This is a genomic window from Porphyrobacter sp. CACIAM 03H1, from assembly GCF_002215495.1.
Lineage (GTDB): Bacteria > Pseudomonadota > Alphaproteobacteria > Sphingomonadales > Sphingomonadaceae > Erythrobacter.
The window spans coordinates 1,107,846-1,163,876 of record NZ_CP021378.1 but is presented as its reverse complement, the minus strand read 5'-3'; the positions used below and the strand labels follow the sequence as shown (position 1 = coordinate 1,163,876).

53 protein-coding genes, 1 tRNA gene and 1 pseudogene (1 of these 55 cut by a window edge) are annotated in these 56,031 nt (G+C 68.1%); 29 read left to right on the top strand and 26 right to left on the bottom strand.

What is annotated here, in order from left to right; genetic code table 11:
- The 4 genes in view from CBR61_RS05665 to CBR61_RS05650 are tightly spaced (at most 5 nt apart) and all read right to left on the bottom strand, a layout consistent with a single transcriptional unit that may run on beyond the window.
- Positions 1–135, bottom strand: partial view of a CgeB family protein gene (locus CBR61_RS05665; RefSeq protein ID WP_088913486.1) — the beginning only. 963 nt of this gene lie to the left of the window's left edge; 135 of the gene's 1,098 nt are visible here — the first part of the coding sequence; its start codon is at positions 133–135; its stop codon lies off the left edge, out of view.
- Entirely contained in the window at positions 132–1,235 is a 1,104-nt protein-coding gene (locus tag CBR61_RS05660; RefSeq protein WP_088915476.1) for a glycosyltransferase family 4 protein, read from the bottom strand. The genes CBR61_RS05665 and CBR61_RS05660 overlap by 4 nt, the downstream gene beginning before the upstream one ends.
- 5 nt (positions 1,236–1,240) lie before the next feature.
- Positions 1,241–2,323 (bottom strand): SDR family NAD(P)-dependent oxidoreductase, encoded by a 1,083-nt coding sequence (locus CBR61_RS05655; protein ID WP_088913485.1) that lies wholly within the window; start codon positions 2,321–2,323, stop codon positions 1,241–1,243.
- Complete coding sequence (locus CBR61_RS05650) at positions 2,320–3,435, bottom strand: NAD-dependent epimerase/dehydratase family protein (RefSeq protein ID WP_088913484.1); 1,116 nt, start codon at positions 3,433–3,435, stop codon at positions 2,320–2,322. The genes CBR61_RS05655 and CBR61_RS05650 overlap by 4 nt, the downstream gene beginning before the upstream one ends.
- A 241-nt stretch (positions 3,436–3,676) precedes the next feature.
- Here CBR61_RS05650 and CBR61_RS05645 point away from each other — a divergent pair, with 241 nt between their 5' ends.
- The 8 genes from CBR61_RS05645 (at position 3,677) to CBR61_RS05610 (ending at position 10,475) form a co-directional block, all read left to right on the top strand.
- On the top strand, positions 3,677–4,273 hold the full coding sequence (locus tag CBR61_RS05645) for a histidine phosphatase family protein (protein WP_088913483.1): 597 nt from the start codon (positions 3,677–3,679) through the stop codon (positions 4,271–4,273).
- A 2-nt stretch (positions 4,274–4,275) separates the two neighbouring features.
- Positions 4,276–5,094 (top strand): TIGR04290 family methyltransferase, encoded by an 819-nt coding sequence (locus CBR61_RS05640; protein ID WP_088913482.1) that lies wholly within the window; start codon positions 4,276–4,278, stop codon positions 5,092–5,094.
- Positions 5,091–6,011 (top strand): beta-xylosidase, encoded by a 921-nt coding sequence (locus CBR61_RS05635; RefSeq protein ID WP_088913481.1) that lies wholly within the window; start codon positions 5,091–5,093, stop codon positions 6,009–6,011. Before CBR61_RS05640 ends, CBR61_RS05635 begins: the two co-directional genes overlap by 4 nt.
- Positions 6,012–6,028: 17 nt before the next feature.
- Positions 6,029–7,138 (top strand): inositol-3-phosphate synthase, encoded by a 1,110-nt coding sequence (locus CBR61_RS05630; protein ID WP_088915475.1) that lies wholly within the window; start codon positions 6,029–6,031, stop codon positions 7,136–7,138.
- 2 nt (positions 7,139–7,140) lie between these two features.
- Complete coding sequence (locus CBR61_RS05625; RefSeq protein ID WP_088913480.1) at positions 7,141–8,097, top strand: MDR/zinc-dependent alcohol dehydrogenase-like family protein; 957 nt, start codon at positions 7,141–7,143, stop codon at positions 8,095–8,097.
- Positions 8,094–9,116: a Gfo/Idh/MocA family protein gene (locus CBR61_RS05620; RefSeq protein WP_088913479.1), complete on the top strand. Its 1,023-nt coding sequence runs from the start codon at positions 8,094–8,096 to the stop codon at positions 9,114–9,116. The genes CBR61_RS05625 and CBR61_RS05620 overlap by 4 nt, the downstream gene beginning before the upstream one ends.
- Before the next feature lie 85 nt (positions 9,117–9,201).
- Entirely contained in the window at positions 9,202–9,891 is a 690-nt protein-coding gene (gene gntA / locus CBR61_RS05615) for a guanitoxin biosynthesis heme-dependent pre-guanitoxin N-hydroxylase GntA (RefSeq protein ID WP_233996876.1), read from the top strand.
- Complete coding sequence (locus tag CBR61_RS05610; RefSeq protein WP_233996938.1) at positions 9,891–10,475, top strand: DUF1989 domain-containing protein; 585 nt, start codon at positions 9,891–9,893, stop codon at positions 10,473–10,475. Before gntA ends, CBR61_RS05610 begins: the two co-directional genes overlap by 1 nt.
- A 43-nt stretch (positions 10,476–10,518) precedes the next feature.
- On the opposite strand, the gene CBR61_RS05605 is transcribed toward CBR61_RS05610, so the two are convergent.
- From CBR61_RS05605 to CBR61_RS05595, 3 genes are read right to left on the bottom strand one after another with little or no spacing between them, the layout of a single operon-like run.
- Positions 10,519–11,412, bottom strand: coding sequence for a DUF3618 domain-containing protein (locus CBR61_RS05605; protein WP_088913476.1), 894 nt, complete (start codon positions 11,410–11,412; stop codon positions 10,519–10,521).
- Positions 11,413–11,862: a phage holin family protein gene (locus tag CBR61_RS05600; RefSeq protein WP_088913475.1), complete on the bottom strand. Its 450-nt coding sequence runs from the start codon at positions 11,860–11,862 to the stop codon at positions 11,413–11,415.
- Positions 11,859–12,440, bottom strand: a complete 582-nt coding sequence (locus CBR61_RS05595) for a hypothetical protein (RefSeq protein ID WP_088913474.1) — start codon at positions 12,438–12,440, stop codon at positions 11,859–11,861. The genes CBR61_RS05600 and CBR61_RS05595 overlap by 4 nt, the downstream gene beginning before the upstream one ends.
- Before the next feature lie 229 nt (positions 12,441–12,669).
- Between CBR61_RS05595 and CBR61_RS05590 the strand changes: the two genes are divergently transcribed.
- Together CBR61_RS05590 and CBR61_RS05585 are read left to right on the top strand one after the other, a co-directional pair.
- Entirely contained in the window at positions 12,670–13,053 is a 384-nt protein-coding gene (locus tag CBR61_RS05590) for an STAS/SEC14 domain-containing protein (protein ID WP_157696510.1), read from the top strand.
- Positions 13,054–13,091: 38 nt separating this feature from the next.
- Complete coding sequence (locus CBR61_RS05585; protein WP_233996874.1) at positions 13,092–14,249, top strand: L,D-transpeptidase family protein; 1,158 nt, start codon at positions 13,092–13,094, stop codon at positions 14,247–14,249.
- 13 nt (positions 14,250–14,262) lie between these two features.
- On the opposite strand, the gene CBR61_RS05580 is transcribed toward CBR61_RS05585, so the two are convergent.
- Positions 14,263–15,387, bottom strand: a complete 1,125-nt coding sequence (locus tag CBR61_RS05580; protein WP_157696509.1) for a helix-turn-helix domain-containing protein — start codon at positions 15,385–15,387, stop codon at positions 14,263–14,265.
- Positions 15,388–15,606: 219 nt separating this feature from the next.
- Here CBR61_RS05580 and CBR61_RS05575 point away from each other — a divergent pair, with 219 nt between their 5' ends.
- The 9 genes from CBR61_RS05575 to CBR61_RS05535 all read left to right on the top strand — a co-directional run bounded on the left by CBR61_RS05575 (position 15,607) and on the right by CBR61_RS05535 (position 25,771).
- Positions 15,607–16,278, top strand: coding sequence for a hypothetical protein (locus CBR61_RS05575; protein ID WP_088913471.1), 672 nt, complete (start codon positions 15,607–15,609; stop codon positions 16,276–16,278).
- Between the two features lie 41 nt (positions 16,279–16,319).
- On the top strand, positions 16,320–17,000 hold the full coding sequence (locus CBR61_RS05570) for a hypothetical protein (RefSeq protein WP_088913470.1): 681 nt from the start codon (positions 16,320–16,322) through the stop codon (positions 16,998–17,000).
- On the top strand, positions 16,997–17,791 hold the full coding sequence (locus tag CBR61_RS05565; protein WP_088913469.1) for a CPBP family intramembrane glutamic endopeptidase: 795 nt from the start codon (positions 16,997–16,999) through the stop codon (positions 17,789–17,791). Before CBR61_RS05570 ends, CBR61_RS05565 begins: the two co-directional genes overlap by 4 nt.
- A gap of 117 nt (positions 17,792–17,908) precedes the next feature.
- Positions 17,909–18,703 carry a hypothetical protein gene (locus CBR61_RS05560; protein WP_172835922.1) on the top strand — a complete coding sequence of 265 codons (795 nt, stop codon included), beginning with the start codon at positions 17,909–17,911 and terminating at the stop codon, positions 18,701–18,703.
- Positions 18,704–18,851: 148 nt separating this feature from the next.
- A complete protein-coding gene (locus tag CBR61_RS05555; protein ID WP_172835921.1) occupies positions 18,852–20,894 on the top strand; it encodes a M13 family metallopeptidase in 2,043 nt (680 codons plus the stop codon).
- Positions 20,895–20,940: 46 nt separating this feature from the next.
- On the top strand, positions 20,941–21,837 hold the full coding sequence (locus tag CBR61_RS05550; protein ID WP_088913466.1) for a CPBP family intramembrane glutamic endopeptidase: 897 nt from the start codon (positions 20,941–20,943) through the stop codon (positions 21,835–21,837).
- A gap of 2 nt (positions 21,838–21,839) precedes the next feature.
- Complete coding sequence (locus tag CBR61_RS05545; RefSeq protein WP_088913465.1) at positions 21,840–22,415, top strand: hypothetical protein; 576 nt, start codon at positions 21,840–21,842, stop codon at positions 22,413–22,415.
- A 79-nt stretch (positions 22,416–22,494) separates the two neighbouring features.
- Positions 22,495–24,303, top strand: a complete 1,809-nt coding sequence (locus CBR61_RS05540) for a DUF1800 domain-containing protein (protein ID WP_088913464.1) — start codon at positions 22,495–22,497, stop codon at positions 24,301–24,303.
- 19 nt (positions 24,304–24,322) lie between these two features.
- Entirely contained in the window at positions 24,323–25,771 is a 1,449-nt protein-coding gene (locus tag CBR61_RS05535) for a DUF1501 domain-containing protein (protein WP_088913463.1), read from the top strand.
- Positions 25,772–26,177: 406 nt separating this feature from the next.
- Here CBR61_RS05535 and CBR61_RS05530 read toward each other — a convergent pair whose 3' ends face one another.
- The 3 genes from CBR61_RS05530 to coxB form a co-directional block, all read right to left on the bottom strand.
- Positions 26,178–27,287, bottom strand: coding sequence for an AI-2E family transporter (locus CBR61_RS05530; RefSeq protein WP_088913462.1), 1,110 nt, complete (start codon positions 27,285–27,287; stop codon positions 26,178–26,180).
- 144 nt (positions 27,288–27,431) lie between these two features.
- Positions 27,432–29,948, bottom strand: coding sequence for a cytochrome c oxidase subunit I (gene ctaD, locus CBR61_RS05525; RefSeq protein WP_088913461.1), 2,517 nt, complete (start codon positions 29,946–29,948; stop codon positions 27,432–27,434).
- A complete protein-coding gene (gene coxB, locus CBR61_RS05520) occupies positions 29,945–30,700 on the bottom strand; it encodes a cytochrome c oxidase subunit II (RefSeq protein ID WP_088913460.1) in 756 nt (251 codons plus the stop codon). Before coxB ends, ctaD begins: the two co-directional genes overlap by 4 nt.
- A 57-nt stretch (positions 30,701–30,757) precedes the next feature.
- On the opposite strand from coxB, the gene CBR61_RS05515 reads away from it, so the two are divergent.
- Complete coding sequence (locus tag CBR61_RS05515) at positions 30,758–31,273, top strand: DUF2231 domain-containing protein (RefSeq protein ID WP_088913459.1); 516 nt, start codon at positions 30,758–30,760, stop codon at positions 31,271–31,273.
- Here the strand turns inward: CBR61_RS05515 and CBR61_RS05510 are convergent.
- From CBR61_RS05510 to CBR61_RS17045, 7 genes are all read right to left on the bottom strand, one after another.
- A complete protein-coding gene (locus CBR61_RS05510; RefSeq protein ID WP_088913458.1) occupies positions 31,215–31,727 on the bottom strand; it encodes a CopD family protein in 513 nt (170 codons plus the stop codon). The two genes, CBR61_RS05515 and CBR61_RS05510, sit on opposite strands and share 59 nt — an antisense overlap.
- A gap of 3 nt (positions 31,728–31,730) precedes the next feature.
- Entirely contained in the window at positions 31,731–32,363 is a 633-nt protein-coding gene (locus CBR61_RS05505; protein ID WP_088913457.1) for a cytochrome c oxidase assembly protein, read from the bottom strand.
- Positions 32,364–32,456: 93 nt separating this feature from the next.
- Entirely contained in the window at positions 32,457–33,446 is a 990-nt protein-coding gene (locus tag CBR61_RS05500; RefSeq protein WP_088913456.1) for an SDR family oxidoreductase, read from the bottom strand.
- A 74-nt stretch (positions 33,447–33,520) separates the two neighbouring features.
- A complete protein-coding gene (locus tag CBR61_RS05495; RefSeq protein ID WP_088913455.1) occupies positions 33,521–34,732 on the bottom strand; it encodes a PQQ-dependent sugar dehydrogenase in 1,212 nt (403 codons plus the stop codon).
- Positions 34,733–34,859: 127 nt separating this feature from the next.
- Positions 34,860–35,471 carry an exopolysaccharide biosynthesis protein gene (locus CBR61_RS05490; RefSeq protein WP_233996873.1) on the bottom strand — a complete coding sequence of 204 codons (612 nt, stop codon included), beginning with the start codon at positions 35,469–35,471 and terminating at the stop codon, positions 34,860–34,862.
- Positions 35,472–35,479: 8 nt separating this feature from the next.
- Positions 35,480–37,969 (bottom strand): vitamin K epoxide reductase family protein, encoded by a 2,490-nt coding sequence (locus CBR61_RS05485; RefSeq protein WP_088913454.1) that lies wholly within the window; start codon positions 37,967–37,969, stop codon positions 35,480–35,482.
- A 351-nt stretch (positions 37,970–38,320) separates the two neighbouring features.
- Positions 38,321–38,411, bottom strand: a tRNA-Ser gene (locus CBR61_RS17045).
- Between the two features lie 261 nt (positions 38,412–38,672).
- Between CBR61_RS17045 and CBR61_RS05480 the strand changes: the two genes are divergently transcribed.
- On the top strand, positions 38,673–39,716 hold the full coding sequence (locus CBR61_RS05480) for a peptidylprolyl isomerase (protein WP_088913453.1): 1,044 nt from the start codon (positions 38,673–38,675) through the stop codon (positions 39,714–39,716).
- A 450-nt stretch (positions 39,717–40,166) separates the two neighbouring features.
- Here CBR61_RS05480 and CBR61_RS05475 read toward each other — a convergent pair whose 3' ends face one another.
- The 3 genes from CBR61_RS05475 to hemF all read right to left on the bottom strand — a co-directional run bounded on the left by CBR61_RS05475 (position 40,167) and on the right by hemF (position 43,540).
- Positions 40,167–40,526 (bottom strand): VOC family protein, encoded by a 360-nt coding sequence (locus CBR61_RS05475; RefSeq protein WP_088913452.1) that lies wholly within the window; start codon positions 40,524–40,526, stop codon positions 40,167–40,169.
- Position 40,527: 1 nt separating this feature from the next.
- Complete coding sequence (locus tag CBR61_RS05470) at positions 40,528–42,618, bottom strand: RelA/SpoT family protein (protein ID WP_088913451.1); 2,091 nt, start codon at positions 42,616–42,618, stop codon at positions 40,528–40,530.
- 64 nt (positions 42,619–42,682) lie between these two features.
- The gene (hemF, locus tag CBR61_RS05465; RefSeq protein ID WP_088913450.1) at positions 42,683–43,540 is read right to left on the bottom strand and encodes an oxygen-dependent coproporphyrinogen oxidase; all 858 of its coding nucleotides are present in this window, start codon (positions 43,538–43,540) and stop codon (positions 42,683–42,685) included.
- A 126-nt stretch (positions 43,541–43,666) separates the two neighbouring features.
- Between hemF and pdeM the strand changes: the two genes are divergently transcribed.
- A complete protein-coding gene (pdeM, locus tag CBR61_RS05460; RefSeq protein ID WP_088913449.1) occupies positions 43,667–44,362 on the top strand; it encodes a ligase-associated DNA damage response endonuclease PdeM in 696 nt (231 codons plus the stop codon).
- 4 nt (positions 44,363–44,366) lie between these two features.
- Here the strand turns inward: pdeM and CBR61_RS05455 are convergent, their stop codons facing one another.
- A complete protein-coding gene (locus tag CBR61_RS05455; RefSeq protein WP_157696508.1) occupies positions 44,367–45,098 on the bottom strand; it encodes a MarR family transcriptional regulator in 732 nt (243 codons plus the stop codon).
- 332 nt (positions 45,099–45,430) lie between these two features.
- On the opposite strand from CBR61_RS05455, the gene infC reads away from it, so the two are divergent.
- From infC to CBR61_RS05425, 6 genes are all read left to right on the top strand, one after another.
- A complete protein-coding gene (gene infC, locus CBR61_RS05450; RefSeq protein WP_233996872.1) occupies positions 45,431–45,910 on the top strand; it encodes a translation initiation factor IF-3 in 480 nt (159 codons plus the stop codon).
- 238 nt (positions 45,911–46,148) lie between these two features.
- Entirely contained in the window at positions 46,149–47,279 is a 1,131-nt protein-coding gene (locus tag CBR61_RS05445; protein ID WP_088913447.1) for a DUF547 domain-containing protein, read from the top strand.
- Positions 47,280–47,421: 142 nt separating this feature from the next.
- A complete protein-coding gene (locus tag CBR61_RS05440; RefSeq protein ID WP_233996871.1) occupies positions 47,422–48,648 on the top strand; it encodes a DUF547 domain-containing protein in 1,227 nt (408 codons plus the stop codon).
- 99 nt (positions 48,649–48,747) lie between these two features.
- On the top strand, positions 48,748–50,172 hold the full coding sequence (locus CBR61_RS05435; protein ID WP_088913446.1) for an SLC13 family permease: 1,425 nt from the start codon (positions 48,748–48,750) through the stop codon (positions 50,170–50,172).
- 165 nt (positions 50,173–50,337) lie between these two features.
- Positions 50,338–51,651: a cystathionine gamma-synthase family protein gene (locus CBR61_RS05430; protein WP_088913445.1), complete on the top strand. Its 1,314-nt coding sequence runs from the start codon at positions 50,338–50,340 to the stop codon at positions 51,649–51,651.
- A gap of 60 nt (positions 51,652–51,711) precedes the next feature.
- On the top strand, positions 51,712–52,548 hold the full coding sequence (locus tag CBR61_RS05425) for an SDR family NAD(P)-dependent oxidoreductase (protein WP_088913444.1): 837 nt from the start codon (positions 51,712–51,714) through the stop codon (positions 52,546–52,548).
- Positions 52,549–52,664: 116 nt separating this feature from the next.
- On the opposite strand, the gene CBR61_RS05420 is transcribed toward CBR61_RS05425, so the two are convergent.
- Positions 52,665–53,198, bottom strand: a complete 534-nt coding sequence (locus CBR61_RS05420; protein WP_088913443.1) for a J domain-containing protein — start codon at positions 53,196–53,198, stop codon at positions 52,665–52,667.
- Positions 53,199–53,335: 137 nt separating this feature from the next.
- Here CBR61_RS05420 and CBR61_RS16750 point away from each other — a divergent pair, with 137 nt between their 5' ends.
- Positions 53,336–53,485: a hypothetical protein gene (locus CBR61_RS16750; RefSeq protein WP_157696507.1), complete on the top strand. Its 150-nt coding sequence runs from the start codon at positions 53,336–53,338 to the stop codon at positions 53,483–53,485.
- Between the two features lie 4 nt (positions 53,486–53,489).
- Here CBR61_RS16750 and pal read toward each other — a convergent pair whose 3' ends face one another.
- The 3 genes and pseudogenes from pal to CBR61_RS16985 form a co-directional block, all read right to left on the bottom strand.
- Positions 53,490–54,005, bottom strand: coding sequence for a peptidoglycan-associated lipoprotein Pal (pal, locus tag CBR61_RS05415; RefSeq protein ID WP_088913442.1), 516 nt, complete (start codon positions 54,003–54,005; stop codon positions 53,490–53,492).
- 80 nt (positions 54,006–54,085) lie between these two features.
- On the bottom strand, positions 54,086–55,486 hold the full coding sequence (tolB, locus tag CBR61_RS05410) for a Tol-Pal system beta propeller repeat protein TolB (RefSeq protein ID WP_088913441.1): 1,401 nt from the start codon (positions 55,484–55,486) through the stop codon (positions 54,086–54,088).
- 1 nt (position 55,487) lies between these two features.
- A pseudogene (locus tag CBR61_RS16985) lies at positions 55,488–56,031 on the bottom strand (energy transducer TonB); the annotation flags it as partial.

Below are 56,031 nucleotides of genomic sequence, written 5' to 3'. Positions count from 1 at the left end.
CCACGCATCGGCCGGCTCGAAGGCGACCGCATCGTGGCCGCGCGCGATCAGTTCGTCGAGCACCCCGCGCAGGAAATGGGCGTTGCCGTGGTTCCAGCAGGAAGCGAGCGAGTGGGTGAACCAGGCGATCTTCATGCGGCAGCCTCGCGGCCGGCCAGCAGCCGGCGGTAAATGGCGGTGACGCCCCGCGCCATCGCCGCCGGGGTGAAGCGCAGCGCGCGCGCCTGCGCCGCCTCGCCCAGCGTCCGGCGCGCGTCGGGATCGGCGTGCAGCCGCGCAATGGCACCGGCAAAGCCTGCCGCATCGCGCGGGTCGGCGAAGACCGCCGCCCCGTCCCACAGCTCGCGGAAGGTCGGGATGTCGGACAGCACCAGCGCGCAGCCCGCCGTGGCCGCCTCCAGCACGGCGAGACCGAAAGGCTCGAAAGTCGCCGCCGATACGAAGATCGGGCGCAGCGCGAGGAGCGCGGCGAGGTCCGCATCGGGCAGCGCGCCGAGCGCCACGGCATGGACGAAGGCGGCCTCCTCGCCGTGGGGCCCGCTCAGCTGCCCCGCGACGAGAAAGCGCAGGTCGAGCCGCGCCGCTACCGCATCGATCAGCGCGGCGTTCTTGACCGGGTCCCACATCCGTCCCACCACCAGAGCGGCATCGAGCCGGTGCGCGCCGGGCTGCAGCGCATCGGCTGGGGGGCGGCCATTGTGCACCACCAGCGGACGGCGGGCGAGGCCGTAGGTCGCCTCGAGCGTGGCGGCGAAGCTGGCGCTCGGCGCGACCACGGCGTCGGCCACGCACAGCCCGCGCCGCATCAGGTCGCCGTGCCAGGCGAGCGCGGGATCGACCGGCGCGCCGCCCCTCGCCGCCTGCCACCAGGTGGTGATGCAGCCATGCGCGGCGGCCAGCACGGGGACGGGAAAGGGCGCCGCGCCGAGCAGCGCGGGGGAATTGCAGTGCAACAGGTCGGCACCGCACGCCCGGACAAGGCGCGCAAGGCCGAGGGCAGCGGCGGCGACCTCGGCGGGGTTGTTGCACATCCAGTCGAGCGGCAAGCCGGTCTCGACCAGCCGCACGCCGGGCACGCCATCGAGGCAGCGGCGCTGGCTCGCGTCGGGATCGGGCCCCATGACCGCGAGCGTGACGCCAAATCCCTCGCCCGCCAGTTCCGCCGCAAGTCCGGTCGCATATTGCCACACGCCGCCCACCGCATCGGCGGTCATCAGGACATGGCCGGCACCCATGCGGCTCACCACACCTGCTCGCGCGCAGGGGCCGGCGCGGCGGCGGGCGGGGTCGCCGCGCGGTTGACCGAGAGCCATGCGGCAAGGTCGGTCAGGCCGGTGCGCCAACCCTTGCGCGGGCCCAGCCCCAGCGCGGCATCGATGGCGCGGGTGTCGGCGACGAACCACCGCTGGTCGCCAGCGCGCCAGTCGGAGGAGGTGACGGGCGGCGCAGTGCCGAGAATGCGCCGGATCTCCCCGACCACCGTCAGCAGGCTCACCGCATTCTCCGGCCCGCCACCCCAGTTGAAGGCGCGGCCGGCGATGCTGTCGATGCGCTCGAAGGCGGCGACATAGGCGGCGCAGGTATCAGCCACGTCGCATATGTCGCGCACCTGATGCCCGTCGCCGTAGAGCGTGATCGTCTCGCCTGCCAGCGCGCGCAGGAGGAAATGGGCGACCCAGCCCTGATCCTCTGTTCCCATCTGGCGCTCGCCGTAGATGCAGCTCATCCGCAGCACCGCCGCCGGCATCCCGTAGCTGCGCGCGTAATCGAGCACATACTGGTCCGCCGCGCCCTTGGAGCAGCCGTAAGGCGTGTGAAAATCGAGCGGGCGCGCTTCGCCCACGCCGTGGGCGGCGAGATCGGGCGCAGCAGGCGCATAGCCGTCGCGGCCCTGCGTCAGGGCAATGTCGGCAAGATCGCCATAGACCTTGTTGGTCGAGGCGAAGATCAGCGGCGCGCCGGGCCGCTCGCGGCGCAGGGTCTCGAGCAGGGCGAAGGTGCCGCCGAGATTGACGGCGAAATCCGCCGCCGGGTCGGCCAGGCTGGTCGTCACCGCCACCTGAGCGGCGAAGTGGAAGGCCCCGTCCACCCCGCGCACGGCGCGTGCGATGGCGGCGGGGTCGCGCAGGTCGGCCACCACCGGCTCGACCCGGTCGCCGTGGCGCGCGGTCAGCCACTCCAGATTGCGCCCGGTTCCGGGCCGCTCGAGCGAGTCGAGGATCCGCACCCGGCAACCGCGCTCGAGCAGACGCATCGCGAGATTGGAGCCGATGAAGCCCGCACCCCCGGTGACGAGGATGGTCCGGCCCTCCTCCAGTCTCATGCCACGAGCCCGCGCGCTTCGAGCTCGCCGCGCGCCCGCTCGGCGCGGTCCTCGGCGGTCTGCCCGGCGAGCCAATCGGCAAGGTCAGCGAGGCCCTCGCCGAAATCCTGCCGCGCCGAAAAGCCGATCGTCTCGCGCGCCAGCGTGGTGTCGCAATAGCAGTGGCGAATGTCGCCGGTGCGCGCCTTGCCGACGATTTCGGCGTCCAGATCATTGCGCCCCATCGCCTCGGCGAGCGCGCGCGCGACCTGCCTGACCGAGCGGTCCTCGCCCGAGCCGATGTTGAAGGTGCCGCCCGCCGCCGCAGGGTGATCGAGCGCATCGGCGAAGGCCCGGGCGACATCGGCGACATGGACGAAATCGCGCCGCTGCTCGCCGTCCTCGAAGATCATCGGCGGCTGGCCGTTGAGCAGGCGCGCGGCGAAGATCGCCAGGACGCCGGTATAGGGGTTGGAAAGCGCCTGCCCCGGCCCGTAGACGTTGAACAGCCTGAGGCAGGTGCTCTCGATCCCGTAGGGCGCGGCCATGATGTGGGTCATGCGCTCCTGCACAAACTTGCCCAGCGCATAGACCGAGGCGAGGTCGGCTGATTTCCATTCGGGCGTCGCCACCGGGGTCAGCGGACGTCCGCGATCATCGAGCGGGTCCCAGGCGCGCTGCCCGTCGCGCAGCACCCCGCGCGCGGCATCCTCGACCAGTGCGCCGTCGGCATCGCGGTAGAGACCCTCGCCATAGATGCTCATCGAGGAGGCGGTGACGATGCGCTTGACCGGATTGTCGATCAGCCGTTCCATCAGCACAGCAGTGCCGAGGTCGTTGGCCGCGGTGTAGCGTTCGACCTCGTACATCGACTGGCCGACCCCGACTTCAGCGGCGAGATGGACGACACGGTCCACCCCCGCCAGCGCGCGCGCCACGGCATCGCCGTCGCGGATGTCGGCGCGCAGGAGTTCGACATCGTCGGGAAGGTCCGCGGGACGTTCGCCGCCGGGGTGCACCTGCTCGATCAGCGCATCGAGCACCCGCACTTCGTGACCGCGTGCCAGCAGTTCACGGCACAGGTGACGGCCGATGAAGCCGGCCCCGCCGGTGACCAGAATTCTTTCCGACAAAACAGCTCTCCCGCCAGACAAGGTTCTTCTTCTGGTAAGTACCTAATCGAAGGAGGGCGGCTGCCTTCTAAATGGTGAGGCTAACTCATGTTGATCGGTCCGCTTAACGGGCCGAACGCCATAATATTGGCGATGAAGCGAATTCGACCTCTCCGGCCATAATCCAGTTTGGCAACCTGCCTCCTTGAGGGGGCGCTGCGAGTCGGCTTCTACTTTCCTTCGCACGATCCTCGGGAGCATCATGACAGCCACGATCATACTCGTCCGCCATGCAGCGCATTCGCAGCTTGAGCATGTGCTGTGCGGCCGTGCCGGCGACGTGCCGCTGTCGGAGGCGGGCAGCGCCCAGGCGTTGCGGCTGGCGCGGCGGCTGGGCGGCGAAGGAGTGGACGAAGTGCAGACCAGCCCCGTGCGCCGGGCGCGCGAGACCGCGCAGGCGCTGACGATGGTGCGCCGGGCACCCGTGACCGTGGCAGAGGCGCTCGACGAGGTCGATTTCGGCGAATGGACCGGGCGGGAATTCGCCGCGCTCGAAGGCGATCCGCGCTGGCGGGAATGGAACGCCCGGCGGGGTGCAGCCCGCGCGCCGGGGGGCGAGGCGATGGTTGCGGTGCAGGAGCGCGTCCTGGCCCACCTGCGCGCCGTCGCCCGCCGGGCCGAAGGGCTGGTCGTCGCGATGGTGAGCCACGCCGACGTGATCCGTGCCGCGGTGGCGGGCGTGCTCGGCCTTTCGCTCGACCGCATCCTCGCTTTCGACATCGACCCGGCCTCGGTCACGCGGATCGCAGCCGGTCCCTGGGGCGAGCGCGTGCTGTCGCTCAACGAGCGGACCGCGTGACGATGGCCGATGCCCCCCGCCCCGCCGTGCGCGATCGCTCCGCCGAAAGCCTGCGCGCGCGTGTCGAGGCGCTGGCGCCGTGGTTCCACAACATCGATCTCGGCGACGGGATCATGACCGCGCCCGACCATTTCCTCGGCGATTACCCTGCGTTCAAGTATCGCCGCTTCGCCGACGCCCTGCCCGCCGACCTGACCGGCAAATCGGTGCTCGACATCGGCTGCAACGCGGGTTTCCACGCGATCGCGATGGCCCGGCGGGGCGCGGCGCGGGTGCTCGGCATCGACAGCGACCCGCGCTACCTCGAACAGGCCCGGCTGGCGGCGGACACGCTGGGATTCCCGCAGATCGAGTTCGCGAAAGGCGATGTCTACGACGTCGCTTCGCTGGGCGAGACCTTCGATCTCGTGATCTTCATGGGCGTGCTCTACCACCTGCGCCACCCGCTGCTCGCGCTCGATCTGATCCGCGAGCACGTGGCGGGCGACATGCTGCTGTTCCAGACCATGCAGCAGGGCAGCGTCGCCGTGTTCGATCCGCCCGCCGACCACCCCTTCCACAAGCCCGGCACCTTCGATCCCCCCGCCTATTTCGACGAGCCGGGCTATCCGAAGATGCACTTCATCGAGCGCGAATTCGCGGGCGACTGGTCGAACTGGTGGGCCCCCAACGCCGCCTGTTCGCAGGCGATGCTGCGCGCGGCGGGCTTTGCCGTCGAGGCGCAGATCGAGGCCGAGACCTACCTCTGCCGCATCGCCCCCGTGCCCTACGCGGACCTCGGCGCCGGAGCGGCCTATCCGGCAAGGGGAGCGCGGTCATGATCGAGGCGGCGATGATCTGGAACGAGCCCAACAACAAGTCGCACTGGAACCCCGAGCTCGACCCCGACTGGGCGATTTATGCCGACACGGTGATCCGCGCCGGCCGCGCCATCGCGGCGGTCAACCCTGAGGTGACGCGGGTGCTCGGCGGGATGTCGCCGATCGACCCGCACTGGGTCCGGAAAATGCGCGACCACGGCGCTCTCGACGAGGTCGACGTGGTCGCGGTCCACGGCTTCCCGCTCGACTGGAACCTGTGGCCGATCCACGCCTGGCCCGACAAGATCGCCGAGATCGAGGCGGTCGTGCCCGACAAGCCGGTGTGGGCCACCGAGGTCGGCGTCGGCAGCTTCGGCGCGGACGAAGTGCAGGTCTTCGGCCTCGACCGCACCGCCGAGCTGCTGATCGGGCGGGTGCCCAACGTCTACTGGTATTCGCTCTTCGACCTGCCGCAGGCATGGGGCGCGGAGACGCGGCACCGCGAGGCGGAAGGTTCGAGCTACTACCGCCACTTCCACATGGGCCTGATCCGCGCCGACGGGACGCCCAAGCCGGCCCTCGAGCACTATGCCCGCGTCGCGGACCGCATGGGGCTTATGCAGTGGTTCCATTTCGAGGACCCTCGGCTCGACGATGCCGTGCGGATCATGAAGGACCTTGGCGTGCGCAAGCTGCGCACCGGCCTCAGCTGGGCCGACCGCTTCCGTCCCGGCGCGCTCGACTGGTTCGACCGGCAGATGGAGGCACTCGCGCCGTTCGAGGTGATGGTCACCTATTGCTTCACCCCCGAACACCTCGGCGTCGAGGCGCACCACACCTCCTGCGCGCGCGATCCGCAGGCCTTCGCCGACTTCTGCGCCGAGATGACCGAACGCTACGCCCCTGCCCGCCCGCTTGCCCGGTCGCTCAGCGCTTGACCCACAAGGAGAATGCCATGCTGTCCCCCCCGAGCGGCACGATCAACGTCGCCCTTGTCGGCGTCGGCAACTGCGCCAGTTCGCTGGTGCAGGGCATTGCCCATTACCGCGGCGGCGCGAACGACACGGCGGGGCTGATGCACCGCCGGATCGGCGGCTACCAGCCCGGCGACATCCGCATCTGCGCCGCCTGGGACATCGACCGTCGCAAGGTCGGGCGCGACGTGGCCGAGGCGATCTTTGCCCGGCCCAACTGCACCGCGCGCTTCTGCGAGACCGTCGAGCCCACCGGCGCCAAGGTGCGCATGGGCCGCAAGCTCGACGGCATCGCCCCGCACATGCACGACTACCCGGAGGATCGCACCTTTCTGCCTTCCGACGCCCCCGAGGCCGACCACGATGCCGTGGTCGCCGCCCTGCGCGACACCGGCGCGGACGTGATGATGAACTACCTTCCCGTGGGATCGCAGGCCGCGAGCGAATTCTACGCGGGCTGCGCGCTCGAGGCCGGGGTCGCCTTCGTCAACGCCATCCCGGTGTTCATCGCCAGCGATCCCGACTGGGCCGAGCGGTTCCGCGCGGCCGGCGTCCCGATCATCGGCGACGACATCAAGGCCCAACTCGGCGCGACCATCGTCCACCGGGTGCTCACCGACCTGTTCAGGAAGCGCGGGGTGGAACTGAAGCGCACCTACCAGCTCAACACCGGGGGCAATACCGACTTCCTCAACATGCTCGAAAGGAAGCGCCTCGCTGCCAAGAAGGTCTCGAAGACCGAGGCGGTGCAATCGGTCGCGGCGGAGCGGCTGACGGACGAGAACATCCATGTCGGCCCGTCCGACTACGTCGCCTGGCAGAACGACAACAAGGTGTGTTTCCTGAGGATGGAGGGCGAGATGTTCGGGGGCGTGCCGATGAATCTCGAGCTGCGCCTGTCGGTCGAGGATTCGCCCAACTCGGCGGGCGTCGCGATCGACATGATCCGCTGCGCCAAGCTTGCCAGCGACCGGGGTCTCGCGGGCCCGGTCCACCCTGCCGCGGCATGGTTCTGCAAGCACCCGCCCCGCCAGATGCCCGACGACGAGGCCTGGGCCGTGCTTGAAGCCTTCATCGCGGCGGCGGCCTGACGATGCGCGCTGCCGTTCTGACAGGCCCGGGTGCGGTTTCGATCGCCGAGGTGCCCCTGCCCGAACCCGGCCCCGGCGAGGTGCGCGTGCGGCTCGAGGGCTGCGGCGTGTGCGCCTCCAACCTCACCCCTTGGGCAGGCCCCGAATGGATGCGCTACCCGACCCCGCCAGGCGATCTCGGCCACGAGGGCTGGGGACGGATCGAGGCGACCGGCCCGGGGGTCGATGGGCTGGCGGCGGGCGACCGGGTCGCGGCGCTCTCCTATCGCTCCTATGCCGAAGCCGATTGCGTTCCAGCGGCGATGGTGGCCAAGCTGCCGCCGGAGCTCGATGACCAGCCCTTCCCCGGCGAGGCGCTGGGCTGCGCCTTCAACATTTTCCGCCGCAGCGACATCGCGCCCGGGCAGAGGGTCGCGATCATCGGCATCGGTTTCCTCGGCGCGGTGCTGACCCGGCTTGCAAGCGAGGCCGGGGCTGAAGTGATCGCCATCTCGCGACGCGCGGAATCGCTCGCGCTCGCCCGCCACTATGGCGCGGCCCACACCATCGTGATGGACGATCACCGGCGGATCATCGACGCAGTGACGTCGATTACCGGCGAAGGACTGTGCGAAAGGGTGATCGAATGCGTCGGCAAGCAATGGCCGCTGGACCTTGCCGGCGAGCTGGTCGGCTTCGGCGGTCGGTTGGTGATCGCGGGCTACCATCAGGACGGCCCCCGGCAGGTGAACGTGCAGAACTGGAACTGGAAGGGCATCGACGTGGTCAATGCCCACGAGCGCGACCCGCAGGTGCAGCTGCGCGGCCTCAGCGAAGCGGTGGAGGCGGTGGCTGAAGGGCGGCTCGATCCCGCGCCGCTTTACACCCACCGCTACCCGCTCGCGCGGCTCGGCGAGGCGCTCGATGCGACGCGCGACAAGCCGCAGGGCTTCGTCAAGGCGCTGATCGACCTCGCATGACCAGCCCCCGGATCGGCTTCCTCGGCACCGGCTGGATCGGTCGCCACCGCCTCGGCGCCATCGCCGCGACCGGCGCGGTCGAGATCGTGGCAATCGTCGATCCGGACGAGGCCTGCGCCCGCGAGGCCCAGGCGCTGGCGCCGGGCGCGGCGATCCTGACATGCTACGAGAGCCTGCTCGATGCCGGCCTCGACGGGGTGGTGATCGCGACCCCGAGCGCGCTCCACGCAGGACAGGCTGTAGCCGCGCTGGAGCGCGGCATGGCGGTGTTCTGCCAGAAGCCGCTTGGCCGCGACGCCGACGAGACGCGCCGGGTGGTCGAGGCGGCGCAGGCGGCCGACCGCCTGCTCGCGGTCGATTTCTCCTACCGCACGACCGCCGCCGCGACCGCGCTCGCCGAGCTGGTGCAATCGGGCGCGCTCGGAGAGATCTTCGCGGCCGATCTGGTGTTCCACAACGCCTATGGCCCCGACAAACCATGGTTCTACGATCCCGCCGCGGCGGGCGGGGGCTGCGTGATGGATCTCGGCGTGCACCTCGTCGATCTGGCCCTGTGGCTGACCGGGTTTCCTGCCGTGGAGAACGTCACCGCACGCCTCTTCGCCGGCGGGCGTCCGCTGGCCGAAAACCCCGAGGCGGTCGAGGATTACGCCGTCGCCAGCTTCGCGCTGGCCACCGGTGCGGCGGTGCGGCTAGCGCAGTCGTGGCGCCTGCACGCGGGCGAGGACGCCCGGATCGAGGCGAGCTTCTACGGCACCCACGGCGGCGTGAGCCTGCGCAATGTCGGCGGCAGTTTCTACGATTTCGAGCTGCTCCACTTTCGCGGCACGGCAACCGAAAGACTCGTCGTCCCGCCCGACGACTGGGGCGGGCGCGCCGCCGCGGCATGGGCGGAGCGGCTCGCCGGGAACCCGTCCTTCGATCCCGATGCCCTGCGCTTCATCGACACGGCGCGCCTTGTCGACCGCATCTATGCGGCAGGCGGGCGCACATCCGCCGCGGACCGCCCACCAGCCTAACCTGGGCAGGTTCGTGCGCGGGCCCCGCCGTTACCCTGCCTGCGTGAATATCCAGACCAGACATATCCTCCCGCCGGGCCAAAGATTGCCCACCGCCCCCGCCCCCGCCATGCACGAACGGCTCGAGGCCGGACTGATCGACCTGATCGAACAGCCGGATTTCCCCTGTGTCGGCGCCAAGTCCGCCCTTGCGCAGGGGGGGCTCGCGGTGGAAGCCGCGCTCTCGATCCTCGCGCCTGCCGACGATCTGCGCATCCACGACCGGATCGCGCGGTGGAGCCGGGAGCCCGATGGCGACGAGGGAACCTTCCGCAGCCTCGCCGTGGTGTTCGCCGGGCCGCGCGGGCTGGATGAGGTCGGCTTCGAGGCGGCGCTCTGGGCGCGGCTTTCCGCGCTCACCGCGATCGACCGCGCGCGCGGCTTCGCCCCTGCGCCGGGATACAGCGACGATCCGGGCGACCCTTCCTTCGCGCTCAGCTTCGGCGGCAGGGCCTATTTCGCGGTCGGGCTCCACCCGCAGGCCTCGCGCGCCGCCCGCCGCGCGCCGGCACCCACGATCGTCTTCAACCTCCACGACCAATTCACCGCGCTGCGCGAGGCCGAACGCTACGAACGTATGCGCGAGGTGATCCTCGCCCGCGACGCGGCGCTCGACGGCGAGCCCAACCCCATGCTCGCCCGCCACGGCGAGACCAGCGAGGCGCGGCAATACAGCGGGCGGATGGTCGGCGAGGACTGGGTCTGCCCCTTCGCCGCGGGCAGGCGGGGCTCGTGATCGAGCGGATCGCGCCGCGCAGCGGGATCGCCCTGCGCCTGCCGCGCGGGGCGGAGCTTACCGTGATCGACCCCGAGGGCGGGCAGGTGAGCGACATGCTGGCAGTTTCGGCCGAGGATCCGCGCGAGATCCTCTCCAACGGGCGGACCTTCGATTACGAGGAAAGCCTGCGCCTGACCACAGGCGCGCGCCTGTGGTCGAACCGCTCGCGGGTGATGCTGACGATCATCGAGGACACCGCGCCGCACCACGATTTCCTGCTGACGCCCTGCTCCGAGGACACCTTCCGCCACTTCTATCCGGACAAGCCGGTGCACCGCGGCTGCTTCGGCAATCTCGCCGAGGCGCTCGCACCCTTCGGGGTCGAGCCGGACAGCATTCCGGCGGCGTTCAACATCTTCATGAACGTGACCATCGCGCCCGACGGCAGGCTGGCGGTGCTGCCGCCACAGACGAAGCCCGGCGATCTCGTCCGCTTCCGCGCGGAAATGGATCTGGTCGTGGGCCTCACCGCCTGTTCGGCCTATGCCTCCAACGGCGGCACCTTCAAGCCGATCGATTTCGGGGTGATGCGGGTGCTCTAGGCCGAAGGCGGCGGCGCGGCTTCCCGCACCGCCGCCCTTCGCATCAGGCCTCTTCGCCGAAGCGCGGCGGACGGTCGCTGCCGCCTTCCCCGTCGGTCTCGCCGACGCCGAGCCGGTGGTCGACCTCGTCCAGCATGTCGTCCTTGCGATGACGCACCTCCTCGCCCGCCTGCCGCGCGCGCGAGCCTGCGGCATCGAGCGCCTGTTCGCCGAGACCGCCGACGTAATCCTCCTCGGTCCGGGTCGCGGGCAGGGCCGACCCGGCGACTGCGCCGACGAAGGCCGCGGCCAGGCCGCCCAGCAGCGGGTTGTCGAAATAGAACCCGCGCGCATCGTCCATCGCCTGGCGGGTGCGATCGCGCGATTGCCCGGCAAAGGCGCGCGCGCCCTCGCTCATGCGCTCGCGGCGCTGGCGGAGCCCCTCGGTCGCCTCGTCGAGCCGGCGGCGGAAGGCGCTCTCGTCCTCGTCGTGGCCCTGTTCGAGCATGAAGTAGCTCGCCCGGCTGTGATCGCGGCGGCGGCGATAGCTCTGTTCGTCCTCGCCCGGCTGGGGTTCGCAGCGCGCCATGTGCTCGACATAGCTGCGGTGCTCGGGGTGCCAATGGTCGCCATGGCCGTCGTTCCCTTTGCCGTTGCCGCTGCCGTTGCTGCGGCGCATCGGCAGCCCCATCGCCGAGGGGCGCGCGTCGGCGTCGCTCACGAGCCACAACCCGCCGATGGCGATCATGCCGAGCGCCAGCGGATTGCGCCGCGCGGCATCGATCAGGTAGCGCCCGTCGACCCCGTTATCGCCGGCCTTGTCGAGCAGGGCGTCCATGATGTTGCGCGGGGTCAGCTCGCCTTCGATCTGGCGCGCGGTGCGGCTCATTTCCGCCTGGGTCGCGCGGATCTCACGCTCGATCTCTTCTGGGCTGCGCTGGTCTTGTGTCTGGGCCATTTATCGTCCTCCGGATTGGGGAATGTCGCCGGTCACGGCGGCGGGAGTATCGGTGAGGGTGTCGATGCTGCGATCGGGCCTGATGTTGGCGGCGCCCACCTTCTTGCGCGCGCCGGCATACATGATCAGCGCGATTACCAGTGTCACGACACCGACAAGCGTGGTGCCAAGCGGGACATCGTCGAGCGCGTCGCCGACGTAATAGGCGATGCCCATCAGCAGCACGCCAAGCCCGGCGATGCCGACCACCGCGGCACCCGCCATCGCGCCGACGGCGACCTTGATGTCGTTCGTCGCCTCGCGGATCTCGGCCTGCATCAGGCTTACCTGCTCACGGGCGAGATGCGCGCCCTGCTGGGTCAGCCGGCCGACCAGATCGACGATGTTGTGGTCACCGCCCGCAGGCGACGCGGCAGTGCGGGATGCGGGGGTGCGGGGAACATCGTTCATCGTGCCGTCCCCCCGAAATCGCCGCCGGTGCTGCCGCCGCCATAAGCGGGGGCGTAGCCGCCGGCCTCGGTCGGCCTGATGTTCTCGTCGGCCGGCCAGTTCTGCGCGGAGCGCAGATCGTTGCCGTTCCCGCTGCCGTATTGGTCGCCGCTGCGCTCGTGGCGCTTCTTGTCGACACCGGCACGCAGCACGCGGGCCGCAGCGAAGCCCGCGGCCGCGGAGGCTGCGAGGAAGGTGCCGGGGTTGCGCCGCGCGAACTCCGCCACCTCGTCGCCCAGTTCGTCAACGTTGCGGCCATCGACATGGGAGGCGAGGCTCTCGATCCGGCGCGCAGCCTGCTGCAGGGCGGATGCCATCCATTCCGGTGCCTCGGGATTGTCGCGCAGGTCCCGTGCGGCGGTGTCGAGCGCCGAAGAGGCGGAGCCGGCGACCTGCGCCGCCTGCCCCTTGCGGCTTTCCGCCTCCTGCTTTGCGCGCGCGCCGAGGCTGTCCTTGAGGTGGCCGGCATCCTGCCGGAGTTCATCGGCAACCTCGGACTGCGAGCCTTGGGGGGAGGGAGTGCGGCCGTCGGGCGTCATCGTGAATCTCCTTCTTGTGGGTGGCGGCAAGTGTAGCGAAGCGGGCGTCCGGGGCTGCCCGCTTATCGCCCAGACGAAAGGGCGATGCGCCGAACGACCTTGCGCTAACCCAGATCAATAGATTGATTATACTGGATTTCATTCGAGCAATCGGACCTGCGCCCCGGGCTGATCGAGGTTGGGCGCCTGGATTAGGGACGGTGCATCCAAGCCGGCGACAATGGGTGCCATGTCAGACCCTGTCGCGCCTGCCGCCCCGCCCGATCCGCCGCATTGCCTGATCTTCGCCTTCGACCACCGGCTCGACCATGCGCAGGTCGTCGCGATGGCGGAGCTGGTCGACCACGCCATCGATCAGGGCGGCGAGCTGCGCCTGTTGCTCGACCTGCGACGGACGGATAGTTTCGCGCCGGGGGCCTTCTTCTCGCCCAAGGGGCTGCTTTCCAGCCTTCGCTCGATCGGGCCGGTGAGCCGATATGCGGTGGTCGGGGCCCCTGCCATCGCCGCGGCGGCTGTCGAAGGCTTCGGCAAGCTCCTCCCGCTCGAGTCCCGCGCCTTCCCCGCCGACGCCTACGATGAAGCGCATCGCTGGGTGACGGGCGAGCGCACCTGAAACTCACCCCTCAAGTCCAGACCACACAAGGAACGCCCATGCGCACCACCATGCTTTGCGCCCCCCTGCTTTTCGCCCTCGCCGCCTGCGAGGCAAGCCAGCCGAACACCCCCGCCGCGCCTGAGGCGACCGGAACGTCGGCCGAAGCCGGAGCCGACGCGATGGCCTCGCGCGATCCTGCTCCGGGCCAGAAGGCCGAGGTCGTCATCTCCGACAGCGAGGATCGCCCGATCATGCAGGCGCAGGTGGTGCTCGAACGGCTCGGATTCGGCCCCGGCGTGATCGACGGCCGGGAGGGCCTGTCCTTCGCCAATGCGCTCGAGGGATTTCAGGAATCGCGCGATCTGCCGGTTTCGGGCGAGCTGGACGCGGCGACGCGTGAGGCGCTCTCGCGGTGGGACAACATCCCCGCAACCCGGGTGGTCACGATCCCGGCTTCGTGGGGCGAGGTCCGCTTCGCTCCCGTGCCCGAGGACATGGCCGCGCAGGCCCAGATGACGCGGATCGGCTACGAGAGCATGGCCGAAAAGCTCGCCGAGCGGTTCCACACTACCCCAGAGGTGCTGGCGCAGCTGAACCCGGGCGGGCGGCCCGCCAGCGCGCAGGGCGACCCCTCGCCGTCCGCGTCGACGGGTCAAGATCCCGCCGCCCTGCCGCAGTTCACTCCCGGCCAGCAGCTGCGCGTGCCCAATGTCGGCGCTGATGCGATTGATGCCGCTGCGGTCGACAACAAGGACTGGCTCGAAACCCTGCGCTCGCTCGGGGTGGGCACCACCCAGCCCGACGTGACGCGCATCCTCGTCGACGAATCCGAAGGCTGGCTCAAGGCCTATGACGCGGATGACCGGTTGGTGGCGATGTTCACCGTCACCACGGGATCGCGGCACGATCCGCTGCCGATCGGGGAATGGGAGGTGAAGGGCGTCGCCTACAACCCGCCCTTCTCCTTCGATCCGACGCTGTTCTGGGACGTGCCCGACAGCGCGGAGAAGCAGCAGCTTCCCCCGGGGCCGAACGGGCCGGTCGGGGTGGTGTGGATCGACCTTTCGAAGGAGCACTACGGCATCCACGGCACCCCCGCCCCCGAGGCCATCGGCCGGACCCAGAGCCACGGCTGCGTGCGGCTGACGAACTGGGACGCGGCACGGCTGGCTGAGATGGTGAGCGGCAGCACCAGGGTGGTGTTCCGCAAGTGAGGCTGCGCGCGGCCTAGCCGACCGATGCCCGTCGTTCGCCTCCGGACTGGCGCAGATGGCCGGGCGTGTCGCCGAACCACCCGCGGAACGAACGACCGAAGCTCGACATGTCGCTGAAGCCGAGCGCCTGCGCGACATCGGCCAGCGGGACCGAGGGATCGCCGATCAGGACAATGGCGCGGGCCTTGCGCTCCTCCTCGACAAGCTTGTGGAAGCTCGTCCCGTGCCGCGCCAGCATCCGCACGATGGTGCGGGTCGACATGCCCAGGTGCGCCGCGGCCTGCTTGAGGCGCGGCACGCGGTTCAGCTCGTCGAGCTGCGCGACGATAAAGGCGCGCAGCGGATCGACGGCTTCGGCGCCGAGCGCCTCCTTCTCCAGAGCCGCGGTCTTGGCGCAGGCGACGTCCCATACCAGCGGATCGAAATGCGGGTTCGCCTGGTCCAGCCACGCGCGCGGGAAGCGCAGGGTTTCGGCGTCGCCGGCAGGCGCGATCCGGCAGCAGAAGGCCGCCAGAGCGCCCCGCGCGCCGGGGTGATCGTGCCAGCTTGTGGCGATCGACATGCCCTCCAGCCGGTCGCCGCGATAGGCGACCACCGAACGCTGGAACAACGTGAGCGCACTGAGCGCAAAGGCGGGGAACAGCTCGCCCATCGGCCATGCGGGGCGCAGGGCGATGACGAAGTCCTGCCCCTGCTCCTCCATGTCCACCACGACCCACAGGTTGCGCGCCGCAAGACCCTGCGCGACCATGCGGATCGAGCTGCCGAGATCGGGACCGTGCAGGACCGCGAGTTCGCCCGCGAGGCTGAGCGCCGGTCGCGGCCGCGTCAGCATCGCCTCGACGAGGGCGAGAACATCGGCATTGTCGACGATGTTGCCCATGATGCGGATGTCGTCGGCGCGCGAGATCATCGGGGGCAAGGGTCCCTGCGCGCGGTCCAGCGAGGTGCCCGCCCGCAGCCAGTCGGGCCAGCCCAGCCATTCGCCGAGATGCAGCAGGGTTGCCGTGGGAACGCGGGTTGCCGCTCGCGGACCCATCATCGTCACGGCGAATTCGGCAGCTTCGCGGGCAGTGCCCCCGGGGTTGCCGGGCTGTCGCGCCGAAGGCTGCAAGGACTTCTTGTCGACCGGCCGCACGATATTGATCCCGCCCCACGCCACGGAAGATGCGAAACTATGCAGAAACCTCCGCGCGAGCAAGCGGATACGCCTGCCGCGAAAGAATTCGTGGCGCGATTTGTCCAGCCGGTGGCGAAGAATGACAATGGAATGCGCGGCAATTCTTACCCACTATGGCCTTGGAAACAGGGCTGCACGGCCTCGGGGGCCGGGCCGGTGAAGGGGGACAGAACAGGCATGGACAGTTTCGCGAAGATTGCCGCATCGGGGATGATGATGGTGCTGGTGGCCGGCTGCGGCGGCGGGGCACCCACGGGTTCCGAAACGCCCGCGCCAGCGGACTTCGCATGGCCCGAAAGCCTTGTCGTGGTCGGCGACGGCTATCCCGGCCCCGGCGCGCCGTGCCGCCGGATCGGCGAATCCGCCGCGACCGTCGATTTCCTCGATGACAGCGCCGCGCTGGTCGGCTGCCCCTCGGCGGACGAGGCGGACAAGCTCGGCGGCAAGGTGCTCGCCACGATCGACGGCGTGACGCTCGTCTCGGTCCCGAACGACCGCGCCGCCATGCCCGGCGAGGGAGACGGTCAGGGCGATGCGAAGGTCGCCGGGACCGATTACAATGCCACCGCGCAGGTCCCCTGCGCCGGATACAAGGGCGCGGCGGCCGGCATGTGCGATGCCGGGGTGATCCGCACGTCCGAGGGCATCACGGTCGAAGTCACGCTGGGCGACGGGACCAAGCGCGCGATCTTCTTCAACCCCGACGGCAGCTTCCTCTCCTTCAGCACCGCCCAGGCCGACGGCACCGCGGCGATGGCGATCAGTTCGCAGAAGAAGGGCGACATCACGGTCGCGAAGCTCGGCAAGGAAACCTACGAGATCCCGGACGCCTTCGTGACCGGCGGCTGACGCCTCTCGCCTGACGCGGCACCGGCTCGGGGGATCGGCCGATGGATTTCATGAAGCTTCTGAAGTCGCTCGAGGAGCTGCTTTACGAAGTGATGGTGATGCTGGTGTTCTTCCCGCGCACCCTCTACCTCACCTTCCGCCATCCGCAGCGGATGATGGACTATGCCGATACCGAACTCGGCGACGTGCAGTCGGACCAGTACAACGACACGCTGAGCCCGCCGCTGTTCCTTATGATGTGCCTGGGGCTCAACCATCTGGTCGAGCTGGCGCTGCGCACGTCGGACCTGTCGGTTCTCCCGCATTTCCTGCACGATCCCCAGAACCTGCTGATCTTCCGGGTGTTCATATTCAGCCTGTTGCCGCTGGTCCTGTCGCTGCGCCTGATGGCAAAACTCGGCATCGCGCTGGACCGCGAGACCCTGCGCCCGGTGTTCTACAGCCAGTGCTTCGTGACCGCGCCCATCGCCCTGATGATCGGGATGGCGACGATGCTGTGGCAGGTGGGCGATGCAAACGCGGGGCTCGTCGCCCATGCGATCTTCTGGGGCGGCCTCGTCTGGTACCTGTCGCAGCAGGTCCTGTGGTTCCGCACGAAGCTCGGCTGCGGCTACGGCGTGGCGCTGGCCAACGCCCTGGGCGGGATTTTCGCCGCCTTCGTGCTGGTCCTTCTGGCGGGGATGGTGCTCGGCTTCATCTCTGCTGCCGAGAAGGCGCCATGATGCCGCCTGCAGCGCGGTTTGCGCTTGCCGCAGGCATCGTCGCGGTCTGGGCGGCGATCACCATGGTCGTGCCCACGCTGCTGCTCGACGGGACGACCACGCTGCAGGAGCTGATCACGAGGAACCTCGCCTGGGGCGTGGCCGGGGCGGCGGCGTTCCTGCTGGTGGCGGTGCGGCTCGCGGGCTGGCGCGACATGGGCTTTCTCGCGCCCTCGCCGCCGGGCTGGTGGAAGCTGCTGTGGCTCCCGGCGCTCTATCTCGCGGGCCTCGCGGCGGTGGGGCTGACCACCGGCAGGCTCGAGGCGGGCGCGGTGACGATGGTGCTGATCAACACGGCGATGGTCGGCTTCAGCGAGGAGCTGGCGTTCCGCGGCGTGCTGTGGGGCGGCGCGCGCAAGGCATTCGCGTTCTGGCCCGCCTTTCTGCTGGTCTCGGCGGCCTTCGGTTCGGTCCATGTCTTCAACGCCGTGCTGACCGGCGAGCTGGCCGAGGCCGGGGTGCAGGCGCTCAACGCCTTCATGAGCGGCGCCGCCTATCTCGCGATCCGCATCCGCACACGCTCGATCATCCCGATCATGGTGATCCACGCCTTGTGGGACTTCACCGTGTTCCTGGTCGGCAGCGGCGCGACGGGCCCCGCGCCCGAACCCGCGCCGGTGCTCCAGCAACTGACCCTCGGCCTGGTGCTGACCGGCCCGCTGTTCCTTTACGGCATCTGGCTGGTGCGCAGCGAAACCGTCCGCGCGGGCTGGCGCGACGACGGGCTCGAGACCCGCGGGTCCATGGGCTGAAGGCCGCAGCATGGCGCAAAACGCCCATCATGTGGCCCGATTTGTCCAATGCCCCGGGCAGGGGAATGTGTCACCTTCCTGATCGGGAACGAAGGCATGAACGAGGGGGATCGACTTATGAAACTTGCAGGCAGAATGTTCGGGCTTCTGGCCACGGCGGCGATGGTTGCCGCCCCGGTCGCGGCGGTCGCCAAGACGCCGCCTTCGGTGCGCGATCTGGTCGGCGCGCGCGGCTCGAGCGGCCAGGACCAGCTCGAATATCGCGGCTTCCACCTGATCTCGGGCCACGCCGATCACGACAGCAAGATCAACTACTGGTGGAACGGCAACACCAAGGAATGCATCAAGGTCGTCACCTACGACGGCAATTTCCAGTCGATCGACCAGACCACCAATGCCGACTGCAACCAGAAGGGCGGCAGCGGCGACAAGACCGCGGCGATCGCGGTCGGCGCGGCGGCGCTGCTCGGGATCGCGGCACTCGCCAGCAAGTCGCACCACCGCGGCGACACGGATTACGACGAGCGCGGGATGTCCGAGTTCGAGCGCGGCCACCGCGACGGGCTCTACGGGCAGGCCTATCACAACTACAACCGCTCGGATTCCTATTCGTCGGGCTATGACAGCGGCGTGCGCGAACGCTCCAACCAGACCAGCTACCGCGGCGGCTACAACTACGGCGGCGGCTACAGCGGCTATGCCGAATTCAACGACCTGCAGGGGCAGGACCGCAAATATGCGGTCAGCCAGCTGCAGAGCCGCGGCTTCGTGATGCGCGACAACAAGATCGCCGGCGACACGCGCTACATGACCTTCTGGCGCGAGGCATCGCGCCAGTGCATCGTCACGAACTCGAGCGGCGGCACGATCTACTCGATCGAGAGCGTCTCGCCCCGCACCTGCCGGGACTGACGCCGCCCTTCGTCCAAACGGGGCTCGAAGTCTGGCGCAAGGCGTGAGGCACGAGGCGGCTGACCGGGGCCGAGGCAAACCCGGTCAGCCGCAGCCTCCCGCGCTCCGGCCGCCGCTTCGCGCGCGCCATCCGCAAAGGAGAGGGATGATGCGGAGCTTGCTTGTTTGCGCCAGCACCATCGCGCTGCTGGCCCTGCCCGGCTCGGCGCTCGTCGCGCAGTCGGCAACCGCGCCGCAAGGCGAGGTGCGGAGCCTCGATGCGGCGTCCCTGTCGGCGACGATCCGCCCGGGCGACGATTTCTACCGCCACGTCAACGAAGGCTGGCTGAAGACCGCAAAGCCGCCGGAAGGCGTGCCCTTCATCGATGCCTCGGTCGAGGTCTATCTCGCCACCGAGCAGCGCGTCGCCGCCATCATCGCGGCCTCGCGCGAGGCGGGCGGCGCACCGGGCAGCCCCGGGCAGATGATCGGCGACTTCCACCGATCGCACGCCGACATGGAGCGCCGCAACGCGCTGGGCCTGACCCCGATTGCCAGCACGCTGGCGATCATCGGCAGCACCACCGACCGGGCCGACCTTGCCCGGATCATGGCCTATCCCTGGATGGACGGGATCGTCGCCGGCGGCGTTCTGTCCGATGTCGACAACCCCGGCCGGTATGTCGCGGCGGTCGGCGTCGCCGGCCTGACGATGCCTTCGCGCGACTATTACCTCGCCGAACAGGAGCCCTATGCCGGGCACCGCAAGGCGCTGCTCGCCTACATCGCCGACAGCTTCCGCCGCGCCGGAATCGACCGTCCCGATGCCCGGGCCGAGCGGGTGATGGCGCTGGAAACGGCGATTGCCCAGCGCCAGTGGTCGCTCGCCCAGACCCGCGACGTGGTGCGGATGAACAGCGTCATGTCACCCGACCAGCTCAAGGCCTTTGCGCCGGGGTTTGCCTGGGACGCTTTCCTGGCCGAGCAGGGCATTGCCGGCCAGCCGCGCATCAAGGTGCTCACCGACACCGCCATCCGCGATGTCGCGCAGCTCTTCGCCGCAACGCCCGTCGAGGACTGGCAGTCCTTCCTGATGTTCAAGACGCTCGATTACTGGGCGAAGTCGCTGTCCGCGCCGTGGGTCGAAGCCCACTTCGCCTTCCACGCCAAGCAGCTCCAGGGCACGCCCGCGCGCCGGCCGGCCGCGTTCGAGAGTATCGCTGCGGTCAACGCGGCGCTGGGCGAGGAGATCGGGCAGCTCTATGTTGCCCGGCATTTCGGCGCCGCCGACCGGGCGATGGTCGAGGACATGGTCGGCTACCTTCGCAACACCTATGCCGAGCGGATCGCGAAGCTCGACTGGATGGATGCGCCGACCCGTGCCGAGGCGCTGCGCAAGCTGGAACGGATCACCACGCAGGTCGGCTTTCCGACCCGCTGGCATGACAGGTCCGGGGTGCTGATCGCGCCCGACGACCTCGTCGGCAACCTGTCACGCCTCCAGCGCTGGTCGCATGACGACAGCCTCAAGAAGCTCGAGGAAGGCGCGCGCCCTTGGGAGTTCCCCTATGCGCCGCAGGAGATCAACGCCGGCTATTCGCCCTCGAGCAACACGATCAGCTTTCCGGCAGGCATCCTCCAGCCGCCCTTCTTCGATCCCGAGGCCGATCCGGCTGTCAATTTCGGCGCGATCGCCGCGGTGATCGGACACGAGATCGGCCATGCCTTCGACGATCAGGGCAGCCGGCAGGACGGTGACGGCCGGCTGCGCAACTGGTGGACCGATGCCAGCCGCGCCGAGTTCGAGAAGCGCACCGCAGGGCTGATCGAGCAGTATGACGGCTACGAGCCCCTGCCCGGGCTGAAGCTCAACGGGCGCCAGAACCTCGGCGAGAACATCGGCGATCTCGGCGGGCTCGCCGTCGCCCATGCGGCCTATCGCCGCTATGTCGCGGACAAGATGGGAGGCAAGGCCCCGGTGATCGGGGGCCTTACCGGCGACCAGCGCTTCTTCCTGTCGTGGGGCAGGCTGTGGCGCAATGTCATGGTCGAGGCCGAGACCCGCCGCCGCGTGGTCTCGGACGTCCACTCGCCCGGCGAGTTCCGGGTCAACGGCGTCGTGCGCAATGTCGATGCCTGGTACGAGGCCTTCGGGATCAAGCCGGGCGACAGGCTCTACCTGCCGCCCGAAAAACGCGTGCGGATCTGGTGAGGGGCACACCGGGCAATCATCGACCAATGACAAGGGGGATCATGTCATGACCGACCACGCCGAACCGGCGCCGCTGTGGCTGCGAATCCTGCAATTCCCGCCGATCAGGCTGTTCCTGCTCGGCTATCCGCTGTTCTACTGCCTGGGCTTCAGCAATGCCTTCCTCGATCTGACCAAGGGCGTCCATTTGGCAGCGGCCTTCGCCGTGGCCGGCATGGTCGCGCTCGCGATGTGGATCTATGTCGGCTTCGGCCGGTTCATCGAACGCCGCGAGGTCAGCGATCTGGCCCTGAGCCCGGGCCTCAAGGAACTGGGGATCGGCATGGTGGTGGGGGCCGGGCTTTACACTCTCGGCGTGCTGGTGCTGATCGTGCTCGGATACGGGCGGATCGAGGGCATGAACCCGGTGGTGGTGATGATCCCCGCCCTCTACCAGGCGTGCAGCGCGGGCTTTCTCGAGGAACTGCTGTTCCGCGGCGCGCTCTACCGGATCGTCGAGGAATGGCTCGGCAGCTGGATTTCGGTGGTGGTCTCCTCGGTGGTGTTCGGCTTCGTGCACCTGATGAACCCGGACGCGACGCTGACCGGCGCGATCTTCATCAGCATCGAGGCCGGGCTGCTGCTGGCCGCGGCCTATATGCTCACCCGCCGGCTGTGGCTGGGCATCGGCTTCCACATCGCCTGGAACTACACCCAGTCGGCGGTGTTCGGCGGGGTGGTATCCGGCAGCATCGCGCAACCCGGCCTGTTCAGGACGGTGTTCACCGGCCCCGATCTGATGACCGGCGGCGGCTTCGGGCTCGAAGCGAGCCTCGTTCCCTGCATCATCGCGACGAGCGCCGGGGCCTACCTCGCCTACAAGGCGGTGCAGCGCGGCCATGTGGTGCAGCCCTTCTGGAGCCGCGCCGGGGACGTGCCCGCACTGCGGCCGGCGAGCGCCTGAGGATGCGTCGGGCGGCAGGCGTGATGGCGGCGGCGAGCCTCGCCCTGCCGGGCCCCGCCCCGGCCATTGCGCAGGCACCGCCCGTGCCTCCTCCGGCTGAACAGCACACCGCCGATTGCCGCGCGCCCGTCTTCGCGACCGATCAGCTGGTGTGCGCCGATCCGGCCCTGCGGGCGCTCGACAGCGAGGTCGCCACCCTGCTGGCCGAGGCGGGCCCACCTGCCGCCTCGCGCTGGATCGAAGCGCAGGACCAGTGGTTCCTGCGGCGCAGCCGCTGCGCCTTCGCCGCCGATCACCGCGCCTGCGCCGAGGCCGCCTATCGCGAGCGGCTCGCGCTGCTGCGTCCGCTCGATCCGGCCCTCGCCCGGCAGCCGGTCCGCTGCGAGCCCCCCGGGATCGCGGCGATTGCGATCGGGCTGGATCGGATCGTCCTCGTCGATCGGGCGGGCAAGGTCGCGGGTGCGGCGGCGGCGGACGCGGGCGAGAGCAGCTGGCAACCCTTCCTCACCGCCACGCGCCGCAAGGCAACTTTCGCGATCCGCACCAGCGCGGGCGATGCCCAGCGGTGCCGGCGCTGATCCCGGATGCGGATTTAACTCGAGATTGACGAAGGGTTCTCTAGCCCTTGTGCGTATAAGACATCGAGGGGGCGCTCGCATGTATCTTCCGGGTGATGACAAGGATGAGGGCCGGCCCGCAGAGGCCGTACCGCCGCCGGCTTTGGAGCCTATTGCCGCCCGGGCAGCCACCGTCAGCACGCTGGCGATGGCGGTCGCGGCCTGCGGAGGGGGCGGCGGCAGCAGCGGCGGGGGCAGCACGGGCGGAGGTCCGCCGCCGGTGGCCACGGTGCGCAAGCCCCAGACCGATGCGGAAGCCGCGCGGTTCCTGCTCCAGGCCTCGCTTTCGGTCTCGACCGGCACGATCGCCGAGGTGCGCAGCGAAGGCTACGGCCCCTGGCTCGACCGCCAGTTCGCCATAGCCAACAGCCAGAGCGCCCGCACCTTCTTCGCCGACCGGGGCTACGACCGTGTCGATGCCAGCCGCTTCTACAATTCGGCGGTGATCGGCGACTACATGATCTGGTCGCAGCTGCTTTCGGGCGGCAATCCGGTCCGCAAGCGGATCGCCTTCGCGCTGTCGGAGTTCTTTGTCGTCTCGATCTCCGGCATCAACCTCACCTGGCGCGGACCTGCCATCGGGGAATACTGGGACATCCTCAACCGCCACGCCTTCGGCAATTTCCGGGACCTGCTGCAGGACATAACCCTCAACCCGGCGATGGGCGTGTTTCTCAACACCCGCGGCAACCGCGCGGCCGATGCCCGCACCGGGCGCGTGCCGGACGAGAACTACGCGCGCGAGGTGATGCAGCTGTTCACGATCGGGCTGTTCGAGCTGAACCCGGACGGCACCAACCGGCTGTCGAACGGCAATCCGGTCGAGACCTACGGCAGCGCCGACGTGACGGGCCTCGCGCGGGTGTTCACCGGCTACGACTTCGACCTCGCCGGACTCGCCTTCACCACCGAGGTCGGCGGGACGCGGCAGATCCCCGATCCCGAATACGCGCGCCGCCCGATGACGGCCGATCCCGCACGCTGGGTTCCGGCGCGCACCACCGGGTTCCATTCGACCGAGGCCAAGACCTTCCTCGGCCTCACCATCCCGGCCGGGACGGGGGCGGCCGAATCCCTCCGGCTCGCGCTCGACCACCTGTTCAACCACCCCAACGTGGGCCCCTTCTTCGCCCGCCAGATGATCCAGCGGCTGGTGACGAGCAACCCCTCGCCCGCCTATGTCGGACGCGTCGCGGCGGTCTTTGCCAACAACGGACAGGGACGGCGCGGCGACTTGGCAGCGGTGTTCAAGGCGATCCTGACCGATAACGAGGCGCTCGATCCGGCGGGCGTCACCAACCCCAATTTCGGCAAGCTGCGCGAACCGGTCCTGCGCTTCGTGCAGTTCGCACGCACCTTCGGCGCACGCTCGAACAGCGGCAACTGGCAGATCGGCGACCTCAGCGATGCCGCCACCGCGCTGGGGCAGAGCCCGCTGCGCAGCCCTTCCGTCTTCAACTTCTTCCGCCCGGGCTATTTCCCCACCAACACCGAGATCGCCAACCGCGGCCTTCTGGCGCCCGAGTTCCAGCTGGTGAACGAGACCTCGGTGGCGGGCTATGTCAATTTCATCGAGCGCGCGCTCACCGGAGGGCGCGCGCCGGTCGCCGACCTGGCGCTCGATTTCGCCGCCGAGGTCGGGATCGCACAGGATGCTGGCGCGCTGCTCGACCGGCTCGATCTGCTGCTGACCGGCCGGCAGCTGAGCAGCGGGGTGCGCGACACGATCCGCACGGCGATGGAGGACGTCCCCCTGACCGCCACCTCGACCAATGCCGAGCGGCTGCGGCGGGTGCAGATCGGGGTCGCCCTGATCCTCGCATCGACCGACTACCTGATCCAGAAATAGGGGGCTGAGGGGCGCGGATATGTTTATCGGCAAGAGCATGGAGATCGAGCGGCGGGCGTTCCTGAAGCGCAGCGGGCAGCTGGCGATGATGGGCGGCGCGGCCTCCTATGCGCTCGACCTCGCAGGTCTCGCCGAGGCGGCGGCCTTCAGCAATGCGGGCGGCTACAAGGCGCTGGTATGCGTGTTCCTCTATGGCGGGAACGATCACGGCAACACGCTGATCCCCTTCGATGCGGCCAATTACGCGCGCTATGCCGCGATCCGCGGCACCGCCGGATCGGAGGACGCCTCGGGCATCGCGCTTGCCCGCAGCGCACTGGCGAACACCGTGCTCGCCACCCCTTCCGACCAGCGGCTGACCGACGACATCACCTTCGCGCTCGCCCCCACCATGCCGCGGCTGAAAGCCCTGTTCGATGCCGGCGCCATGGCCCCGCTGCTCAATGTCGGCCCGCTCCTCGCGCCGCTTACCCGCGCGCAATACGACAATGGCAGCGTGCCGCGCCCGGCCAAGCTGTTCTCGCACAACGACCAGCAATCGACCTGGCAAAGCTCGCAGCCCGAAGGCTCGACCACCGGCTGGGGCGGGCGCATGGGCGACCTTGCGCTCAGCTCGAACACCAATGCGATGTTCACCGCGATCAATGCCACGGGCAACGCGGTGTTCCTGAGCGGGCGGACGGCGGTGCCCTACCAGGTCTCCCCGGCAGGGGCGACGCTCTACAACCCGCTCCAGACCGGGCGGCTGTTCAATTCCGCCGCCGCCTCGCAGGCGCTCTCGACCTTGCTGCGGAGCGGTTCGGGCAACGTCATGGCCGCCGATTACGCGCGCTTCAACGACCGCTCGATCCAGTTCGGCGGCTTCGTCAACAACGCACTGCAGGGCGCCACGCTGAACACCGCCTTCCCCGCAGGCAACCGCCTCGCCGACCAGATGCGCGTGGTCGCCCGGCTGATCGCGGCGCGCGGACAGCTGGGCGTGACCCGGCAGGTCTTTCTCGTCTCGCTGGGCGGCTTCGACAACCATGACGGGCTGATCGGCACGCATGACGCCCTGCTCGGGCAGGTCGATGCCGCGATCGACGCCTTCTACCGGGCGACGGTGGAGCTGGGGGTGGCGGACAACGTCACGACCTTCACCGCCTCCGATTTCGGGCGCACCCTGTCCTCGAACGGCGACGGGTCCGACCACGGCTGGGGCGCGCACCACTTCATCGTCGGGGGCAGCGTGCGCGGCGGGCGGTTCTACGGGCGGGCGCCGCAGATCTCGGTCACCAGCCCCGATCAGGTCGGCCAAGGGCGCCTGCTGCCGACCACGTCGGTCGACGAGCTTTCCTCCACCCTCGGTCTGTGGTTCGGCGTTGCGCCGTCCGAATTGCCGTCGGTCGCGCCGAACATCGGCCGCTTCGCCTCGCCCGATCTCGGCTTCATGAAGCCCGCGCAGGCCGCTGCCGCCGCCGCGCGATAGGGGCCTGTCCGGCCTGCGGCACGAGCAGCGCGCCGCCTGTCGCAGGCCTTGCATTGCGGCCCTTGCGAATTTTCCTACTGCCGGGGGCCGCGCTATGGGGCGGGACGGTTCTTTCGCATCGTCCGCCCCATCCGCAAACGCGCCTTTGGCGGATAAAACGCAAAACACAGCGTCAACTTCGGTTTTGGCCTGCATTCCACTGAACTTGCACCTAAATTCCTGTAGGAATGCGAAGTTTACACTGTCAACTTTGTAAACTTCGCCCGGGGTCAGCCGAGCTGCCCTGCCAGCTGTCCGGGCTGGAGGAGGGGACGATATGGAGCTGACAGGCCGTTTGTGACGCCTCGCGGCGCCGGCTCCCGTCTGCTCGGCAGGATCGCGACCGAATCCGCAGGCTGCGGGACGATCAGGCGGTGTCCCCGAACCTCTCTAGCTCCTCGAGGTCCTCGTAATCGGTCAGGAGCAGTGCGACGGGCCTGAATCGCTCGAAATGGATCATCACGGCGGTGACCAGAACGGTAAGTGGCACTGCGAGCAGCGCTCCGGCAACACCCCAGAGGAGCGTCCAGAAGACCAGTGCCAGCAGCACCGCCAGCGGCGAGATGGCGAGCCTGCGCCCCATGATCCTGGGATCGACGAAGTTGCCGATCACCTGTTCGATCACCAGCAACCCGGCGCCGACCATCAGCGCGGTGGCGGGGTCGCGGGTGACGAAAACATAGATTGTCGGCAGGGTTCCGGAGATGAGCGAACCCACCGTGGGGATGAAGCTCAGGAGGACCGTGAGCAGGCCCCAGAGCAGGACGTAATCCACCCCGGACACCATCAGGAACCCGGCGTAGAGAAGCCCGCTCAGCACGCCCAGCAGCAGGCGGGTGATGAAGTAGGCGCGGAACTTGGCGCCCACCGAACGTCCGATATCGCGCCACACCTGCGCATCGCGCCGCCGGTCCGAGATCGAGCGGAGTTTCGCATGGAAGCTGGGCGCCTCCGTCAGCATCAGCAGCATCAGGAAAAGGATGAGGACGATGCCGCCGAGGGTGCTCGCTGTAAGGTTGAGAAGCGTCAAGGCGCTCGAAGCCAGTTGGCTGCCGATCGCCAGTCCCTCCTCCCTCGCGCCGCCGGCGCCGGCACCGAAAGGGCCGGGCAAGGCAAGCGGCAGGTTCTCGAGCCGTGCGCCGAGTTGCGGGCCGATGTCACGGGCCAGACGGTAAACGCTGCGCGCGGCGAACCCCACTCCGGCGAAGAAGGCGATGAGGATCGCAAGGACAAGGAGAGATCCCGCCATGGGCCCGAGCCAGCGCATCGGTCGCGGCACCCGGTCGCGGATCGCGGCAACCAGCGGCCATACGCCGAGGGCCAGCAGCAGCGCCGTCACGGCCGGCATCAGGACAGGATAGGCCTCGCGCAACAGCCAGAACAGGGCTGCCGCCGCGATCACCAGCAGCAGACGGCTGCGAAGCGAGGACGCTTTGGCAGCTTGGCGCAGGTCGTCTCCGGGCGCACCGCTTTGCATGGCAAGCCTTAGGCATCCGCAAGCCGGAATGTTCCGCCGCTCCACCCGAATCCTCGCCGGAGAACGGCGAAAGCATGGCGCCTTTTTCGACTCGCTGCCGACGATGGTATCATATCCCCCCGGATCGGTGTCGCTATCACCGCCTCAGGCCGATGCCAGCCACGGCGGCAAGTAGATCGCGATGAGGACGATCGCTCCCGCCGCGCCGGCAAACCGGCACCACAGTCGCAGGATCGTCAGGCCGCTCGCCCTTTCGCGTGAGATAAACCCCGCCCGGCCTTGCGCGGCGACGAACAGCGCGCCGATGGCAACGAGCGCGGCATGGAGCGCGGCGAACAGCGACAGCGCCAGCACGCAGGCAGCATAGGCATGGCTGCCGGGCGGCGGTGCAAGCCAGAGAGCAATCAGCGCGAACCCCGCTGTTGCTGCCGCGCCCCCACACGCGGTGACGATCAAGGCGCCCAGACACAGCCGCCCGCGCTCCGCACGGTTGGCGTGCACTACCACTTCTGCCCCGGCCGATGCCGCCAGCCCCGCAAGGATCAGTCCTGCCACGGCAAGATCAGGAGCGACCAGCACAGGCGGCCGAACCGGCGCGACCGCCAGCAGGTAGACATAGCCGAACAATAGCGAGGCCAGCAGCATCGCATCGAAGACCAGCGTGAAGACCATGCCCCACCATCCCGGTCCCCGATCGGCGGCATGGTGCGGCAGCAGCCACTGCCCGTTGCCGACGTCGAGCGGCGCCGGATCATCGCGCACTCCTGTCAGCCACAGCCACCGCAACACGGCAGCAAGTAATGCCAGAGCACCCGCCACCGCCCCCGAATAGAAGCCAAACAGGAAACACGACGCCGCCCCGACCAGCGCGAGTGCGGCGACCAGCGGCACGAGGCTTGGCGCGGGGAGGATAATGATGTGCTCGGGCTCACCGGTCAGCGCAGCCACCGCCAGCGTCTCGCGACGCCCGGGCGCTGTCGGTTCGGCAAGATAACCCTGCCCGGCGGCGAGGTGCGCGGGCAGATCGGGGTCAGCCGCCAGCGGATCGCGCCCTCTTACTTCCGGCAAGCTGGCAAAATTGTAAGACGTTACCGGCGTCGCCATCGCCCACTCGAGCGTCCCCGCCTTCCAGGGGTTGCGCTGCACATGGGGGGCGAACCGCCATTGCACCATCATGTCGATCAGGATCAGCGCAAAGCCGATCGCGAGAACGAAGCTGCCGATCGAGGAGACGAGGTTGGGCACCTCCCACCCCAGCCCCGCCGCGTAGGTGTATACCCGGCGCGGCATCCCGAACAGGCCGGTCCAGTGCATCACGAAGAAGGTCAGGTTGAACCCGGCAAACACCGTCCAGAACGCGAGCTTGCCCAGACCTTGGTCGGAACGCCGTCCGGTGAATTGCGGCGTCCAGTAATACAGCCCCGCGATCACCGGAAACACGAACCCGCCGACCAGCACGTAATGCAGATGCGCGACCACGAAATGCGTGTCGTGCACCTGCCAGTCGAACGGCACGACGGCGACCATCACGCCCGTCAGCCCGCCGCTGACGAACACGAACAGGAACCCGAACAGCCACAGCATCGGCAGGCTCATGACCGGGCGGCCCTTCAGCAGCGTCGTGAGCCAGGCGAAGACCTGCACGGCGGTGGGGATCACCACCAGCAGGCTCGCCGCCGAGAACACCGCGAGGCTGAGATGCGGGATGCCGGTGGTGAACATGTGATGCGCCCACAGGCCGAAGCTGAGCAGTGCTTGCGCGATCAGCGCGGCGACGATCCATGTGTAGCCCGCCATCGGCCGCCCGCAGAACACTGGCAGGATGGTCGAGACTATCCCGGCGGCGGGCAGGAAGATGATGTAGACCTCCGGGTGGCCGAACAGCCAGAACAGGTGCTGCCACAGCAAGGGGTCGCCGCCGCGCGCGGGGTCGAAGAACGGCAGGCCGAAGGCGCGCTCCATCTCGAGCAGGATGGAACCCAGGATCAGCGGCGGAAACCCCGCCAGCATCATCGCTGCTGTCACCCACAAATACCACGCCAGCAGCGGCATCCGCATCAGCCCCATGCCGGGCGCGCGGACCTTGAGCACGGTCACCATGATCTCGACCGCGGCGCACACCGCCGACACCTCGACGACGGTAATCCCCACCAGCCAGATGTCGGCATTGATGCCGGGGGAATAGGGCTTGGAGGACAGCGGCGTGTACATGAACCAGCCGCTATCGGGCGCCACGCCCGCCACCAGCGCGCCCAGCAGGATCATCCCGCCAAACAGGTAACACCAGTATCCGAAGGCGCTGAGCCGCGGGAAGGCAAGATCGCGCGCACCCAGCAGCTTTGGCAGCATATAGAGGGCAAAGCCTTCGATCAGCGGGATTGCGAACAGGAACATCATCACCGTGCCGTGCATGGTGAAGACCTGCGCATAGACCTCGGAATCCAGGAACTGCGTGTCGGGCCCGGCGAGTTGCGCCCGGATCAGCATGGCGAGCACGCCGCCCACCAGGAAGAAGGCAATCGCTGTCAGCATGAATCGGGTGCCGACCACCGTGTGATTGGTCGCTGCCAGAAAGCCCCACCTGCCCGTCGGGGGAGAATAGAGAGGCTGCAACTCATGATGCAGTTCGAGCGCGCGGTTGTGCTGCGGCGTGTCCGTCATTCGAGGCCCACCGCTTCGCGTACAGTGTTCGCCCAGTCCGCGATTACACCGCTCGCCGGCGCGGGGCGCTGGTCCAGAACCGGTAGCGGTCCTGTGGCAGGATCATCGGCAATAACGGCGAGCGCGGCAGGGTAGTCGGCGGGCGCATGGGCGCGGACCTGAAACTGCATATGGGCATGGCCCGGCCCGCAGTATTCCGAGCACTGTCCGTAATAGACCCCCGGCCTGTCCGCGCGCAGGCGCAGGCGGTTGGTCTTGCCCGGCACCGCGTCCATCTTGCCGCCCAGCCGCGGCACCCAGAAGGAATGAATAACGTCCCCGCTGGTGACCGCGACGGTGAATTCGCGGCCCGCCGGGACGTGCAGCACGCCGGTCGACTGGGCGCCTCCCGGATAGGCGAAGCGCCAGCGCCATTGCTCGGCATGAACATGGATGAGGGCGCTCTCGTCATCCTCGCTCCGAGCCAGCAGTCGCTCGCCGCGCAGGAAGGCAAAGCCCATCAGCGCGGTGAGAACAACGCCCGGGAACACCAGCCCCCAGCCCACCAGCACCCGGCGGGTGGAGAAGTTGCGCGTCCGGCCACTTGTGGCGACCGCGTAGATCGCGGTGCCCACCACGCCGCCGAGGATAATCGCCGCGCTCCACAGCATGATCTGCCACAGGGTTTCGACCTGCGCGGCTGCAGGGCCTGCGGGGTGGAGCGCCGACAGCTCGCCCGAACAGGCGGCAAGGGCGACAAGCGGGGGGAACATCGCGGCAGAGCGCACCGCAGGAATGCAACATGTGGGCCTGTGCGGGGTAACACGTGCATGGCCCTTCTCGATGAAGCCCAGAACCTCGGCGTCTCCTCGCGCATCGCACTGGCCGGGCATCCGGTTCACGCCATGCTCGTGACCTTTCCCATCGCGCTGATCGTCGCCACGCTGGGCGCGGACATCTTCTGGTTGCTGCTGGCCGATCCCTTCTTTGCACGGGTTGGCCTCTGGACCAGCGGCTGGGGGTTTTTCATGGGGATGCTTGCGGCGCTGGCCGGTACGGTCGAACTGTTGGCTGGCCCCGGCATTCGGCGGAATCCCGCCAGCTGGAGCCACGCGGTCGCTGCCATGTCGCTGCTTGCGGTGATCGGGGCGAACTGGGGCTGGCGGCTGCTTCATGACGAGACCGTGATCCTGCCGTGGGGGCTGCTGCTGTCGGCAGGGGGCCTCGTGCTGGTCGGGATCGCAGGCTGGCAGGGCGGTCGGCTGGTGTTCGAACATGGCGTCGGGATCATTGTCGATGATGGATCGGAGGAAGAGCCGCAGCCGGAGCTTCCGCGCCTGACATGACGCCCGGCTGGCGCAGCCAGCGCGGCAGCGCGTCGGCAACCAGCACCGGTTTCGCCAGCACCAGATAAAGCACCGCCGCCGCCGCAGCGATGATCGCGGCGACCATGATCCTGATCCGCAGTGTCGGCGCCTGCGCGCCCTCGTTGGCGAGGTGGGTGAGGACATAGGCATATTGCACATGCACGATCACCAGCACGGTCACCGCAGCCAGTTTGGCGAACATCCACGGGTGCAGTGCATCGCTGACGAACAACAGCGCGGTCCCCGCTGCGATCGCGACAAAGGCGGCCGGCGAGACCACGCCCATATAGGCAAAGCGGCTCGCCATGCGGACGCGGGCGAAATCCTGCGCGTCGCGCACCGCCGCGTGTCCCGCCAGCAGCGCGGCAAGATAGAGCAACCCGGCGATCCAGATGGCGATCCCGGTAATGTGGACGAATTTCAGCCACAGCATCGCCTAGCCCGCAAGCTCGATGCGCGCCTGCCGCGCCACCCGCGCGAGCGGGGGCCATGCCGCTGCAACCGTCAAGGGCAGGCTGCCGACCCACATCAACAGACCGGCCATCTGCTGATCGGCCAGCACGCCGATCCCGTAACGCGCGGTGGTCAGGTAATGCGGGGCATAGAGCGCGCCCGGCGCGAAAGTCAGCACCGCGCCCAGCATCCCCATCTGCATAACCATCGCCGCGATCACGAAGAACACGGTCGTCGGCGATTGATCGTCCTGCCCCAGCGCTCGCCACAGCAGAACAGCGGAAGCGAGCAGCGCGATCTGACCGGCCCAATAGGCGGCATCGTTCGACAGGGCGAGTTCATAGGCGGCGGGCAGGTGCCACAACCAGAACACGCCGAGATGGCATAGGAGCGCAGGCACCAGCGGCACCCGCCCGATCTTCAACGCTCCCGCCAGTAGCGGCGCAGCACCGAACACGATCACCAGATGATGCACCGTTCGCGCCGACAACAGTCCCGCGCTCAGTGCACACAGGGGCGAGACATAGGCCAGTGCCAGCAGGCCGAGCGCAAGCTGCACGCCCGCGCCTTGCCGCCAAAGCGCCCAGCCGGACAGGGCCAGGGCAACCAGCACCATAGGATCAAGGTTCCAGGCCGCCCAGATACCCTCCGGCGGCGGCGCCGGGCCGCAATAGGGAATGGCCGGCTTCACTGCCCCGCGCCAGCCGGATCAGCGCCGCTTGAGCGCCAGCCCGGCCGCGCCTGCGGCCAGCGCAACGCCCGCAAGTGCAGTAAGCGGATTGCTCCTTACGGTCGTATAGAGGCTCGTCTGGCGCATCGACTGTTCGCCGTAAACCTCGCCGCGCCCGCCACCTGTATCGAACCCACCGTCCTGCGGGCGCTTGGGTCGATCCTTGTCGAGCGCGGTCTTGAAAAAGGCAGCCGCGAAGACCTGGTCGGACAGGTTGGGAAACAACGTGGCAAACAGCGTCATCGCCCGGCCTGCTCCGCCGATGATCATGTCGCGGGTCGGATGTTCGGCCGCGCGGCAGATTGCCTTGGCAACGATGTCGGGCGAATATACGGGTGGCGGCACCTTCGAACGGCCGTCCATTTCATTGAGCGCATGTTCGCCAAACGGCGTGTTGATCCCCGAAGGCTGAATGAGGGTCACCGAGACTGGCGCCTTCTCGTGAATGAGTTCGAGCCGCAGGGAATCGATGTAGCCCTTCACCGCGAACTTGCTTGCCGTGTAGGACGACAGCACCGGCGCGGGCATCTGCGACGAGATCGAGCCGGTGGTAATCAGCGCGCCGCCGCGTTGCTTCAGATGCGGCAGGGCTTCGGTCGCGCAGTGAACCACGCCCCAGTAATTGGTGTCGAACAGCTGGCGATGGTCTTCATCGGACAGTTCCTCGAGCTTGGCGTAAACGCCAACCCCGGCATTGCTGACCCAGGTATCGAAGCCGCCGTGGCGTTCGATCACGGTCCGCACTGCAGCTTTTACGTCGTCACGGTTGCCGACATCGGCGCTGATCGTATCGCACTTGCCGCCTTCGCTGCGGATCTGCTCGGCTGCCTGATCGAGGCCCTCTTCGCTCCGGGCGATGATCACGACGTTCGCACCGCGCATCGCCGCCATGCGGGCGGTGGCGAGGCCGATCCCTGAAGAGCCGCCGGTGATGACGATGGTCTGCTGGTCGAGGGGCTTCAGGTTCATTGGTCTGCTCCGTCAGATTGAGGGTTGATCGTGCCGACGGTGCCCGATTGTGCGCCCTCGCCGACTTAACTGGGCTACTGTCCGGGCTGAGCCGTGCCGGAGCCGCTACGGGTGCCGTCAGCGCTTTCGGGTTTCACGCTCAAGGGTTCCAGCCGCCACAATGCGCCGGGGCCGGGCTCCTTGGTGTTGGTGAGCACCCAGATCGCCCCGTCCGGCCCTTGTTCGATTTCGCGGATGCGGGTGTTCAACGGGATGAACTCGGTCCCGGCTACTTCGCCGCCTTCGATATCCACCCGCTCGATCCCGCCCGCCGATAGCGCGCCGAACAGGATGTCGCCGCGCCAATCGGGGAACAGGTCGCCGGTGTAGACGATCATCCCCGATGGTGATCGCACCGGGCTCCAATAATGCTCGGCGCCCTTGAACTGCGGATACTGCTCGGGATCGGGGATATCGGTACCGTCGTAATTGATGCCCTTGCTGACCACCGGCCAGCCGTAGTTGGCGCCGCGTTCCACCCGGTTGAGCTCATCCCCGCCGAGCGGCCCCATCTCCGCCACCCACAGCGCGCCGTTTGCAGGGTCGATGGCGGCGGCTTCGATATTGCGATGGCCCCATGTCCAGATCGCCGGATCACGTCCTTCCTGCCCCACGAAAGGATTGTCCTCGGGGATAGAGCCGTCGTCGTTCAGCCGCACGACAGTGCCAAGCGTGTTGGACGGATCCTGCGCGGGCGCAAACTGGAAGCGTTCCCCCAGCGCCAGAAACAGCGCGCCATCCTGCGCGAACACGATGCGGTTGCCGAAATGCTTTGCGCCAGAGACCTTGGGCTGCCGCCAGATCACCTCGAAGCCTTCGATACCGCCCTCCGCCAGCCGCCCTCGGCCCAGCGCCGTTCCGGCAACTCCGCCCTCGCCCGGCTCAGCAAAGGTGAGATATACCATCCGGTTGTCGGCGAACTGCGGGTGCAACGCCACGTCCATCAGCCCGCCCTGATCCTCGGCGAATACCTCGGGGGTGCCCGCAAGCGGCGCGGATACGGTGCCATCGGCCGCGACGATCACCAGATTGCCGGGCTTTTCGGTCACCAGCATCCGGCCATCGGGCAGGACTGCAAGCGCCCATGGCGAATTCAGGTCCTCGGCCACCTTGCGCACCGAGACGACGGCATCTTCGGTCGCCACCGAATCCACCTCATCGGCTGGCTGGGCCTGAGCAGAACAAGCAAGGCCGGCGAGGACAAGTGGGCTGGCAGCGAGGGCCTTGCCGGAAAGTCGTGCGATCATGTGCAGCTCCTGTCAGCGTATGCGTGCGCGCTGTCGAAAATGCCCCCTCGTGCTTTAGTTGATCGAGCGGCGCAGGGTTCCGTTCGTCTCCGGAGCCTGTCCTTGCATGGCCACGATTGGCCGCAGGTCATCCGAGCAGCGATGCCCCTGCGAAAACGATCGCGGCAAGACTGATGGCGAGGGCGGCGATCATCAGCAGGCCATCGCGCACCAACATGGCCAGCCCGAACGCCGCGATCGCCAACATCGGCCCGGTGCTGGCGAAGGGCACGAATTCAAGTGGTGGAACGGTGAGGCACAGCGCCACGACAATCGCCGCCGCGATGCGCGGCAATGGCTGCCGGACGAACCGCGTCAACCTGCCGTGAAACCAACGGTCCAGCCGCACTGCGAAGGGGTTGAGCTTGTCCGCCGCCTTGTGCAGCTTGTCGGCCGCAACGGCGCGTTGCTGGATGAACTGCGGCAGCCAGAGGTGGTCCTTGTCGAGCAGCAATTGCACTGCGGCCACTGCAATGATCAGCGCCAGAAAGGTTGGCAGTCCGGGAATGCCACCGATGGGGGTAATCTCGATCAGCGCCGGGATCAGCAGCGCCGGGCCATAGGAACGGTCGCCGATCGCATCGAGCACATCGCCGATGCTGACCCTGTCGTGCCGGTCTGCCGTTCGGCGCAAGATGTTCAGGATGTCGCAGACCGAATGGACCGTGTCCGGGTCAAAGCGGGATATGTCAGCGTTCACGGCGGTCTCTAACGGATAATCCGGTCGAGCGTGCCGTAGCGTTCCCTGATCTGTCCGCGGGGCAAGGCCAGCATCGCAATCGCCAGCCCGCCGAAAATACTCACCCCGATGTGCAGCCCGTCGCCATCGAAGAGGAACGGAGCGGCGGCCAGCGCCAGCCCCAGCGGCACCAGCACGAACCTCGCCGCGCGGCAGACTTCCGCCGCGGCCACCGCCAGCACCGCCAGCACCAGCGCTCCGAGCAGGTGATCGGCATCCGCCATCGCCCCGCTCGCATCCATGGTGAGACGGGTGAACAGGAAGGACAGGCCGATGGCGCCTGCCACCAGCAGGTTCCACGGCAGGTTCACCCCGCCGGTCCACATGTCCTTGATTACTGCGCCCGGACTGCGATCGAATTCATGTTCGACCGGGGTCAGCCTATCGCCCTGGTCCTCGTCGGCATCTCCGAAAAGCAGAACGCGCAGGAGGCTCTTCCCCGCCTTCATCCGGCGGCTCAGAAAGCTGATGCTCGCCGCCAGTTCGTCGACAGAATAGGGGATCTGCACTAGCATCGCCGCCGCACCGATCAGCGCCAGCGTGCTCCAGGTGCCGATCACGATCGGCTGGATGATGATGAAACCGATCGAGACGATGCCAAGTGGCACGATGAGCAGCCCGAACGCCAGCACCAGCCACGGCATCGTCCGCCACCGCGCCCGGCCGCCGACGATGCCGGTTAGAATCTCGATCATGTAGACCAAGGCACCCACAGCCGCATCGGGCACGGGCCAGGCTTCCGAGACGCTGGAGGTGATGATCTCCTCGGTCCCGTTGCGCGCATCGGCGGGGCTGCCGGCAAAGAACGGCTCCCACACACTGTCGATGTGGTCCATCTGGTAGGCGGCGAGATAGCGCGAGAAGAGCAAACCGACGACCGCCAGTGCAATCACCGGCAGGCGCTGCGTCCAGGCCGAGGGGTTGAAGGTCCACCCCGGCGGCATTTCGGGCGAGCGGCGGCGCGCGACGATCGAGGGCCCGATCTCGGGCGGCGCACACACCGCCATGCCGAAGATCAGCCCACCCACCAGCGTGTCGGACAGGTAGGCCGCAGCGTTGGGGGTCACGAACAGCACCGGCAGCGCCATCACCAGCAGCCCGATCCCCGCCGAAGCCCAACGCGCCGCGCCCAGCCGCCAGCTGAGCGACGCCATCGCCGTGACCAGCAGCGCCGCGCCAAGAACCACCTCGCCCGCAGCATAAAGCCGGTTGTCGATCCCGATCAGCGGCGGCTGTGTCATCAGCCACAAGGCGAGACCGATATTGACGAAGTGGGTCCAACGCGTCGCCCGGTGCTGGCGGATGCGCTCAGCCTCGACTTCGCGACGCAGCGCGTCAGGATCAGCCGCGCCGGCCTGAGTCATCTCGCCCAGCCAGACCGGCGGCGTGATCCCGTTGCGCTTGTACCACCCCGCCGGATCGCGCTTCAGACTGGCGATCATGGCGGCGAGTCCGGTTTCGATCCTGCGTTCCGGTTGCCAGTCCAGCCAATGCCGCGCGCGGGTGATGTCGAGCGCGTAGTGATCGTCCGCCATCCCGATCATGAAGGGCTGGATGAACGGCGCTTCGCCCTGATCGATGGCGTCGGGGATCAGCGGCTCGGCGGCATCCTGTGCGGCGGCGCCCAGCCTGGCGAGCGGGGGGGGCAGGCGGATCGTCGCCCAGCGCTCGGCCCCGTGGATCAATTCGCCGATCCGGTCCTGCAAGGCCTGATAGCCGGGAGCGTCCGGCTCGCCGATCAGGATTTGCGCATCGGTCGGCAAGCTCGCGCGGCGCCGGACGGTGCGGCGCACGGCGTCGATCATGTCCTCGCGGTGCAGCATCGCCTGCCCGACATCGCGCGGCCCGGCGTAGAAGTGCGACTGGAAGTCGCGCTCGTAGATCCGGGCGATCTGGTGCGCGAGGGTCGGCACCGCGCTGTGCTCGTCATAGACCCCGGCAAGGCGCAGAATCGCGAAAGGCATCCGCGCCTCGCTACGGATCAGATCCTCGACCCTTTTCTTCGACCGCGGATATTCCCATTGCGGATCGAAGGGCGTGTCCTCGTCGATCCGCTCGCCCGGCTCGGCGGGCGCGTGGACCAGCATCGTGCTGGCATAGATGAACCGTTCGACCGCGAAGCCCTCCAGCGCGCAGAGCAGGTTGCGCGTGCCTTCGACATTGACCGCTTCGTAACGCGGGTCGGGCTCGCCCGAAAAATCGAAGAAGGCGACGAGGTGGATGACGGCGGCGATGTCACCCCCATGCTCGCGCCTGACCAGGCCGAGGGCCTCCTCGACCGATCGCCGGGAGGTCACGTCGATCGGGACGACGACCTGCCCGCCCTCCCGCTTCCCGGTCTGGTCAAGTCCGACAACCCTGAAATCATCAGCCAGTGCACGGGCAAGCGACTGACCAAGATTCCCGCTCGCTCCGGTGATCAGGATGAGCGGCTTGGTAGCCTGTCCCTTGTCAGCCAATGGTCTGCTCCCGCTCCGGCTCCGGCTTCGGTCACTTCCGAAAGTTGCAAGGGCGATCTCGACCCGCACTCTCCTGCATTAGGATTGGCGCCAAGATCGGCTCTCGTATCCGAGCAGAAACCGCCATTCGGCGAGCGCTCTTACTATCGCACTGATTTAATGAGCCTATTTCGAAGGCATCTGCTCCGATGTGTCGCGTGGGCTGCATAAGTTCCCAACCTGCGGGCGGGATTTGCAACCCTTGTCGCGTGATCGATCAGGCCAGCGCCGATCAGGCGCAAGAGTTGTCGGGGAGCGGATCAGGGGACCGGGCCTTCGCCGGAAAATATATCCAGATTTTCCAGAGGCCGGTGGCGGAGCAGGAGGGATTCGAACCCTCGATACGGTTTTGCCGTATACACACTTTCCAGGCGTGCGCCTTCGACCACTCGGCCACTGCTCCGCTGCGCATTTTTGTTGCGCTACCGCTTCGCTGCTTCAGCGCAGCTTCCGGCAAGAGCGGCGCACTAGCGGCGAAAGACGGGCTCTGCAAGGCGGAGCGGTTTGGCGGGGTGCGCTAATCGTGGTAAAGGAGTCGCACGGGCATAGCGCTGCGCGGATCCGGCATTCCCTGCGAACGCTGCCCTCGAAAGCCCCTTTCCGCCAGCTTGAGCGCGCGGAAGGGGGTTTTTGCTTTGGGCCCGCTTGTGGCACACCCTTCCTCATGAGAACCGCACTCCTTGCCGCCGCGACGGCGCTCGCCCTTTCGTTCCCCCTCGCCGCGCAGGAGGAGCCGAAGGGAGCGCCCGCGCCGGCCGAGATCGTCGCCGCCGCGCCCAAGGCGGACTGGGTGGCGATCCCGGCGGAGGATCTGCTGGTGATGACACTCGCGCCCGATGCCGAGGGCAACCCGCGCACCGTGGTGATCCAGCTGATGCCCGCTCCCTTCAGCCAGGGCTGGGTCCACAACATCCGCCTTTTCGCACGCTCCGGGTGGTACGACGGCATCTCGGTCAACCGGGTGCAGGACAATTACGTCACCCAGTGGGGCGATCCCAATTACGACAACCCCGAGGCGACGGGGAAACCGAAGCCGCTGCCCGAGGGGCTGAAGGTGATGACCGAGGCGGAGTATGTCGTTGATTATCTTGCCTCAATTGAGAGTGGAATCGATATCCCCTTCGACGAGGAAGACCCGTTCTTTGAAACCACATGCGTCAGTGGCGGCTACTTTGGGCAGGATGGGAAATTTGTAGAACTCGAGAAATCCTGCTCTGAGGTTGAGAAGTGGCCGCCTGCCAGCTCTTTCGGATGGGGATTTCCTATAGCACATAATGCCCGGCGAGCTTGGCCCGTCCACTGCTACGGCATGGTCGGCGTCGGGCGGAATTATTCGCCCGACACGGGCTCCGGCGCGGAGCTCTATACGGTGATCGGCCATGCGCCGCGCCATCTCGACCGCAACATCGCCCTCGTCGGCCGGGTGATCGAGGGGATGGAGCACCTCTCCTCCCTTCCCCGCGGCAAGGGCGCGCTGGGGTTCTACACCGCCGAGGAAGCGGGCAAGCGCACGCCGATCACATCGGTACGAGTCGCCAACGACCTGCCGGTGAACGAACAACCACGCTTCGAATACCTCTCGACCGAAAGCGCCACCTTCGCGACCTACGCCGAGGCCATCGCCAACCGCCGCGATCCCTTCTTTATCACACCCGCCGGCGGCGCGGACATCTGCAACATCCGCGTGCCGGTGCGGCGGGTGCCCTAGGGCGGCGGGGCAGCCGCGCAGCATTCTTGCGAAGTTTACAAAGTTGACATTGTAAACTTCGCAATCCCACAGGATTTTCTTCGGCATCTCATGCACTTGTGCCGAAAAACCGAAGTTGACACTGTGCGGAGCGTTTTTTGGCCCGCCTGCGGCCCGAAGCAGTGACAGGACGATGCGAAAAAGCCGTCCGCCGCCCTATCGCACCGAGGCGCAGTAGGAAACGGGTGACGGGCAGCACGAACATCCGCACCATCGACCCACCGGTACGGCTGGCCAAGGGGCTGCCGGGGGGACGGTGGCGCATCGGTGCTGGGTCGGTATGGTCCGCGCCTCGACTGATCGTCATTGCGAGGAGCCGAAGGCGACGCGGCAATCCATCAACGGACCGCCGCGCCGGGTGCGATGCCGATCCATGGATTGCTTCGCTTCGCTCGCAATGACGCGATGGCGCTACACCCGCTGCATCAGTTCGATGCGGTTGCCGAAGGGGTCTTCGGTGAAGAAACGGGCATAGCCCTCCACCGGCTTGTCCTCGCGGATCGGGCAGCCCGCTCCGGCGAGCCGCGCCCGCAGGTCCGCAAGATTGTCGACCAGAAAGGCGGGGTGCGCCTTGGTCGCGGGGCGGAAATCGGGATCGATGCCGATATGCAGCGCCGCGCCGCCGCCGGTGAACCAGCAGCCGGCGGGCGAGAGATTGGCAGGCTTGGGCACCTCCACCATCCCGAGCAGCCCGGCGAAGAAGGCCCGTGCCCGGTCCTCGCCGCCTGCCGGAATGGCAAGCTGCACGTGATCGAGCCCGATAACGCCCAAGCTACTGCCGCTCCGCCTGCGCCACGGCGTCGCTCGCGCGCAGGGCCGAGATGATGCGGTTGAGGTGCGCGGCATCCTCGACCTCGACCTCGACATCGTAGGTGACGAAAGGATGGTCGATCTGGGCCTGCATCAGGGTGATGATGTTGGCCTTGTTCTGCGCGAAGATGCCCGCCATCTCGGCGAGCGTCCCCAGCCGGTCGTAGATCGTCACCGACAGCTGACCCGCCGCCCCGACCGAGCGGTTGCCCCAGGCAAGGTCGATCCAGTCGCTGTCGATCCCGTTCGCCAGCTCCATGCAGTCGATCGCGTGGACCAGCACCGTCTCGCCCTTGCGGCGGATGCCGACGATGCGGTCGCCGGGGACGGGGTGGCAGCAGGGCGCGAGGTCGAAGGCGACGCCCGGCGTGAGGCCCCGGATCGAGATCGCGCGTTCGCGCCGTTCCCAGTGTTCGTCCTCCTCGATCCCCGCGGTGCAGCCAGGGACCAGCGCCTCCATCACGTCGCGGTCGGCGATCTTGGCGGCGCCGATGGCGTACATCAGGTCGTCGGGCTCATCCATGCCGAGCCGTTCGACGGCGGCGCGGATCGCCTTCTTGCCGATGCGGGCGGGCACGCGCGCGGCGATCTCGTCGAACAGCTTGGAGCCGATCGCGGCGACCTCGGCGCGCTCCTTCATCCGCACCGCGCGGCGGATCGCGGCGCGGGCCTTGCCGGTCACGACGAAGGAGAGCCACGCCAGCTGCGGCGAGGCATGGGGGTTCTTGATGATCTCGACCACGTCGCCGTTGTTGAGGGGCGTGCGCAGCGGCATGTGGCGCCCGTTGATCTTCACGCCTGCCGTCTGGAGGCCGAGATTGGTGTGGACCGCGAAGGCGAAATCCACCGCGGTCGCGCCCTTGGGCAGCTGGAACAGCGCGCCCTTGGGGGTGAAGGCGAAGATGCGATCCTGGTAGATCGCCATGCGGGTGTGTTCGAGCAGCTCTTCGGCATCGTGGCTGGCATCGACGATCTCGATCAGATCGCGAAGCCAGCCCACCGCGCCGTCGGGCTTGTCGCCCTGCTTGTAGGCCCAATGCGCGGCGAGGCCGAATTCGTTGGTGCGGTGCATCTCGCGGGTGCGCACCTGCACCTCCACGCGCATCGAGTTCTCGTACATCAGCGAGGTGTGCAAGGACCGGTAGCCGTTCGACTTCGGCGTCGAGATGTAGTCCTTGAACTTGCCGGGCAGGAACTGCCAGGTGGTGTGGAGCACGCCCAGAGCACGGTAGCAGTCCTCCTCGGTCTCGGTGAGGACGCGGAAGGCCATGATGTCGGTCACCTGTTCGAAGCTGACATGGCGTTCGGCCATCTTGTGCCAGATCGAATAGGGATGCTTCTCGCGCCCGTAGACCTCGACCTTGAGGCCGGCTTCGGCGAGGCGCTGCTTGATCTTCAGCGCGATGGCATCGACCTGCCCGCCGTCCTGCGAACGCAGCTGCTCGAGGCGGTTCGTGATCGTGGCATAGGCTTCCGGCTCCAGCTCGCGGAAGGCCAGTGCCTGCATCTCGTGCATGTATTCGTACATCCCCACCCGCTCGGCGAGGGGGGCGTAGATGTCCATCGTCTCGCGGGCGATGCGCTTGCGCTTCTCGGGGTTCTTGATGAAGTGCAGCGTGCGCATGTTGTGCAGGCGGTCGGCGAGCTTGACCAGCAGCACGCGGATGTCTTCCGACATCGCCAGCAGGAACTTGCGCAGGTTCTCCGCCGCGCGCTCGTTCTCGGGCATGGCCTCGATCTTGGAGAGCTTGGTCACGCCGTCGACCAGCCGCGCCACTTCCGCCCCGAAATGGGCCTCGATGTCGTCGATGGTGGCGAGCGTGTCCTCGACCGTGTCGTGGAGCAGCGCGGTGATGATGGTGGCCTGATCGAGCTTCAGGTCGGTCATCAGCCCCGCGACCTCGACGGGGTGGGAGAAATAGGGATCGCCGCTCGCGCGCTTCTGCGAGCCGTGCTTCTGCACGGTGTAGACATAGGCACGGTTGAGCATCGCCTCGTCGGCGGAGGGATCGTAATCGAGGACCTTCTCGACGAGTTCGTACTGGCGGAGCATCACGGACGAATATGTGCGCGGGCGCGCTTTGCCGCAAGTGCGAAGAAAGCCGCAGGCTCCCCGGTCAGCTCCACGTCGCCCTTGGCGGCAGGCTCATCAGGATCGCGTCGATGTTGCCGCCGGTCTTGAGGCCGAAGATCGTGCCGCGGTCGTAGACCAGGTTGAACTCGGCATAGCGGCCCCGGTATTCGAGCTGGCGCGCCTCGTCCTCGGGGGTGAAGGCGCTGCCCATGCGCTTTCTCACCAGCGCGGGGAAGATGCTCAGGAACGCCGTGCCGACATCCTGCGTGAAGGCGAAGTTGCGATCGAAGGCGGCATCGTCGGCGCATTCGAGGTGGTCGTAGAAGATCCCCCCAACTCCGCGATGCACCTGGCGGTGGGGGATGTAGAAATATTCCTCCGCCCACTTCCTGTAGCGTTCGTAATAGGTCTCGTTGTGCGGATCGCAGGCGGCCTGCATCGCGGCGTGGAATTCCGCCGTGTCCTCCTCGTAGGGGATCGGCGGGTTGAGGTCCGCGCCGCCGCCGAACCATGCCTTGGTGGTGGTGAGGAAGCGGGTGTTCATGTGCACGGCAGGCACGTGCGGGTTGGCCATGTGCGCGACGAGGCTGATGCCGGTGGCGACGAAGCCGGGGTTCTCCGCGCTCGCCCCGTTGATCGAGCCCGCGAACTCCTTGGCGAAGCTGCCGCGCACGGTCGAGACGTTGACGCCGACCTTCTCGAACACCTTGCCCTTCATCAGGCCCTGCACCCCGCCGCCGGGATCGGGATTGCCTTCCTCGTGCCGGTTCCAGGGGGTGTACCGGAAGGCCGCGTCGGAGCCCGCCTCGCGCTCGATCGCCTCGAATTCGGCGCAGATGGAATCGCGCAGGGATTCAAACCACGCGCGCGCGCGGGCCGTGTGTTGTGTCCAGTCCGTCATACATCCCCGTCCGTCATTCCCGCGCACCATAGGCGAAGGCGCGCGCGGCACAAGCCTGACTTTGCCCGCCGCAGGGGTGTTGCCAAGCGGCGGATTTGGCGGCAGTGGGGGCGCATGGTTCGCGCTATGTTCGCCCCTTTCCCCTTCGCCGGACACGAGCTTGCGCTCGGGGAAGGGCGCGCGCTCTACTGGCCGGCCGAACGCGCGCTGCTGGTCGCCGACCTGCATCTCGAAAAGGCGAGCTGGTTTGCCGCAAGGGGCCAGATGCTCCCGCCCTACGACAGCCGCGACACGCTCGAACGGCTGGCGGACGCAGTGAGGCAGACAGGCGCACGGCGGGTGATCACGCTGGGCGACAATTTCCACGATGATGCCGGCGCGCTGAGGCTGGATGCCCATTGCACCGGGATGCTCGAGGCGCTGACCCGGGCGCTAGACTGGGTGTGGATCACGGGCAACCACGACGAGGCGCTGCCGAAGGGCTTCGGGGGCACCATCCTGCCCGAGCTTGAGCTGGGCGGGGTGATCCTGCGCCACGAGGCGCGCGCCGGAGAGACCGCGCCCGAGCTTTCGGGCCACTACCACCCCAAGCTGCGCGTGAACGTGCGGAACCGCCACATCGCCCGCCCCTGTGCCGTGATGGGGCGGAGCCACAGCGGGGCCGAGCGGATGATCCTCCCCGCCTTCGGGACGCTCACCGGAGGGCTCGACGCGGGCCACCCCGAGATCGTCGGCGCACTCCAGCCTGCCCGCGCGATCGAGGCGCTGATGCCCGCCAAGGGCCGTATCGCCCGCTTCCCGCTGTGGCAGGCGGCGGCCTGACGCTTCAGGCGTCGGCCTCCATCAGCACCGATCCCACAGCGACCACGCCCCTGCGCGTCAGGCCCACGAGCGTCACCCGCTTGTCCGTCTGCGATGGCGAACGCTGGATCAGTTCGGCTTCCTCGAGCCGGTCCATGATGCGCAGGGCGGTGGTGTCGGCTGCGCCAGAGGCGATCACAAGGCTCTTGGTCGAGACCCGGGCCCCGCCGGAAAACTGGATGAACAGTTCCAGCAGCATCTCCCAAGCCGGCTCGCCGAACCATTCGCCCGACAGGTGCCGCCGTCGCCGTCGCGCCGCCGCACGCAGCCTGCCCGCCACCTGCGCCAGCTGGAGCGACCGGCGCTCGATATGTCCGGCTCTCGTCATCCAGTGGTATTCGGAACGCACCCCGGCCGGGTGCCAGGCATCGTCAAGTGCATCGGCCAGCTTGAGCAGGCTTGCGCCCAGACTGCGCATCTGCCCGGCAGAGAAGCTGCCGGCGATCTGATCGAGCGCGCGCTGCTGCTCGGCCTGGTCCGAGCGATCGTCGGCCCGGAGCAGGCTGCCCGCCTCGGCAGGCCAGCCTTCGACTGTGGCGATGAAATCGTCCGCCGGCCCGTCATTGGCCCCGAGCCCCGGGCGGTTCGCCACGGGCGGGACGATCGGGGACCATTCGGCCCCGTTGCCGGCTTCTTGGGAATCGCCCGGTTGCGCCTGGCCCTTCCGGTTCGGGGGGTGCGCACCTGAAAAAGACATCGTCCTGTCTCCTGCTGCAGGCCACCACCAGCCTGCGTCAGCTCCAGCGATCCCTCTCTTTTGCTGCTTCCGTTCAAAACAGTAAATCGCCGTAAGTTCCACAGGATTTGCATTTTTCCTTTGCAAATTTATGGCGTTGCCCCACCGTGGGCAAGACTGGCGGAAGCTGCCGGGTCTCCGTGCGGCCCGGTCGCAAGACTCCACCTAGCGCTCGCCCGCGTTTCCGACTAAGGAGCGCGCAGCAAAGAGCCACAACAGGAGAACACCCCATATCACGTCCACCCCGGCGCTCGCTGGCCCCGCCCGTAAAAAGCGGCCCGCGCTTTGATAACATGATCAACGTCCCGAAGGTCCGCGTCATCGACGACGAAGGCGAGAACCTCGGCGTCATGTACACCCGCGAAGCGATCGAGCAGGCCAACGAGAAAGGCCTGAACCTCGTCGAAGTGTCCCCCAACGCGGACCCGCCGGTGTGCAAGTTCCTCGATGTCGGCAAGTATCGCTACGAGGCGCAGAAGAAGGCGAACCTCGCGCGCAAGACCCAGAAGACGCAGGACATCAAGGAAGTGAAGATGCGTCCGAACATCGACACGCACGATTACGACGTGAAGATGCGCAACGTCCACAAGTTCATCGAGCATGGCGACAAGGTGAAGATCACCCTGCGCTTCCGCGGGCGCGAAATGGCGCACCAGCACCTCGGCATGGACCTGCTGAAGAAGGTGCAGGACGATGTCGCCGAATATGCCAAGGTCGAGGCCTTCCCGCGCCTCGAAGGTCGCCAGATGCTGATGGTGCTCGCGCCCAAGTAAGGCGCACGCCTGCCGCAGACACGAAAGGGGCGGACCGTCGCGGTTCGCCCCTTCTGTTTTGTCCTGCCGACGAGCGGTGTGGGAGGCTCGACAAAGCGCCGACGGAAACCGACTGCCGACGACACCGTTCGGGCGGTTCATGCTATTGAAAACAGGAAGGCGTAGGGATGATCCGGCCCCTTCCGGCTCGCCTCGACACCGTTACAGCCCCCTTTCGTTTCACGGGAAGCACCCGCCCATGCCGCATCTCCCCCGCCTTCTCGCCCTTGCCGCCCTGCTGTCCGGCACCGCGCTCGCCGGCGGTGCGCCCGCCGCTGCGCAGTCCCCCCGGGGCGAGGCGGAGCTTGCGACCTTCGCGCCGTCGGACACCCCGGGCAACGACAGGATCGACTATTCGATCTGGGACGAGGCGATGAAGAACATCGTCATCTCGATGGGCCCTTCCCTGCGTGAAGGCGCCCCCCGCCCCGATCCCTCCTTCGGCACCCGCCGCCAGTACGGTCACGTCTCGCGCTACCGGCTCGAAGGCACGCGGGTGATGTTCAGCTTCCTCGATGCCGACGTCATCGCGAGCTTCACCGAATACCGCAAGGACCTCGAGAACACCGCGAACATCGTCGACATCCAGTCGCTGAGCCGCAACGAGCAGCTCGCCTACTGGATCAACCTCCACAATGTCGCGATGGTCGAACAGATCGCCAATGCCTGGCCGGTGCGCCAGCCGCGCGACATCAAGGTGGACGGCGTGCCGCTCGACGAGGCGCGCTTCATCACCGTGGAAGGCATCAAGCTGTCCCCGCGCGATATCCGCGAGAAGATCGTCTACCGCCACTGGAAGGACCCGGTGGTGATCTACGGCTTCTGGCGCGGCGAGATCGGCGGGCCCTCGCTCCAGAAGGAAGCCTTCAACGCCGACAATGTCGCGCGCCTCCTGCAGCGCGGTGCGGGCGATTTCGTGAACTCGCTGCGCGGTTCTCAGGATCAGGGCGGGCGCCTGCAGGTCGCGGAACTCTACCGCGAGGCCGCGCCCTTCTTCTTCCCCGATTTCGAGAAGGACGTGCGCGCCCACCTCACCCGCTATGCCGACCAGACCACCGCCGCGCTGCTGGCGAAGGCGAGCGGGGCCGACCCGGTGATCGCCGAGTACGACATCGCCGACATCGAGGGCGGCGTGCGCGAGCCGACCTACCAGAACATCACCTCGAACGGGGTTTCGACCAGCTTCCGCATCCCGCAGAGCGTGGCCGCCCTGCTGCGCGAGCGCGAGACCAAGTTCCAGGAGATCATCCGTCAGGGTCGCACCGGCACCGTGACCTTCAGCAACATCACCCTGCCCGGCGACGAGAGCGAACCGGCCGAGGTCGAATAGGCCGCACCTGCCGGCCGGTCCGCAGCCGCCACCCGCGTTCGTCGGCCATGACGTATCTGCATGAACCTGCGTTCATGTGCCGTTTATCTGTCTGACATATCGTGCTTTCCCGGACGGGTTCGAATCTGGTGGGAGAGTTTCGATGGTGCCGAAGTCCATGATCGTGCTGCTGGCGGGCTCTGCCCTCGCGGCGTCCCCGGCGGTTGCGGAGAGCGTGTCGCCGGCAGCCCACGGCCAGAGCGCGCGCGGCGAGCTGCAATTCGTGCCCGGTATCGCCCCCGCCGAGGCCCGCACCTCCGAGGCGGACCAGCGGCTGGCGATCTTCACCCCCACCACCGACCCGGTCCGCACCACCATCGATTACGGGATCTGGGACTACGCACTCAAGCATCTGGTCATCTCGATGGGCCCTTCGGACCGGCAGGGCGCACGGCGGCCCGATCCGATCTCCGGCACGCGGCGGCAGCAGGGCCCGCAATCGCGCTACCGGCTCGAAGGCTCGATGGTGATGTTCCGCTTCTTCGACCGGGAGGTGATCCAGAGCTTCACCGAATATCGCCAGGATCTCGAACGGGTCGTCGAAACCCACGACATCGCCGCCCTGCCGCGCAACGAACAGCTCGCCTTCTGGCTCAACCTGCACAATGTCGCGCTGATGGAGCAGATCGCGCGGGAATGGCCGGTGCGCGAACCCAAGGAAATCACGATCGACGGGGTGCCGCTGGACGATGCCAAGTTCATCACCCTGCGCGGCATCCCGGTCTCGCTGCGCGACATCCGCGAGAACATCGTGTTCCGCCACTGGAAGGACCCGAAGGTGATCTATGGCTTCTGGCGCGGCGAGATCGGGATGCCGCACCTCCAGACCAACGCCTTCACCGGCAGCAATGTCGGCCCGCTGCTCGAGATCGCCGCCGCCGATTTCGTCAACTCGCTGCGCGGCACGCAGAAGATCTCCGGCGATCTGGCGGTCTCGGAACTCTACGCGCAAGTCGCGAGGTTCTACTTCCCCGACTTCGAGAAGGACGTGCGCGCACATCTCGCGGCATACGCCGAAGAACCGGTGGCAAGGCTTCTTGCTCAAACCGACCGGACAGTCGCGACGCTGCGTGAACACGACATCTCCGATCTCCACGGCGGGGCGCTGCCGGCCAACTACCTGTTCGTCAACGTGGCCCCCGGATCCGCAGCCGCAGACCCGGGGCAGTTCGGCTGCACCGAGAAAATGGGGCAGGCGGCCTGCGACCTCCTCTATGCCCGGGCGCTCAAGCTCGACAGGATGGAGCGCCGCGGCCAGCCGGTGTCGCGGGTGTTCTTCTCGAACATCGACCTGCCGGGCGATCCGCCCAACAAGAACGCGGTCGAGTAGCGCGCACCCGGGCATGACGCGCCCGCCGGGCTTGCCCGCGCGGCACCGGGGCTGGTAGGCCGCGCAGGGTCCGTCCATTCTGCGGGGAGCCCGACAGGCATGACAGCGCGCCGGATCGGCCTTTTCCTCGGCCCGCTGGCTCTCGCCCTTACCGCGCTGACCGCGCCGCCTGCGGCAATGCCGGCTGGCGCCTGGCTGGTGGCGGGCCTGACGGTCTGGATGGCGGCCTGGTGGATGACCGAGGCGGTGCCGCTCAGTGTCACCGCGCTGCTGCCCTTCGTGGTGCTGCCGCTGGCGGGCGTATCGAATGCCGAGGCGACGGCGGCGACCTATTACTCGCCGATCCTGTTCCTGCTGCTGGGCGGCGCCTTCATCGCGCTCGCGATCGAGCGCACTGGCCTGCACCGCCGCCTGAGCCTAGCGATCCTGCGCATCGTCGGGCGCGAGGGCGGCGCGGCGCGGCTGCTGCTGGCCTTCATGCTCTCGACCGCGCTGCTCTCGATGTTCATCTCGAACACCTCGACCGCGCTCATCATGATGCCGATGGCGCTGGCGGTGCTGGAGGGCGGCGGCAGTGCCACGGCCGAAGGCGCGCCGCCGCGTCAGGACGGCGTTCACGGCGCCCTCCCCATGGGCATCGCCTTTGCCGCGAGCATCGGCGGGCTCGGCACCCTCGTCGGCTCGCCCACCAACGCCATCGCGGTCGGCCTGCTCGACAAGGTCGCGGGCGTCAGGATCACCTTTGCCGAATGGGCGCTCTACGGCGTGCCGCTGGTGCTGCTGAGCGTGCCGCTCGCCGCATGGATCGTGGCGCGGGTGCAGCAGGTGGCGGTGCACCCTTTCGACGTCGCCGCAGCGCGCGCCGCGTTGGGCAGTCACGCCGCCTGGAGCGCGCCGGAACAGCGCCTCGTCCCCCTGGCGATCCTCACCTTCCTTGCCTGGACCACCCAGCCGCTCGTCGCCCCGCTGCTGCCGCCGGGATCGTGGACCGACGGCACCATCGCGGTGATCGCCGCACTGGCGCTGTTCCTGCTGCCTGACGGCACCGGCCGCCCGCTGCTGGTGTGGCAGGAGGCCGAGCGCGCGCCGTGGAGCGTCATCTTCATGTTCGGCGGGGGACTGGCACTCGCGGCGGGGATGCAGGCCTCCGGCCTCGCCGAATGGATCGGCGGGGCGCTGCTGCCGCTTGAGGCATGGCCGCTGCTGGCGGTCGCGCTGGCGGTGACGGCGCTGGTGATCCTCGTCACCGAGTTCGCCAGCAACGTCGCCACCGCCACGGGGATCATCCCGGTGGTCGCGGCGCTGGTGGTGGCGCTGGGGGCCGATCCGGTGCTGCTTGCGCTGCCGGCGGCGCTCGCGGCGAGCTGGGGCTTCATGCTCCCCGCCGGCACCGGCCCCAACGCCATCGCCTGGTCGACCGGGCGCATCCGCATCGGCGCGATGGTGCGGGCCGGCGCGCTGCTCGACGTGGCGGGCGTGCTGCTCATCGTTGGCGTGGTGTGGTTGATCGCAACTCTCGTGTGAAATCTTGCGCCGCCCGGTTGAAAGAATTTTACGCAGGCGATACTCCCCAACCAGCACAGCGGCAGCAGCGGAGAGGCGTTCCTGCGGAGGTTAGGAACGGGTGCCCTGCCCGCCGCCGAACGGCTCCCGCCTTCCTGGGAGCGTGAGCATAGGAAGGACACGGCCATGCCTGACGCCGTCGACGCTGTCGTCACCCCCACTCCCCGCCGCAAGCCCAAGCCCCCCCGCCGCGAGATCGCCGGACGCCCCCTGAAGCCCGCCACGCTGATGATGGGCCACGGCTACGACCCGGTCCTGTCGGAAGGGTCGTTGAAGGCCCCGATCTTCCTCACCAGCACCTTCGCCTTCGAGAGCGCGGCCGCCGGCAAGCGCCACTTCGAGGGGATCACCGGCCTTCGCGAAGGGGGGGCGGAGGGCCTCGTCTATTCGCGCTTCAACGGCCCCAACCAGGAAATCCTCGAGGATCGCCTCGCGGTGTGGGACGGGGCGGAAGATGCGCTGACCTTCTCCAGCGGGATGACCGCGATCTGCATCCTGATGATGGCCTATGCCAACGCCAATGACGTGATCGTCCATTCCGGCCCGCTCTACGCCGCCTCGGAAGGCTTCGTGGCCAAGGTGCTGAGCCGCTTCGGGGTGGGTTATGTCGATTTCCCCGCCGGGGCGACCCGCGAGGAACTCGACGCGGTGCTTGCCCGCGCAGGCGCCGAGGCGGCCGAGCGTGGCGGGAAGGTCGCGATGATCTATCTCGAGAGCCCGGCCAACCCGACCAACGCGCTGGTCGATGTCGAGGCGGTGCGCGATGCGCGCGATGCGAACCTCGCCGGCTGCCCGATCGCGATCGACAACACCTTCCTCGGCCCCCTTTGGCAGCGCCCGCTGGAGCACGGGGCGGACATTGTTGCCTATTCGCTGACCAAGTATGTCGGCGGCCACTCCGATCTCGTGGCGGGCAGCATAGCTGGCGCCAAGCGCTGGATGGATCCGGTGCGCGCGCTCAGGAACACGATGGGCGGGATCGTCGATCCCAACACCGCGTGGATGCTGCTGCGCTCGCTGGAGACGGTGGAACTCAGGATGCAGCGCGCGGGCGAGAACGCGGCGAAGGTCTGCGCCTTCCTGCGCGATCACCCCAAAGTCGAGGGGCTGGGCTATCTCGGCTTCATCGCCGATGCCCGCCAGCAGGACATCTATGATCGCCACTGCCTCGGCGCCGGGTCGACCTTCTCGCTGTTCATCAGGGGCGGCGAGGCGGAGTGCTTCCGCTTCCTCGACAACCTCACCATCGCCAAGCTCGCGGTCAGCCTCGGCGGCACCGAGACGCTGGCGAGCCACCCGGCCTCGATGACGCACCTCTCGGTCCCGCAGGCGAGGAAGGACCTGCTCGGCATCACCGACAACCTCGTGCGCATCAGCATCGGCATCGAGGATGCGGACGACCTGATCGCCGATTTCGCACAGGCGCTGGAGCGCGTCTGACGCGCGGCCCTTGCCGTGGCACCGGCGGTGCGCCAGTGTCACGGCGGAGGGAGACCAATCATGACCGACAGCCGCAAGCCTGTGTTCCTCGTGATCGGCGCAGGGGCCGGGATCGGGGGCAATGCCGCGATGCGCTTTGCGGCCGGGGGCTATCATGCGGTGCTCGCGCGGCGCTCGGACGAGGCGGGCCTCGCGCGCATGGTCGGCGAGATCGAGGCGGCGGGCGGTTCGGCCAGCGGCACTCTCCTCAACGCCGCCGAGGATGGCAGCATCGAGGAACTGGTGGCGCGCACCGAGGCCGAGATCGGCCCGATCCGCGCCGCGCTTTATAACCTCGGGGCACAGATCGGGAACCGCGCGCTCGACCAGACCCCGCACCGCATCTTCGAGCTCGGCTGGCGGCTCGGCACCTACGGGGTGTTCCGCCTCGCCCATGCGCTGCTGCCCCGGATGGTCGAGCGGGCGAAGGACGGCGGGCCCCACGGCACCCTCCTCGTCACCTCGGCGACCGCGGCGGTGCGCGGCAATGCCGGGCAGCACAGCCACGCCGCGGCGATGGGCGGGCGGAGGATGCTGTGCCAGACCCTCAATGCCGAGTTTGCGCCCCAGGGCGTGCACGTGGCCCACGTGGTGGTCGACGGCGCGGTCGATGCCCCCGACACGCTCGGCAAGCTGCTGGGCGACAAATACGAGGCCTTCAAGCAGGGCAAGGGCCGCGAGGGGATCATCGATCCTGCGGCTCTGGCCGAGACCTACTGGCACCTCGCCCACCAGCCGCGGAACTGCTGGAGCCACGAGATCGACGTGCGCCCCTGGACCGATGTCGCGTGGTGGAACGACAATCCCGACCCGCAGATCGACAGCAAGGGCAAGGGCTTCGCGGGGCCTAAGGACTGAGGCAGCCCCAACTCCGTTCGGGCTGAGCTTGTCGAAGCCCTGCACTTCTTCTTTGAGATTGGGTCACGAAAAAAAGTGCGGTGCTTCGACAAGCTCAGCACGAACGGGGTTATCTCTTACCCTCGCCACTCGCGCCGTTCCTCGGCGGCCCGCAGGACCTCGTAGCTGGTCTGGATCAGCTGGAACTGCCGCGCCGCCTCGGCATCGCCCGGCTTCACGTCGGGGTGCACTTCCTTGGCGCGGGCACGGTAGGCCTTCTTGATCGCGTTGAAATCGGCATCGGCCTCCAGCCCCAGCACCTCGAGCGCGCGCATCTCGTCGGCGCTGCGCGAGCCGTCGCCCGAGCCTGCCCAGCCGTAATGCGCGGCCTCGGCATAGCCGGCGTTCTCGCGGCGCTCGGCGCGGGCGCGTTCTTCCTTCTCGGCCGCCTCGAGGCCTTCGAAGTAATCCCACTTGGCGTTGTATTCGGCGGCGTGCTTCTGGCAGAAATACCACCGGTCGCGGCTGTTCGGGGCCTTGGGCGCGGGGCAATCGCCCGGTTCGTTGCAGCCGTGCCGGTCGCAGATGCGCACCTGCGCGGCTTCCTGCGAGGAGCCATAGCCCCGCCACCGTGGGAAACCCCAGTCCATCGACCGGCGCGCGCGGCTCACCGGGAGGCCCCGGGCGTCATGTCGTTGGTCGATTGGGTCACGCGGTCAATCTAGGCGCAGTGGCCACGAATGGGAAGGCGTGAGAAGCAGGAACAAGTTGCAATATGAAATGTTGCATTGCAAAAGGATCGCAGACCATGAGCCAGCAACTGACCCTCTCCAGCCTCTTCTGCGTCCTCGCACTGGCGGGCCTGTGCCTCGTCACCGGCGCGCGCGAGCTGGCCGGGATGGGCGCGCCGGTCGCCGCGCAGCAGGCCGAACTTTCCGCCGGCCCGCTGCGCAGCTGATACCTCAGTTGATGATGACGCTGGCGGCGCGGCGGTTCTGCGCCCACGAGCTTTCGTCAGAGCCCAGCGCCACCGGGCGTTCCTTGCCGTAGCTCAACACCGAAATGCGGTTCGCGTCGACGCCGAGGCTGACGAGATAGGACTTGGCGGCATTGGCGCGGCGTTCGCCGAGCGCGAGGTTGTATTCGCGCGTGCCGCGTTCGTCGGCATGGCCCTCGATGGTGAAGGTCACCTGCGGATAGCGCGCGAAATACTGCGCCTGCGCCTGGAGCGCGGCGGCATCCTGCGAATCGATGTTGTAGCGATCCGTGTCGAAGTAAATCGTGGTCGCCGAGCCGACAGCCGCGGCGAAGTGCTGCTGGGTGCCGACCTGCGGGCCGGTGGGCTGGACCTGCGGGCCGGTCTGGCCCGACCCGGTTTCGACCGGCGCGGGCGGCAGGGTCTCGGGCGCCTTCTTCGAGCAGGCGGCAAGACCGACGGCGGAGGCCAGCATCACGGCGGTCGCAATCTTCCGGTTCATCGTTGTTTTCCTTTCAGACTGTTGCGGGGAAGTGTGAACTCTGTCTCCGGGACGATCATGGCGAAATTAGGGTCGCCCGGTCACGGACGGATCGGGCCCCACGCCGGGTCGGAGGCGTCGACCGGGGTCGGCAGGCGGCGCTCGTTCTGGCCGGTGAGATCGACCTGCCAGATGCCGGAACGCCCGGTGTTCTTCTCGGTGCGGAAGAACTGGATGATGCGGCCGTTGGGCGCCCAGGTCGGGGCCTCGTCCTGCCAGCCGCGGGTCAGCACGCGCATCGCCCCGCCGCCGGTGTTCATCACCGCGATGTTGAAGTCGCCCGCGATCCGGGTGAAGGCGATCTGGTCGCCGCGCGGGCTCCATTCGGGCGTGGCGCAGCGCCCGCCGAAGAAGCTGATGCGCTTCTGGTTGGTGCCGTCGGCGTTCATGACATAGCATTGCTGGCTGCCCGAACGGTCGCTCTCGAACACGATCTTGGTGCCGTCGGGCGAGTAGGAGCCGCCCACGTCGATCCCCGGATTGTCGGTCAGCTTCACGCTCGCGCCGCCCGTGGCCGGGACGCGGTAGATGTCGGTGTTGCCCGCGACTGCCATCGAATAGAGGATGAACTTGCCATCCGGCGACCAGCGCGGGGCGATGGTGGGGTTGCGGTTCTCGGTCACCAGCGTCTGCTTGCCGGTGCCGATGTCGTAGACATAGATGCGCGGATTGCCGTCGACGTAGCTGAGATAGAGGATCTTCGAATAGTCGGGCGAATAGCGCGGGGTCAGCGCGGTGGCGCTGCCGAGGGTCAGGAAGCGGTGGTTCGCGCCGTCCGAATCCATCACAGCGAGGCGCTTGACGCGGCGGTCCTTGGGGCCGGTCTCGGCGATGTAGGCGATGCGGCTGTCGAAGAACGGGCTCTCGCCGGTGAGGCGCGAGAAGATCAGGTCCGAACACTTGTGCGCCGCGCGCCGCCAGTCGCCGGGCGCGACCACCCAGCCCTCGCGCACCAGCTCGTTCTGGAGCGCCACGTCGTAGAGGTAGCAGCCGACCACCAGCCGGCCATCATCCCGCGCGCGGACATAGCCGTGGACCAGCATCTCGGCGCTGCGCCCGCTCCAGGTGGAAAAGGCGGGCGCGGTGATCTGGGGGAAGGTCGGCTGGGGCAGGCTGTCGGGACCGACCGGCTTGAACAGCCCGTTGTTCCTGAGGTTGGCGGTGATGACCCGCGCGATCTCGCGTCCCAGCGCACCCGTGCCAGCCTCGTTGGCGGGGGTGGCGCGTTCGCGGTCGGTGGCGAAGGCGGGGATGGCGATGCCGATGTCCGACCACGCGCTCTCGTCGGTGACGGTGCCGCGCAGCGGGCCGTCATCCTCGCCCTCGATCGTGACGCGCTCGACGCGCTGGTCCTGCGGGATCGGGGCGCCGAGATCCTGCGCGGCGGCAGGCGGGGCGGCGAACAGAGCGGCGGAAAGGAGCAGGAGGAGCTTCTTGGTCATGTCACAGCCTTCGGTCGAATTGCCATTCGAGCGCTTTCCAGCGGTCGTAGAACTGGTCGGGGAGGTCGAACGGCGCGGCCCGCTGCACGGCGCGGATCGCGCGCTCGCAGTGCAGGCCCGCCTGCGGGCGATTGCTTTCGGTGATGCTGCCCGGATCGGTGCGGCAACGCGGCGTGCCGCGCAGGGTGCCGTCGGGATTGAGCTCCCAGCTGACGGTCGAGATCAGCTGTTCGGCATCGAGACCCGAGGGCGCAGTCCAGTGCGGGCGCAGCGCGCGGGTGATCGCGCTCGACAGCGCGGCTCTTTCGGCTCGCCCGAAGGCGGCGGCAGGCGCGCGGGTTTCCTGCGTGTTCGTCGAGGAGCCGCGGCCTTCCAGAAAGTCGTCCCCGATCCGGCTTCCGCCGCTTTTCGGAGCGGCCTGTGCCGGGCTGGTGGCGGGCCGCGAGGCCGGGGTCCGAGCGGCGGGCTGCGCTGCGGCTGTCCGGTCCGGGCGCGACCGGTCTCGCGCAGGCGCGGCCTGCGTCGGGGCGGGCGAGGGCCGCGGC

Excerpts from the sequence above, each read along its gene's own strand:
- infC (WP_233996872.1), top strand. The coding sequence starts at position 45,431 with ATGATCAACGTCCCGAAGGTCCGCGTCATCGACGACGAAGGCGAGAAC.
- CBR61_RS05430 (WP_088913445.1), top strand. The coding sequence starts at position 50,338 with ATGCCTGACGCCGTCGACGCTGTCGTCACCCCCACTCCCCGCCGCAAG.
- CBR61_RS05505 (WP_088913457.1), bottom strand. The coding sequence starts at position 32,363 with ATGGTGCTGGTTGCCCTGGCCCTGTCCGGCTGGGCGCTTTGGCGGCAA.
- CBR61_RS05575 (WP_088913471.1), top strand. The coding sequence starts at position 15,607 with ATGGACAGTTTCGCGAAGATTGCCGCATCGGGGATGATGATGGTGCTG.
- pdeM (WP_088913449.1), top strand. The coding sequence starts at position 43,667 with ATGTTCGCCCCTTTCCCCTTCGCCGGACACGAGCTTGCGCTCGGGGAA.
- CBR61_RS05560 (WP_172835922.1), top strand. The coding sequence starts at position 17,909 with ATGAAACTTGCAGGCAGAATGTTCGGGCTTCTGGCCACGGCGGCGATG.
- CBR61_RS16750 (WP_157696507.1), top strand. The coding sequence starts at position 53,336 with ATGAGCCAGCAACTGACCCTCTCCAGCCTCTTCTGCGTCCTCGCACTG.
- coxB (WP_088913460.1), bottom strand. The coding sequence starts at position 30,700 with ATGTTCCCCCCGCTTGTCGCCCTTGCCGCCTGTTCGGGCGAGCTGTCG.
- CBR61_RS05455 (WP_157696508.1), bottom strand. The coding sequence starts at position 45,098 with ATGTCTTTTTCAGGTGCGCACCCCCCGAACCGGAAGGGCCAGGCGCAA.
- pal (WP_088913442.1), bottom strand. The coding sequence starts at position 54,005 with ATGAACCGGAAGATTGCGACCGCCGTGATGCTGGCCTCCGCCGTCGGT.
- CBR61_RS05470 (WP_088913451.1), bottom strand. The coding sequence starts at position 42,618 with ATGCTCCGCCAGTACGAACTCGTCGAGAAGGTCCTCGATTACGATCCC.
- CBR61_RS05540 (WP_088913464.1), top strand. The coding sequence starts at position 22,495 with ATGTATCTTCCGGGTGATGACAAGGATGAGGGCCGGCCCGCAGAGGCC.
- CBR61_RS05605 (WP_088913476.1), bottom strand. The coding sequence starts at position 11,412 with ATGGCCCAGACACAAGACCAGCGCAGCCCAGAAGAGATCGAGCGTGAG.
- CBR61_RS05535 (WP_088913463.1), top strand. The coding sequence starts at position 24,323 with ATGTTTATCGGCAAGAGCATGGAGATCGAGCGGCGGGCGTTCCTGAAG.
- CBR61_RS05655 (WP_088913485.1), bottom strand. The coding sequence starts at position 2,323 with ATGAGACTGGAGGAGGGCCGGACCATCCTCGTCACCGGGGGTGCGGGC.
- CBR61_RS05500 (WP_088913456.1), bottom strand. The coding sequence starts at position 33,446 with ATGAACCTGAAGCCCCTCGACCAGCAGACCATCGTCATCACCGGCGGC.
- CBR61_RS05660 (WP_088915476.1), bottom strand. The coding sequence starts at position 1,235 with ATGGGTGCCGGCCATGTCCTGATGACCGCCGATGCGGTGGGCGGCGTG.
- CBR61_RS05570 (WP_088913470.1), top strand. The coding sequence starts at position 16,320 with ATGGATTTCATGAAGCTTCTGAAGTCGCTCGAGGAGCTGCTTTACGAA.
- CBR61_RS05555 (WP_172835921.1), top strand. The coding sequence starts at position 18,852 with ATGCGGAGCTTGCTTGTTTGCGCCAGCACCATCGCGCTGCTGGCCCTG.
- CBR61_RS05595 (WP_088913474.1), bottom strand. The coding sequence starts at position 12,440 with ATGACGCCCGACGGCCGCACTCCCTCCCCCCAAGGCTCGCAGTCCGAG.
- CBR61_RS05510 (WP_088913458.1), bottom strand. The coding sequence starts at position 31,727 with ATGCTGTGGCTGAAATTCGTCCACATTACCGGGATCGCCATCTGGATC.
- CBR61_RS05640 (WP_088913482.1), top strand. The coding sequence starts at position 4,276 with ATGGCCGATGCCCCCCGCCCCGCCGTGCGCGATCGCTCCGCCGAAAGC.
- CBR61_RS05600 (WP_088913475.1), bottom strand. The coding sequence starts at position 11,862 with ATGAACGATGTTCCCCGCACCCCCGCATCCCGCACTGCCGCGTCGCCT.
- CBR61_RS05425 (WP_088913444.1), top strand. The coding sequence starts at position 51,712 with ATGACCGACAGCCGCAAGCCTGTGTTCCTCGTGATCGGCGCAGGGGCC.
- ctaD (WP_088913461.1), bottom strand. The coding sequence starts at position 29,948 with ATGACGGACACGCCGCAGCACAACCGCGCGCTCGAACTGCATCATGAG.
- CBR61_RS05645 (WP_088913483.1), top strand. The coding sequence starts at position 3,677 with ATGACAGCCACGATCATACTCGTCCGCCATGCAGCGCATTCGCAGCTT.
- CBR61_RS05585 (WP_233996874.1), top strand. The coding sequence starts at position 13,092 with ATGCGCACCACCATGCTTTGCGCCCCCCTGCTTTTCGCCCTCGCCGCC.
- CBR61_RS05630 (WP_088915475.1), top strand. The coding sequence starts at position 6,029 with ATGCTGTCCCCCCCGAGCGGCACGATCAACGTCGCCCTTGTCGGCGTC.
- CBR61_RS05515 (WP_088913459.1), top strand. The coding sequence starts at position 30,758 with ATGGCCCTTCTCGATGAAGCCCAGAACCTCGGCGTCTCCTCGCGCATC.
- CBR61_RS05495 (WP_088913455.1), bottom strand. The coding sequence starts at position 34,732 with ATGATCGCACGACTTTCCGGCAAGGCCCTCGCTGCCAGCCCACTTGTC.
- CBR61_RS05545 (WP_088913465.1), top strand. The coding sequence starts at position 21,840 with ATGCGTCGGGCGGCAGGCGTGATGGCGGCGGCGAGCCTCGCCCTGCCG.
- CBR61_RS05625 (WP_088913480.1), top strand. The coding sequence starts at position 7,141 with ATGCGCGCTGCCGTTCTGACAGGCCCGGGTGCGGTTTCGATCGCCGAG.
- CBR61_RS05565 (WP_088913469.1), top strand. The coding sequence starts at position 16,997 with ATGATGCCGCCTGCAGCGCGGTTTGCGCTTGCCGCAGGCATCGTCGCG.
- CBR61_RS05530 (WP_088913462.1), bottom strand. The coding sequence starts at position 27,287 with ATGCAAAGCGGTGCGCCCGGAGACGACCTGCGCCAAGCTGCCAAAGCG.
- CBR61_RS05590 (WP_157696510.1), top strand. The coding sequence starts at position 12,670 with ATGTCAGACCCTGTCGCGCCTGCCGCCCCGCCCGATCCGCCGCATTGC.
- CBR61_RS05440 (WP_233996871.1), top strand. The coding sequence starts at position 47,422 with ATGGTGCCGAAGTCCATGATCGTGCTGCTGGCGGGCTCTGCCCTCGCG.
- CBR61_RS05435 (WP_088913446.1), top strand. The coding sequence starts at position 48,748 with ATGACAGCGCGCCGGATCGGCCTTTTCCTCGGCCCGCTGGCTCTCGCC.
- CBR61_RS05635 (WP_088913481.1), top strand. The coding sequence starts at position 5,091 with ATGATCGAGGCGGCGATGATCTGGAACGAGCCCAACAACAAGTCGCAC.
- CBR61_RS05550 (WP_088913466.1), top strand. The coding sequence starts at position 20,941 with ATGACCGACCACGCCGAACCGGCGCCGCTGTGGCTGCGAATCCTGCAA.
- CBR61_RS05445 (WP_088913447.1), top strand. The coding sequence starts at position 46,149 with ATGCCGCATCTCCCCCGCCTTCTCGCCCTTGCCGCCCTGCTGTCCGGC.
- tolB (WP_088913441.1), bottom strand. The coding sequence starts at position 55,486 with ATGACCAAGAAGCTCCTCCTGCTCCTTTCCGCCGCTCTGTTCGCCGCC.
- CBR61_RS05480 (WP_088913453.1), top strand. The coding sequence starts at position 38,673 with ATGAGAACCGCACTCCTTGCCGCCGCGACGGCGCTCGCCCTTTCGTTC.
- hemF (WP_088913450.1), bottom strand. The coding sequence starts at position 43,540 with ATGACGGACTGGACACAACACACGGCCCGCGCGCGCGCGTGGTTTGAA.
- CBR61_RS05620 (WP_088913479.1), top strand. The coding sequence starts at position 8,094 with ATGACCAGCCCCCGGATCGGCTTCCTCGGCACCGGCTGGATCGGTCGC.